This window comes from Fibrobacter sp. (assembly GCF_017551775.1).
Lineage (GTDB): Bacteria > Fibrobacterota > Fibrobacteria > Fibrobacterales > Fibrobacteraceae > Fibrobacter.
Genome location: NZ_JAFZKX010000012.1, coordinates 1 through 57671, shown reverse-complemented (window position 1 = coordinate 57671; position 57671 = coordinate 1). Strand labels below are relative to the sequence as shown.

Here is a 57671-nt window from a genome sequence, read left to right as displayed (position 1 = left end):
ACCCGCATACGCTCAAGATGCATGCCTACCCGCTGCGCTCGGGCGACATATGGCAGGCGAAATTCTACCCGTGGGTAAAGTCCGCCACGTTCACGTCGGCGACGCTCGCCGTGCAGGGCGACCTCACGTACTACGTGGAACGCATGGGCATGGCCGGCAACGAGGGCAAGCGTCCGTTCCTCAAGGTGTTCAACGAATCTTCCAGCAGCGATTCCCGCCGCTCGGTCGCCATTACGCGCTACCTGCCGAAGCCTTCGACTCCCGAATTCGGCGATGCGATGATCGATACGCTCGTGAAGGTGCTTCCCGATGTCGAGGAGAATACGATGGTGCTCTTCACGAGCATCTCGACGATGGTGAAGGCGCAGGCGGCGCTCGCTCCCGCGTTTGCCGCGAAGGGAAAACTCCTGCTGTGCCAGCACGTGGACGGCGCGCTCGACGGGCTCGTCGCGATGTTCCGCAAGTCCCGCGGCACGTGCCTTCTCGGGTGCCAGAGCCTGTGGGAAGGTGTCGACTTCCCGGGCGATGCGCTCAAGCTGCTCGTGGTGACCAAGCTTCCGTTCCCGAACCCCTCCGACCCGCTGGTGGCAGGCATTTCTGCCGACATGAAGTCGCGGAGCGAGAACGTGTTCAAGGGATACTACATTCCCGAAGCGTATATGGAAATGCGCCAGGGACTCGGTAGGCTTCTGCGTTCCGAGACGGATAGCGGCAAGGTGCTCATCCTCGACAACCGCGTCGTGAACGAGGCCTACGGCAAGAGCTTCGCCCGTATCTGGAACATGAAGCACATCGTCGCCAATTCCGTCGATGACGTGAAAAAGTTCGTCGTGTAGCAGCGACTTTCGCAGTAGTGTGCAAACGTGTATCGCATCGGCAGGTTTACCTGCCGATATGACCATGTGCAGCCTCTGATACCGGTGTGCAATAGAAAAAATTTTTTCTATATTTGCCCATCCTATTGTAGGTGGATGATGTTAGATTTGTACAGTTTTTTTGACGGCATGTCGAAGCCCTTGCTTCGTGATGTCCATGCGAAGGCCTATGGCAAGAAGGGCCTGCTCAATAACGCTCTAATTCAGTCCGAAGTGATGTCCTTTTTTTCGGACAAGGCCCGCGCTGTATCCCTTTTTGAAAAGATGGAACCGTGGCAGCGCCGCTGCATGAACCTCGTGTACCATAGCGGTTCGCGTGGTCTCACGTACAACGAACTGCGCCTTACCGTACCCGTAAGCAAGAACAAGGAACTCCGCACGTTCTTGCTTGATATGTGCCGCGAATACCTGCTGTGGCGTTCGCAGGTGTCGGGGACTTCGGTCTACCGCGGTTTTGCGGATTTCGCCCGCTGTTTCGAAATCGAACCGCAGGAATCCGTGGATGCGTCCAAGTCGTTCGTGGAATACGGCTGCCTTCTGGACTGGCACGTGTGTCTCGTGCTTTCGCTTGCCAAGCGCGGTGAAATGCGCATCAACACGAACGGGACGCTGCACCGTCGCAGCTACCAGATTTGCACATCGGCCTTCGTGACGGCGTCGAAGATTTCCGCCAAGGCCGCCGAGAACGAACTCTCGCTGATTTTCAACTTCCTCACGCAGAAGGGCTGGCTCGAACAGGAAAACTCGCTCCTCTACCCGTCGGAAAAGGCCTACGAGTTCCTGAAGACTAGCGCTTTCCGCCTGCATCAGTACATTCTGACATGGTGGATCGAGGAACGCTTCCGCAACGACAGCGCGCACTGCAGGCAGATGCTCAAGTGCATCTCCGATGCCCGCGGCGTGTCCGATGCGGCCTTCATGTTCTGGGTGATGGACCCGTCGTACCGCGTCCTGGAATCGAACAGGCATCTCGCGTGGGAATACCTCCCGCGTCCGCTCCGCGAACTCTGGCTCCTGGGTCTCGTGAAGTTCCAGTTCCAGGCGGGCAAGGTTTCTGCCGTGGTGCTGAGCGACGCCGGCCGCGAATGGACGTCGACCTCCGTGTTCCCGCAGTACGAGGGCCAGGTGTCGATGCTGCCGAACTTCGACCTCGTGATATCGGCCACCACCTCCCCGCAGTTGCTGTTCACCGTCGCATGCCTCGCACGCGTCAAGAACGACGAGACCTTCCTCTGCTTCACCTTCGAGAAGGAATCGTACCTCGCGGGCCTCAAGAGCGGCATCCCCGAATCCGAGATGGAGCAGGTATTCAACTGGATCAAGCCTCCCGAGAACGTGCTCTCGACCTTCCGTGAATGGAACTCCTCGTTCTACGGTGCGAAGGTGCGTACCGTTCGTTTGTTGAAAATCGACGATTTGAAGATCCTTACAGAACTTTCCCGCTTTGCGCAGTTTACGGACTGCACCGAGGAATACATCCCCGGCTACGGCTTTGTTCTCGTGCCCGAGAAGGAACATACGGCCTTCGAAATCCTCGAAAGCTTCGGTTACAGCCCGTTTGTGGACCGCTCCGCGAAGATTCGCGACAAGGCCCCGACCGAGGAATGGCGCAAGGATTTCTGCATTGCCTGGCCCGAAAGCGGTTCGCCGGATTACGAGCTCAAAAACGAGGTGGACGAGGCTACGCTCCAGTCGGCGCTCAAGTCCACGAAGTACAGCGATGTCTACCAGAAGCTGGATACTTCCGACCTCGTGTACGTGCTGCGTTATGCGAAGACTACGGGCGTGTACCTCGCCGCGAAGGTCAAGGACCCGGCGAAGCGCGCCGAGAAGGAACGCGAAATCGTGTTCTCCGTGCACGCTCTGCACCTTGCGAGGGCTCCGCTCAATGTCGATGTGCAGGAACGCGGCTTCGAGGGCGTTTCGCCTTTGCAGCTTTCGTTTATCCAGGAAATCAAGGTGCTTCGAAAAGAAGCGTGATGTAACCGCTCGCGCCTTATTACTTCGGCGGGCACCTGTTTGAAGTATAATTTGTACGAGATGCGCCTTTCGGGGCGCATTTTTTTATTAAGGAAGCGTCTGCGCGTAGCCCGCGATGTCCTTCATCTCGTCGAGCGATATTTCGTCGTAGTAGGATTCCATCCGGCGGTCTTCGTCACCGAAGTTCATCTGGTACCAGAACGTGGGCATGTCATCGCGCGCCCGCTGCCCGATAAAGGCGGGGTCGCCCATCGGGTTGAAGTTTATGCGGTGGCCGTCTTCGCCGTGGCACGGTCTGCAGTTCTGGTAAAAGAGTTTTGCGCCGCGCTTGAGGTTCGCGCCCTTGATTTTGCCCTTCTTGTCGAGCAGTTTGTACACAAGGTAGGCCATGCGGGCATCTTCGCGCGTGAGGGTATCCCCCGGCGAGCCCGGCTCGGGCGCCTCTTTAGCTTGCGCGTCTTTAGCCGTTTCTTTAACCGCGTCCTTGGCCGGCGCGTCTTTAGCCGCGTCTTTAGAGAGGGTTTCCTTCACTTGCGTGTTGGCGACCTTGCCTGCGGGCGGGGAATCTGCGGCAATCCCTATGGCCGCCCCGTAGAGGGCGCCTGCTATGGCTATGGCGAGGGTGGTTGTCCGCATTTGCATGCCGAGAATATAAAAAAGTGCTGGTCTCTTTGGGCTTAACTTTCTACTTTGTCCTCGTATGAACTCGAAACAAATTCTGACAGCGGCATTCGTGCTTGCCGCATGTGTGTATGGAGGTGCCGCGATGCCCGATTCCTTCGACAATTCCCTGCTTCTCAACGGCCGCTGGGCCAAGGCGGATTCTTGCCTGTGTGCAAGCGCCCCCGCGGTTTCCGTGAGCTTCTGGGCGAACGCGAAGGAGGTCTCGTTCGATATCGAGGGCGAGGCTCGCTTCAGGCTCGATACCGACGGCAAGCCGGGGGAATATTTCACCATCTTGGGCCGCACGGTGCAGAAGGTCGCCCTCGCGAAGGACGGCCGGGAGCATCTCTACCGTCTGGTCAAGGTCAGCGAGTCGAATCCGGGCAAAATATGCCTCCACGGGATTGCGCTCGGGAAGGGCGGTTCTTTTGGCAAGCGTCCGGAACCTTCCAGGCGCCGCATCGAGTTTATCGGCGATTCCTTCACCGTCGGGTACGGAGTCGAGGCGAATGGCCCCGAAGACGGCACTCCGTTCGAGAAGACGAATACGGCGAAGGCCTACTCTTTCTTGCTGGCCGACGGCTTCAAGGCCGACTACCAGATCAATGCCGTGAGCGGTCGCGGGCTCGTGCGCAATTACGCGAACATTGTTCCGGAATGGACGCTTGCTAGTTTGTACGAATACACGGTGCCGGGGAGCATCGAACAGGAAGCGGGCGGTGCCGATCAGGGGCCGAAGACGGCGGGCATCCGCTGGGACTTCGAGCAGTTCCACCCCCAGGTGGTGGTCGTTTTCGTGGGGATAAACGACTTCCAGGGTGAACCCCCGTATGCGGATGCGGCCCAGTTCAAGCGCGCCTATGCCGCCCTCCTGGACAAGCTGCGCTCGCTCCATCCCGGGGTCAAGTTCCTGCTCGTGTCCACCAAGACGTGGCCGAACGACGCCCTTACCCCCGTGGTAGAGGAAATCTACAAGGATCAGGTGGCTGCTGGCCATGCGGACCTCTTGTATAGGCTTGTTTACACGGAGAACACCGCGCTGCACGGACACCCGAGCGAAATGTCCCAAAAGATGCTTGCGAACGATTTGAGGCCCCTTGTAGCCCGTCTTGGCGGGTGGCTCTCTCGCTAAAAGCGCCGTAAAAAGTTATTTTTTATTCGGGTGCTTAGGAAGGAAAAGATTTTATGTCGAGGATTATGGAAAAAATATACGCTCTCTTCAGGATGAATATCCTGATTTTCGTGCTATTGGCTGCTACGGTCATAGCCCTTTTCGCGTACCAGAATGGGCTTGATGAAATTGTCTTCCTGAACCTCTCCGACTACCCCTATGTCATTGCCGAAACGGACAGTGCTGATGGCGGCTCCTCTGCCGTGGCCATCACCCGTACCGATTCCTCCATTATTGTCGATTATGAACTGAAGGAAGGCTACGCCTATCCGTATGCCGGCGTCAAGATTCTCTTGGGCGACGGAAAGACCAAGGGTCGTGACTTCTCCAAGTACGACAGCATTTTCGTGTGGGTCAAGCCCCGCGGCGAGGGAACGGTGCGTATCTACTTCCGCGCCTACGACCCCGCATTCTACCGTGACGGCGACGAAGGCTCCCTCAAGTTCAACGAAGTCGAATTCTTCCCGCTCGAAGAGACCTATCCGGCGGTGTTTGTCCCCCAGGAATTCCGCGTGGCTTCGTGGTGGGTGGCCCAGAACGAAATCAGCGTGCATAAGGCCCGCGTAGACCTTTCGAACATCCCGCTCATTGAAATCCAGACGGGTACGAATGCTCCGCTTGGTTACGGCACCCTCGAAATCCGCGGGTTCTGCTTCAAGGGCAAGAAGATTGCTAAACTCGACCTCGTGACCATCCTGGTCGCCCTCTGGTTCGTGACGTTCCTCATTATTCTCGTCATTCGCTTCTTCGACTACAACCGCGAACGCGCGGCCAACCGCAAGAAGCAGGAAGAACTCGAGAAGTACCTCGAGGCTCTCGAAATCGAGAAGAGCGAATACGAGAAGTCCAGCCGTACCGACCCGCTTACGGGTTGCCTCAACCGCGCTGGCTTCGGTAGCGTGCTTTTGCGTGAACAGGAGAACCTGACCAAGAATGGCAGTCCGGTCTCGTTCGTGCTGCTCGACATCGACCATTTCAAGGATGTGAACGACACTTACGGCCACAGCGTGGGCGACGAGGTGCTCATCAACCTCACGAAGCTCATCCAGGGCAAGATCCGCAATAGCGACAGCCTGGTGCGCTGGGGCGGCGAGGAATTCGTCATCCTCTGCGGCGAGACGCCTATCCAGAACGCGCAGTTCCTGGCCGAAAAGCTCCGTGTCGCCATCGAGAAGACTCAGCTCATTCCGCAGCAGAAGATCACGTGCTCGTTCGGTATTTCCGAGATGGTGCAAGGCGAAGATCCCAAGCGTTTGTTCGAACGCGCCGACAAGGCCCTGTACGCCTCCAAGGAAGGCGGCCGCAACCGCGTAACGAGCGCTACCTACAGGCGCCAGCGTTAAGCCATGAAGCGCCTTGCCTTATCCTTTATCGCCGCGTTCCTGCTTGCGTCCTGTGCGCAGCACGAGGAGCCGGAGGTGGATTTCAAGCCGATCCAGCTGAACTGGTCTGCCCAGTCCGGACAGGCGGAATCGCATCCGGACAAGGACCGCTGCGTGATTTCAATCACTTCGGCTCTCATGCAGGACAAGCGCATCCTCGCCTCCAAGATGGAGCTGCTCGATTACCTTGTCTTGTATGATGTGAAAGGCGAAAACCTTGAATTTAAAGGGATTTGCGGCAATGTGGCGTTCAAGGACGCTGCAGAATGCCACTGGACGGCGGTTTGTGCCGCAGGCGAAAATGTCGTTGTAAAATTTCACAACGGAGACTAGCCGAAATAGGTTCCTTTTGGGGTTGCGGAGTTGTATTTTTAATCTGTTAGCCCACAAGACTTTGCGGGCGTTCCTACGGGTTGAAAACGCGAGGATTTATCTGTGAAGCCGATCTTTGAATATACAGACTACCGCGAATGGATTAGAGACGCTTTTGACGACTTCAAACAGCGCAAGACTGTTATATCCTGGCGTTACATGGCTATGAAGCTCGGCGCAGACCCGGGAAACCTTTTGCGCGTGTCGCAGGGCAAGATCCACCTCACGCTCTCGCTCGTGAAGCCCATGGCGGAATTCTTCGAACTCGACGAGAAGGAAACGGCTTACTGGACGGAACTGGTTTGCTTCGGGCGCGCGAAGACCGACGCCGAGGCGTTGAACCATTACGAGAAGATGCAGGTGCTCAAAGGTATACCACTCAAGCGCCTTGCGAAGAAGGAACTGGAGTTTTACCGCCACTGGTACTGCAACTCCATCCGCTCGATTATCGGCATTTGCAAGTTCAAGGACGACTACGAGGGGCTTGCGGAGAGCTGTACGCCCCCAATTTCGGTGGACGAGGCAAAAAGTGCCGTCAAACTTTTGTATGATTTAAACATGATCTCGAGGGATAGGGATGGATACTGGAAGGTGAACGACACCTTCGTGAGCACTGGTGGCAACTGGCGCTCCGAGGCCGTGCGTACATTCCAGAAGGAGACCATCCGCCTCGCTGGGGAATCGCTGGAACGCCACAATCCTCCGCAGAGAGATATCAGTACTGTGACGATGACGTTCAACATGGACGATATCGCGCTCATTCGTGAAAAGATCAAGGAATTCAGGAGCGAGCTTTTGCGCATGTCGCAGGAAGGCGACGGCGACGACACCGTGTTCCAGTTGAACATTCAGTTGTTCCCAATTGGGTTTGCGAAGAAACTACAGGAGAAGGAAAAATGAAAAAGTTGCTTCTTCTAGGATCGGTCGCCCTATTGGGGTTGTCGTGCTCGTCGTCGCTCGGCGAGTACCCCCCTGATTTTGTTAAAGGCCCCGGAAGCGAGACCACGAACGGCATCGCGCTTGTTGACGGCAGGGCTGCTTCTTTTGCATCCGTCGCGGTCCGCAAGGTGGACTACAGGGCGGAGAAGGCTGTCGAAGAGAACGCCATCATCGTGGCCGACGCCTATGCCGATGCGGACGGCCTCTTTGATGTGAAGATTCCGGGCGATGGCAAGTACCGCCTCACGGTGGTTCACGACGGCGTTGCGTATACGAAGGTCGTTACGCGTGCTGACTTTGCCGAACCGGGCAAGGCGGATGCTCCTGATACGGTGAGGCTTGTGTCGACAGGCCTTGTGGCTGGTATCGTGGATGTGCCCGAGGGCTCGTCTTCTGTCTGGGTGGGCGTGCTCGGTACCGACGTGCTCGTGAAGACGGATTCGAATGGCTGGTTTGCCCTTCCGGCAGTACCTGCGAACGATTCTCTGCAGCTCTACTTTATCGACGAAAAGTACAAGAAGAATCTGGGCGAAGAGACTTTGTACGTGAAACCCCTGGAATCCGTACTGAAGGATTATCGCACTCCGGAAGACGGGAAAATCGTTGTCCTCCAGAAAGATGGTACGCCTGCTGCCTATGCGACGGTCGCGCTCCGTTCTTCGACCTCGATGGTTGAAAATTATGTTGTTCAGAACAAGATGGTTGATTCCGATATTCGCACCGACGAACATGGTGAATTTACTATGGATTGGCCCACGAGGGGCAATTACCGCTTGACGGTCATTTCGGATGGAGCGGCGTTCTCGAAGGTGTTCAGCGCCAAGGAACTGTCCGAACTGGATACCATCAACCTTTCTGCCACGGCGACTATTTCGAGTAAAGTAACGCTCCGCTCTTCGTCTGAATATGCGTGGGTGGGAATCTACGGGCTCGACGTGCTTGTAAAGACGAACGAGTGGGGTTCCTACGTGCTTCCGAACGTGCCTGCGGGCGATACGCTCCCCATATACTTCTTGACGGACGACAGCAACGAACTCTATGCGGAATGGAAGACCGCCGTTGAACCCAAGAGTACGCAGTTCTTGAGCCCCGTGATGGTTCTCGAGGATTTCGAATACGATGCTGCGGACTGGTACCTGAATACGGACAGCCTCAAGAAGGGAACTGAATTCAAGACGGCCAGCATTAGGGCCGGCCTCGAAAACGATTCTGCGCGCAAGTCGAAGGTGTTCCACGGCAAGTACAAGCTCGCCAAGGACGATTACGCCTGGGCGCTTGTCGGAACTTCGTTCGAGCATTACATGAATTTCTCCGCCATCGATTCCGTGGTGTTCTATGCGAAGGGCGATGGGGCCATTAGGCTCTCGCTCGAAAACTGGGTGTCGCCGACTGTGAACCTGAAGGCCGCTACCGATTGGATTTATCTCTCGTCCAAGTGGAAGCGCATCAGTGTGAACCCCGCCGAACTCTGTGTGGGCAGCGCGAATGAAGAAACGTGCTTTACCACATGGAATACGGTGAAGGGCGGCGTCAAGCAGTTCCACATATTCGTGGAAGGCGGCTCCGAGTTCTACATCGATGACGTGACCCTTTACGGCGCGCTGTTCTAATCCCCGCAGTCATTGCCAACGCATTTGTCATCCCCGGTTTATCCGGGGATCTTTTTTTATAACCATTCTAAGCCCTTCACTATTGTGCCGGATTTTTAATTTGTATATATTTTAGTACGCTATGTTTAGGAAGATTTTTCTCGTCCTTGTCCTTTTTCAGATGTCCTTTGCGATGGACCCTTCTATCGTGAAGGTCCTTAGGTGTCTGGAGAAAAAGCGGATGAGTGTCATTTCCGTCGAAAAAATAGACGGAAAAATCTATGTCAAGAAAGAGACCGGTAAGGAATCGGATGTGATAGGCCCTGCTGCTTTTGACCCTGGAGTGTCTATCCTTGAATACAAACAAGACTGCTTGTTTCAGGAAAGGGATTATCTGAAAGGCGTAAAACTCCTTCAAAGAAAGGGATTGCTGGGGGCGAAAAAAAATAGCACTCGTGATTCCATAATCGTCCTTAAAAAGAATAAGGCCATTTGGTCGTGTCCCCTGGGAGGGAAGAAAGTTGAAGACATTAGTGTTTTAGACCAAAGTAAGCTAGTGGTTGGCTGTTCTGACGATTTTGGCGAGCGAGATTTTATTGATACCCTCTGGCTATTGGATGATAAGTGCCAGTGGACTCTTTTTGAGCCTAACGCAAAAATGAATCCTGAAGGCTTTGTTGACGATTGTACCGTGTTTCCCGATAAATTCGGGGCCAGTTCACGCTTTCTGTCGTATTATATAGGCCAAGAGACTCCATATACGGTTGTTTTCGATTCGTCATGGAATAGACATTGGGGTACGTCCCTTTCATTTTGGGTAAACGCATCGGTGCGGGACGTTGGCTGCGGTTACCACTACGACTATGACTACTTCAATAATACGGATGATACGGATTCGTACAGGTGGGTCGTCAAATGCGCTAGATGGACCGGAAATAATTTTGTGGAGTTTACGTTGCCGTATGAGGTGCATGACAAGCATGAACGCCATCCGGTTCTGGGGCTCCTGTTCCCGTGCGGCGACGGGATATGCGTGCAGGATCGTGAGACCAAGAAAATAGAGGTCTTGGTGGATGAGTAAGGCGCTCTTGACTTAGCCTTGCTTAAACCGCCCATGGTGTGCAAAAATTGGTGATTTTATTGATATTTGGCCGCCGCCACTATTGTTTGTAAACGCGAATTTAAGTATCTTTGGTCTATATGGAAAGTCTTGAAAAAGAATCGGCGATTGCCCAGGATTATCTTGCGCGCATCGCGAAAGAAGCTGAAGCGAAATTTGATGAACATCTTCCTCCGGTAAGCGACCGTCCGTGCCGCTTGCACGAGGCCATGCGTTATTCCATGTTTGCTGGCGGTAAGCGCCTGCGCCCCGGCCTTGCGAAGGCCACGTTCGATATGTTCGGCGGCAAGGGCGATAAAATCTGGCTTGCGACCAGCGCCCTCGAGATGCTCCACACGTTCAGCCTTATTCACGACGACCTTCCTTGCGTCGACAACGACGATTACCGCAGGGGCAAGCTCACGAGCCACAAGAAGTTCGGCGAAGCGACTGCCGTGATGGCGGGCGATGCGCTCTGCGTGCAGGCCTTTGAACTGATGGGCCGTGCGGGCGATGCCCGTGCCATCGAGGTTCTTGCCCACCTGCTGGGTACGTACGGCATGATTGGCGGCGAGATGACCGACATTGAGTGCGAAGGCAAGACTGTCGACCTCGAGATTGTCGACTACATCCATTACCACAAGACGGCGGCCCTCATAGAGGCTTCGCTCCAGGTGGGTGCGATGCTTGCTGGCGCCGACGAGAAGTCCATCGCGGCCATCCGCAATTACGGGCGCTCCATCGGGCTTGCGTTCCAGATTGTCGACGATATCCTGGATATCGTCTCCACGACCGAAGAACTCGGCAAGGATGCCGGTTCCGATCTCGAGAAGGGCAAGGCGACCTACCCGTCCATCGTCGGACTTGAAAATTCACGCGTGAAGGCGAAGGAACTCTATGACGAATCCCTGAAGGCTCTCGACGGCCTTGCTTGCGATACGTCCATCCTGCGCGCTATCGCCGCATTTATCATTACCCGGGTTAAGTAATGGATTTAAAAGACGTAAAGTCTCCAAAGGACATCAAGCATTGTTCCGTCCCGGAACTGAACCGGCTTGCCTCGCAGGTACGCGAGACAATCATTGGCCAGGTTTCCAAGCACGGCGGGCACTTGGCGTCTAGCCTCGGTGTCGTAGAACTCACGCTCGCGCTCCACTATGTGTTCAACGCGCCCGACGACAAGATCGTTTGGGACGTGGGGCACCAGGCTTATGTCCACAAGCTTTTGACCGGACGTTACGACCGGTTCGGCACGCTGCGCCAGCAGGGCGGTATTTCGGGATTCCTCAAGAGGAACGAGAGCGAATACGACTGCTTTGGCGCTGGCCATGCGACGACCTCCATTTCTGCGGCGCTCGGCTTTGCCGTGGCTCGCAACCATTTCGAACGCAAGAACAACGTGGTGGCCGTCATCGGTGACGGTTCCATGACTGGCGGTATGGCCTTCGAGGCTCTCAACAACGCCGGCCTCTCGAAGCAGAACATGACCATCATCCTGAACGATAACAGGATGAGCATCGCGCCCAACGTGGGCGGGTTCAGCAAGTACCTGAACCGCGTGATTTCGGACCCGGTTTACAACAAGATGCGTTCTGACCTGGACCGCCTGATGAAGCGCGTTCCCGGTATCTTGGGCAGCCGATTCCGCGACCTGTTCCTGCAGGTGGAATCTGCCGCGAAGAACGCCCTGAAACCCGGCGCCTTCTTCGAAGACCTGGGCGTGCGTTACTTTGGCCCCATTGACGGCCACGACATAAATGAACTTATCATGATTCTCGAGCGCGTGAAGTCGCAGCCCGGTCCGTGCATCGTGCACGTGCTGACCGAGAAGGGCCGCGGTCTCTATGCCGCCGAGAAGAACCCGACCAAGTTCCACGGATGCGGTCCCTTCGACCCCGAAAGCGGGCTCCCGCTTGCCCCGGGCAAGCCGAACCCCTCCCTCACGAGCGTCTTCGGCAATACTTTGCTCGAACTTGCGAAGAAGGACAAGCGCATCATGGGCATTACGGCCGCCATGCCCACGGGCTGCGGTCTCGATATAGTCGCGAAAGAACTGCCCGACCGCGTGATAGACGTGGGCATCGCGGAAGAACATGCGGTGACGTTTGCCGCGGGCCTTGCCTGCGACGGCGTGGTTCCGGTGGTCGCCATCTATTCTAGCTTCATGCAGCGCGCCTACGACCAGATTATGCACGATGTCGCGCTGCAGAGCCTGCACGTGGTCTTCGTGCTCGACCGAGCGGGACTTGTCGGTGCCGACGGTCCCACGCACCACGGCGCGTTCGACCTTTCGTTCTTGCAGACGATTCCCGGCATGACCATCATGGCGCCGAGCAACGAGAACGAACTCAGGGACATGATTACGGCCTCCATCGATATGGAAGGGCCTGTCGCTATCCGTTACCCGCGCGGTACGGCACTCGCCGAATCGCTCGCTCCCGCAGGCGACGCTCCGTTCGATGCGAAGCTCCCGAAGGTAATCGAGCAGGGCAAGGGCATTTTGCTGCTCGGTGTGGGCTTCATGACAAACGAACTGAAGAAGACCGCCGCCATATTGAAGGCGAACGGATACAGCCCCACGCTGGTGGATGCTCGTTTTGTCAAGCCTCTCGACGATGAATGCTACCGCGGGCTTCTCTCGAGCCACGACGTTATCGTGACGCTCGAAGACAATACCCGCATAGGCGGCTACGGCTCTGCGGTCATGGAGCTCATGGCTGATTTGGGGATTACGGGAAAGAAGTTCTTCCGGTTTGGCCTGCCCGACCATTTCGTGGAACAGGGTGAAATCCAGAATCTGTACAAACTCTTGAAAATAGACGGCGAGTCTGTCGCCAAACAATTGATGGAAATACTATGAGCGAAGAAAACAAGCGCACAGTGAAAACCACTCTTACCCGCAAGTTCGGTGTGAGTGAAAAGAAAGACGAACGCCGCCCGCGCAAGGACGACGGCGAATCCAGAAAGTTCGGCGACCGTCCCGCCTTTGGCGGACGCCGCGATGGCGAACACAGCGGTTTCCGTTCGGGCCGTCCGCGTGGACTGCGCGAAGATGGTTCTCGCAACGAGGATTCCGAAGGCCGTTTCGACCGCGAACGACGCCCGCGTCGCTTTGGCGACCGTCCGTTTGGCCGTCGCGAAAGTGGCCGCTTCGGGGATCGTTTTGGCAAGCGCGGTGACCGTCCGTTCCGTTCTTTTGACGGCGCTTCCGAAAACACTCCGGTTTACCGCCAGCGCCCCGAGCAGAAGGCTGAACGCGTCGACGAGAATATCGACGAGGCAACGCTCGAGGCACGCGCCGCTCAGATTGAAAAGTCCGAAGACACCGTCGCCAATCCGCCTTGGTTCAAGAAGCTTCTCGCCATCACGACGGAAAAGGGCCGCGAACGCGAAGGCCGCTTCCTCGGTGAAGGCGTGCATGTGGTGGACGAACTCGTGTCCCGCCACCGCGAAATCGTTATCGCCGTCTACATGGTGGAAGGTTTCGAGAACGAACCGCTTATCGAAAAAATCAACGAGGCGGACGTCACCATCCATATGCTCACTGCCGACCAGATGAAGCAGCTTTCTTCTACGGTCACTACGCAGGGAATCATCGCGCACTGCCGCATCGCGAACAAGAAGCCGGTGTACGAATCGAGCCGCAGCGTGATTACGCTTGTCGACGCCGTGCAGGATCCGGGTAACCTCGGTACGCTCTTCCGCACGAGCCTCGGTTTCGGTTCCGACGGTATGGTGCTCGGCCGCGGTACGGTGAGCCCGTTCAACCCGAAGGTCGTGCGCGGTTCTTCGGGAACGTTCCTCCGCGTGCCTTTCGAATTCGACATCGACATGGTCGACCACATCAACTTCCTGCGCAGCAAGGGCTACACCATCATCGCTACGGATTTGCATGCGAAGCAGAGCCTCCGCGACATCCCGAAGCACAAGCTCCGCAAGATGGCCTTCCTCGTGGGTAACGAGGGCGCGGGCACGAACCCGTACTTCATCGAACTTGCTGACGAGACCGTGAAGATCCCGATGAGCAGCGAGCTCGAATCCCTCAATGTTTCCGTGGCTCATGGCATCCTCAGTTACGAGGCCGCCCAGATCCAGGAGGAACTCAAGTAATGGCGAACTTCCACGAACGTCTTGAACAGCGCATCGCCGCTTGCGGGAACCCGGTTTGCCTGGGCATGGACCCGGTGCTCAAGCTGATTCCTCTCGAAGGCAGTGCCGAAGAGAAGATCAAGCGCTTCTACCTCGACATTCTGGAATGCGCCCTGCGCCGTAACGTGCAGCCCGCCGTGGTGAAGCCGAACAGCGCTTACTACGAATGCGTGAGCGTGCAGGCGATGCTCGTGCTGCAGGAACTCATCGCCGCTTACAGGAGCGCCGGCATTCCGGTGGTTCTCGACGCGAAGCGTGGCGATATCGGCAAGTCTAGCGCCGCCTACGCGACTGCCGCCTATGACGTTTACAAGGCCGATGCGGTCACGGTTTCGCCCTGGATGGGTTCCGATTCCGTGGGTCCGTTCATCCGCGAGAATTCCGAGAACGGTGCATATGTGCTGCTCCGCACGAGCAACAAGGGCGCCCATGATTTCCAGGACATGAACGTTGTCCGTAGCGACGACCCGCGTGACAATGCGCAGGCCTTCTATTCCGTCGCCGACAAGATTATGGAATGGGACGGCTCCCTCGGTTACCTGGGCGCTGTCGTCGGTGCGACGCACCCCGAAGAACTCGAGCAGATTACCGCTTACACGGTGGCCAAGAAGCACGAAATTCCGTTCCTCATTCCGGGCGTGTCCATTCCGGGCGTTCCCGGCGGTCAGGGCGGTGATGCGAAGACTGTGCTTACTGCAATCGCGAATGGCGGTGGCAAGCGCAAGTTCCACGTGCTCAACAGTTCTAGCGGGCTCAATTTTGCCTGGCAGCGCAACAATACTCCGGCGAACTTCGCGAACGATTGCATCGACGCGCTGGAACGTCTCGCCGAGGCTTGCGCGTTCTGAGTTCATAGTTCCGAGTTCTGAGTTACTAGTGATGCTGTTATGAAAAACTTCTTGACATTAGAAATTCTAGAAACTTGGAACTATTAACTAGTAACTAATAATTACTTATGCGCTTCTTGATTCCCATAGTTCTTGCCGTTGCGGTCATCGCGCTCGCCTTTAATATGGCGAAGCCTCTTCCCGGCACGAACTTTGACGAATCCTTCTTGCCTAAGGCGTCGTCGGTGAAATATGTCGCCGCCGGTCACGATGCTTCGGTTGCGGGCCTCTTCTGGATAAAGGGCCTCACCGAACTGGGCGAAAGCTACCTTACCGGCAAGGAATACGCATACCTGAGCCATGTGGCGAACCTGTGCACCGAACTGGACAGTCTGTTTTTCACGCCTTACTATTTTGTTGGCAGCATTACTCCGACGGATACCCGCGATACGTCGGACTTCGCCGTGATGCGCCGCGCGGTCCGTATCTTCCCCGAAGAATGGAGGCTTGCCGTCGGTTTCGCGCTCAGGCTTTCGAACGGGCCTTACCCGGACAAGAAGGCGGCAGCCGACGTGATGCGCCCGTATTTCGATTATCCCGATTCGACTATCCCCGAACATATCCGCTTGATATACCGAACCTTCGAATTGGATCGGGAACAGACGGAGACTGCGGTCGAGATGATTTTGAACGACGTGATGCAGCCGCGTTTCAAGAAGTTCCGCAATAGTTTCTACAACAAGACCTTCCGCGTGCTCGGCTACAGGGGCGTGGGGGCGACCGAGGGCCGCGACTCCACGACCTACAAGGAAATCAAGAAGACCATTGACGCGTTTGCCGATGGCAAGATTCCCCCGCGTTATGCTTACGCGCATCTGCTTTCGCTGAAGAAGGTTGAACCCGCGAAGACCGAGGAACCTGCCGCCGCAGAAGAGCCTGCCGCTGAAACCGGCACGGACAATGCGGCCGCCGATTCGGCGAGTGCCGTTCCTGCTTCCGCAGTGAATTAAAAAACGCCGGTTTTGACCGGCTTCTTTTTTAAAAAGAATTTGAATTATTCCCCGCAGCGCTTCGCGTTGTTCGGGAGTCCCATCAGTTCGAACGCGTTCTTGCAGCGCAGTTTCAGGTCGGCGGCGGCATCTGCCGGAGTGCCTTTCAGGAGCGAGCGCTGGTAGAGGATTGTCGCCGTCATGTACGGGACGTTGTTCTTGATGGACATGGCTTCGGCCGCCTGGTAGAGCGAATCCGCTTCGCGCTTGCCCTGCAGGTCTGCCATGCGGGCTGCAGTCCAGGCGTAGAACCCGCCCTTCTTGCTTGTGCGCTTGCCGACCATCTTGAGCGATTCTTCGGCATCGTCGTTCCTGCCCTTGGCGGCCTGCGCGATGGCGCATTCGGAATAGAACGAAGCCTGGAGTGGCTTGTCGGACTTGTTTACGGAATCAGCGTCCGCGGAATTGCACACCTTGAGCGCCTCGTCGAAGTTGCCCTGCGCGTTGGCCAGCGCGGCCTTGCCCTGGAGGAGTATCAGGTTGGTGTTCTTGTCGAGAATTTCAGGACGTACCTGCGCAAGCAGGGTGTCGGCCAGTTCGAAATCGAGGCTCATCGTGCGGACTTGCGCCATCGCCATGAGCACGCGGCCTTCGGAGCGCAGGTCCGCTTCCTTGCGGCTGGCGAGGAGCGCGCGTTCCAGCTGCCCGTAGCCCTTCGCGAACTTGCCCGCGTCGAGCGAACGCTGGGCGCGGGACGAAAGGATGCCCGACTCGGAGGCGCTTGCGATTGAGGCAAGCGAAAGCAGTGCTGCGATGCCGAACTTGCGCATTACCATAGGGTCTCCACCATGAAGGGCACGGAATCCTTGTTCGGCATGTTCCTGCGGATAATCCACACGTTGGAGATGCCTGTCATGAGATCGTCGGCGTTCTGCAATGTCTGTTCCGTGGTTTCCATGAAGTCGGAAAGTCCGGAGGTGACCTGGCCGACGTCTTTCAGGAGGACGTCAACCTTTCCGATAGTCGTGTCGATGTTGCCCATCATGCCGTCTACGTTGTCGATGAGGCGGTCAACTTTGCCCGGGAGGGGCTTGAGGTCGGTCATCATGCCGGAAACGTCGTCTGCGATGCCGTCCACGCGGTGCAGTAGCGGAGGCATGCTGCTCTGCAGCGTATCGACGAGGAGTGCCGCCTTGTGGATGGCGGTCTTGCCAGCGAGCGTGATGTCGTCGAGGCGGATGAGCTGGCGGTTTAGGTTGTCGTAAAGTCCGCGGGATCCGAACAGGGCGCCCACCGTGGTTCCCGTGTCCATGGCCATCGATACGAGCGTATCGGCCGCATCGATGAGGAGGTTCACGCGCCCGAGGAGCTCGTTGGCCGTCTCGAGGACTGTTTCGATGTCTTGTGCCCTGCCGGGCGGGAGGAAGTCTCCGTCTTCTAGGATGCGGCCCTTGCCGCGGTTCACGTCGATGTTGATGACGCGTGCCGAAATCAGGTTCTGGTCGCGGATGGCGAATACCTGGGCGCTGTCGGTAATCCAGTTCTGGAACTGCTTGCGGATGGTGAACTCCATGTGCACGCCGTTCGCCTCGATTTCCATGTCCGTAATCTGGCCCACGTCGACACCGCTAATTTGTACGCGAGTTCCGGGACGCAGGCCGAGCGCCTTTTCGAATGTACTGTGAAGTTTGTATTCCTCGACACCGATTATGCCGCTGGTAAAAAGCTTGGTGTAGAGGACGAGCCCGAAAATCATGACGGCAACTGTGAAGAAGACGCCGACCAGGAGGCCGGAAATTTCCATCCAGTTGATTTGCTTGACGGGCTTGATGATCATGTTAAGAAATATATAAATATTTATTTTCAATGTGCATGACCTATTTTTTCTTTTTATTTTTTGGCTATAAATGGAGGTTTCTATGAATTTTCTGGACTTTTTGAACGAATCGGTGACTCCGTACCATACGGTTGGCTGCTTAAAACGATTTTTTGAAGAGTCCGGGAACGGCCGGATGAGGATTTGGGAACGCGGCGGGTCGATTATCGTAACCGCGGCTCCCCAGAAGGCCCATCCGGGATCAAGATTCAGGATTCTTCTGGCCCATACCGATTTTCCGGCGCTCAAGATTACGCCGAACCCGGATTTGCGGACGGCTGGCATCCAGACCCTTCACCCCGAGATTTACGGTAGCCCCATTTATGCGAGCTGGTTTGACCGCGATCTGGGATATGCGGGAATAGTCCTGTACGAGTTGGACGGGAAAATAGAGAAGACGCTCATCCGGAGCAAGGAACTCCTCCGCATTCCGCAACTGGCAATTCACCTGAACCGCAATGTGAATCAGGATGGCCTGAAGGTCAACCCGCAGACCGACCTGAATGCGTTGTGGTCTTCGCGCGAAGGCGCCAAGTTCGTCGAAGCGTTGCAGGCCTATTTGCCCAAGGGAGCGCGGTTGCTCGATTTTGACATACAGCTGTTTGATGCGCAGCCCGCGCAGCGCGGCGGTCTTGAGGGGGAATGGATTTTCTCGGGCCGCCTGGACAACCTTTCTAGCTGTCATGCGGTTGCGACGGGCATGGCGAAGGCGTCAGCCGAGAGGTACGATTTCCAGGTGGCGTGCTTCCTCAATAACGAGGAAGTCGGATCCCTGACGCGCGAAGGCGCTGCCGGAAGTTTCCTCAGGAGCGTCCTGGAACAGCTTCTTGTTGAACACGGCCTGTTCCAACCTGGTGATCCCAAGATGTCCTTGGACAGGTTCTTCTCGGAATCGCTGGCCATATCCTTGGACATGGCCCATGCCGAACACCCGAATTTCCCGGCGAAGTCGGAACCGAACCACGCCCCGATACTCGGCAAAGGTGTTACACTTAAGATAAATTCGCAAAAGCGCTACGCGAGTGATGTATTCTCGAGCGCACAGTTCAAGATGATTTGCAAGAAGGCGGGCGTACCGTTCCAGACATTCGTGATGCGTAACGATATGCCCTGCGGTTCTACGGTTGGTCCGATGGTTTCTGCCGCACTCGGGATTCCGACCGTCGATGTCGGCGAGCCCATGCTCAGCATGCACAGCATCCGCGAAATGACCGCTGTCCAGGATCATGAAAACCTGGTGAAATTGGTCTCCGCGTTCCTAACGTAGGCGAGTGTCCCGTGGGTCGTTCCTTTGGGAATGACCCGATTTTCTATATGCTACGCAATGTAGTATATGTATTAAATTTTTTAAGATTTCTGTAAAATATTTGATAATTTGATTAAAAACGCATGTTTTGTAGTGTAGATGGATGTATATTTGGCTTGATGAAATCGGTTTTCGAATATTATGACTATCGCAAGTACATGCGGGACTTCTATGAAGAACGCAAGCGCGTTTTCGTCTTTTCGTGGAGGGAGTTTTCGAGGCTTGCGGGGTTCTCTTCGCCGAACTACATGAAGGTTGTGTGCGATGGCAAGAGCCGCTTGAGCAAGGCGGGTGTGGAAAGCGTGGCGACGGCTATGGGCCTCGTCGATTACGAGAAGGAGTATTTCGTATTGCTGGTCGATTACGCAGAGGCTCAGGACGAAGAAAAGAAGAAAAAGGTCCTCGCGCGCATTCGCGAGCTGTCGAAGGAATACAGCGTCAAGATGCTCGATGGCGATATGTATGCGTATTTCGAGTCATGGCTTAATCCCGTGCTGCGAGAACTCGCCCCGATGAATCCCGGAGCGAAACCTTTGACGCTTGCGCGGATGTGCTATCCGAAGGCGAACGCTACGGAAGTCCGCGAATCCCTGGATTTCATGGTCCATGCGGGAATTCTCCATAAGAAAGATGAACACGTGTACGAACAGGCGGAAAAAATTGTTTCCACATATTCGGAAATCATGCCGCTTGCGATTCGTTCCATGCACCGGCAGATGGCGAAATTCGCTGGCGAGGCCGTCGATGCGATTCCGAAATCGAAACGCAACTTTACGGGCGTGACATTGGCGGTTACGCAGACGGAATACGACCGTATCGTCGTGGAACTCGAGAATTTTAGACAAAAGATATTGAATATTGCGAGTGGAGTAAAGGCGGGCGAACAGGTTTACCGACTTAACTTGCAGTTCTTCCCGTTGACTCGGCCGAAGGGGGAATTAAATGAATAAGTTTGCGCTGATTTTGGTGCCCGTTCTTTTTGCCGCAGCGATGCTTGCGTCGTGCTCGGATATGAGTTCCGAGAAGATGACCGGGGCGACGACGGAACCGAACGATATTGCCCGGGAAGAGTCTAGCTCCACCAGCGAAACAGTAAATGGGTTGGATACGACCGGAGTCAAGTATTCTTCGTCGACAAAGAAACTCTCCAGTGCCGCGATGATGATATACTCCAGTTCCTCGGATCAAGGGGATACGCTGCTCCCGCCTATTTCGGATGTGATAAAGACGGCGTGTGACAGCGTCTTGGCGAAGTTCGATTTAGTTACAATGGGAACTGCGCAGGATACCGGTTCTTCTCAACCGAGCACGTCGTCTTCGCATACGGCCTACAACTTCCAAACGGAGAGGGAAGCTTTCTACGAAGAAAACGGCTGCTATGTGAGTATATATGAAGGAGAGGCTGGCGTACGCTATCTTCCTTCTCGAACGGGCGCCTATATTGAAATGACTAGCCTTGTCTATGCCGAAGAAGGTGTTGTGTTGAGGCTGCTCAACAGTTACTATACGGATGGATCCTGCGAATCGGACTACAATGCTTTCCGTACGAAATGCGAAGGAGATCTCGGTGTGTTCAAGGATTACAAGAACGGAAAGGGCTGTTCGCAGAACCAGAAATTGGAACTCGCATGCGCATATGGCGCAGATTTTAGCTCGACGCGCTCCATGCTCCAGAGGGAGGCTAATCTTTACAAGAGGGATTGTGAAGGTGTGACTCCCGAGAACCAGGTATGCGGTGTCCACTGCCGGGTCATAGACAACGTGAGTTCTTGCGATACGATCTGTAGCGATTAGTAACTAAAGAACACAAATAATATTCTAGCAGCCCCTGATAGTTTTCAGCGGGCGTTATTGAGTGGTGATTTTTAAGATGGTTAGGATGAAAATTTTTAGAAAACCGGAAATATATTGCGTTTTGGTATTGATTCTTTCTTTGTGGGGAATGCTGGAATTTTTCCCAAAGATTGAAAATGTCCGGTTGGTTCGGGACACCGCTACGCAGGAATCGTCTTTCCCGTTGCTGATGAAAATGGAGAAGGGGGAAAGGTTCAGCGTGGAATTCGATGTCAAAAGCAGACTTTCGAATTACGACCTGAACATAATTCCGGATGACTGTGCGGAGATTGTCATCGTTAACGGCAGCATGGTCGACCTGAACCATATCCAGGGTAATTGCAATTTTGCGAAGGGGTTCGTTCTGCGCGATAGCGTAACGGCTCCTTACAAGGTCGGGGACAAGACGCATTACTCGTTCTATCTGATAAACAACGGCGGCGATGCGGGGCTGAACGTGCTCGTGAAGCAGGCGTCGGTTTTGCCGATCGTTCTGTATGTCCTGATTGTCTTGTCGCTTGCCTCGCTTTGCCTTTTGCTTGCCCGGCGGTTCGGACTTGGTTGGGGACTGGCCTTTATCATTTTCGCCGCGGTCGTCCTGAGGATGGTGTTCTTTATAAATGCTTCGTATAAGACTTTCTCGTACGACGTGGAAGGCCATATTGGGTATGTGCAGTACATTATCGAAAATCGTTCTATACCCGGAGTCGATGATTGCTGGACCTGTTACCATCCGCCCGTATATTATGTCGCTGCGGTGCCTTCGTATCTTATCGGCGAGTGGATCGGGCTTCCGGGCACGGCGGGCTTGCAGGCGTTCAGCCTTTTGCTTTCGATACTGACGCTCTTTTTCGGGATGCTTTTCTTGCGGAATTTCTTCTCCGGGAAGGCGCTGGGTATTGCGTCTGCCTTGTGGGCGTTCTGGCCCGTGATGATTCTCGTGTCGCCCCGTATAGGTAACGACCAGATGTTCTATATGCTGCACATGCTCTGCATGTGGTGCGGAATGAAGTACATCAGGGATGGACGGGGGCGGTTCCTGATTGTCGCCGTGATTGCGACCGCGCTTGCGATGTGGACCAAGGCGACCGGCTTTGTAACTCTCGGGACGCTCGTCTTGTTCATGGCTTGGGGTTACTGGGTGAACGTGCGGGGACGCAAATTTAGATGCTCCGAGTTGGTGGCCGCGGGAATGTTCTTGGCGCTGGTCGTTGCCGTCGTGTTGCAGCACCTGCTTGGCGATAACGGCCTGGTGGGCAATTCAGGCGGGTTGAATGGCCAGCTGAGAGTCGGGAGCGAGGCTTTCAACTACATATTCTTTGATTTGAAAAATTTCGTGACAAGTCCGTTTACTAGCGCATGGAACGACGATTTCGGACGCGTGTATTTCTGGAATTATGCTTTCAAGACATCGCTCTTTGGGGAATTTGAAATGCTGCGGAGCGTGGTGGGCCGGAATTTCGCGACATTGCTGAGCTGTTCGTTCCTTGGCCTCGTGGTTTATGCGCTGCGCGGTTTCTGGAGGACCAAATTGCAGATGGTCCACTGGTTCCTGCTGTTGCAGGGGACGGCTTTCGTTGCCGCGCTGATGTTCCTGCGCATCCGGCATTCGTTCGCGTGCAGCAACGATTTTCGCTACATATTGCCCGTAATCATCTGTTTTGTCCCTTTCGTGGCGCAAGGAATAACATGCGAAGGGGCTTCCCTCAAGTGGAAAGTACTCGGATACGCCCTGGTTTCGGCTTTTGTCGTGTGTACGGCGATATTGCTTATTCTTGCCATGTGATGCTGAGGCGTTTTTTCGGGAAGATTTATTAAATTTACCTTGAATGCTTTCTGCTGTCGTGACATCGTTGCGCAATAAGTTCCCGAGGAAATCCCTCGCGGGGCAGTTCCTCCGTTACCTCGTGACGGGCGGGCTTGCCTTCGTCGTGGATTTCGGACTTTTCGCACTGTGCCTGTATACGTTCGGGTGGCATTACCTGCTTGCGAATTTGGTAGGCCTTGTCGCGGGCCTCGTGCTCAATTATGCCATGAGCATCGTGTGGGTGTTCACCGCCTGCAGGCGGACGCTCGAAAAGCAGAAAACCGTGGAATTTTTCTTGTTTACTCTGGTGGGGATAGCCGGGGTCGGCATTAACGAGTCGCTCATGTACCTGATGGTCCATGGCCTTTCGCTGAACGAGATGCTGTCGAAGGTCGTTGCCGCTGTGCTTGTGCTCATGTGGAATTTCGGCGCCCGGAAACTTTTGCTTTTTAAGAAAAAAAAGGAAGATTAAGATGGCCTTGGAAAACGATTCGAAAAAGAAGATTGCCGTAATTGCGGGCGCTGGTCCTGCGGGTCTGACGGCGGCATTGGAATTGTTGCGTACGACGGACGTGAAACCGGTCATCTTCGAAGCCGAAGACGTCATCGGGGGAATTTCCCGTACGGCGCGCTACAACGGGAACCGCATGGATATTGGCGGTCACCGCTTCTTTAGCAAGAGCGATACCGTGATGGACTGGTGGCAGGGAATCTTGCCGCTGCAAGGTGTCGCGAGCAAGGACGACATCGCCATCGGGCGCTCCGTCCCGCTGGTGGCCGGCGGCCCCGACCCCGAGAATACGGACTACGTGATGCTCTGCCGCAGCCGCCTGAGCCGTATCCTCTTCCTCCGCAAGCTTTTCGATTATCCGGTGAGCCTGAACGGCGACACCATCCGTAACCTCGGGTTGTGGCGCATGTTCAAGATCGGCATGAGCTACATCAAGGTGCAGCTGCTCCCCGCCCGCAAGGAAAAGAGCCTCGAAGATTTCATGATTAACCGCTTCGGCGTGGAACTCTACCGCACGTTCTTCCGCGACTACACCGAGAAGGTGTGGGGCGTGCCGTGCAGCAAGATCAGCCCGGACTGGGGCGGACAGCGCATCAAGGGACTTTCCATCACCAAGACGGTGGTGCACGCCGTAAAGCAGATTTTTGCCGGCAAGAAGAAGTCCGAAGCGGGAGCCGCTAACGGTGCGGATATCCGCCAGAAGGATACCGAGACGAGCCTTATCGGCCAGTTCCTCTACCCGAAATTCGGCCCGGGCCAGCTCTGGGAAACGGTCGCCGAGAAGGTGAAGGAAGCGGGTGGCGAAATCCGCATGAACGAGAAGGTCGTGGGCGTGAACCGTTCCGCCGACGGCAAGCGCGTCGAGAGCGTTTCCGTCGAAAGCATGAGTTCCGACGGCGTCGTCATGCGCGAAACTGTCCCGTGCGATTACTTCCTCAGCACCATGCCGGTGAAGGAACTCATTGCGGGGATGGACAGCGAGAAGACTCCCGTTCCCGACGAGGTCAAGCGCGTCGCCGAAGGCCTTGTCTACCGTGACTTCATTACCGTGGGCCTTCTTCTGGACAAGCTGCTCATCAAGAATCCGGCGAAGCCCGGCACTCCCGAAAGCAAGCTCAAGTTCGTGGCCGACAACTGGATTTACGTGCAGGAATCCGACGTGAAGCTCGGTCGCATTCAGATTTTCAACAACTGGAGCCCCTACCTGGTCGCTGACCCCGAGAAGGTGTGGATCGGTCTCGAATACTTCGCTACCGAGGGCGACGAGATGTGGCGCATGCCCGACAAGGACTTCATCAAGTTCGCGATCGAGGAACTCGACAAGATTGACGTGGCGAGGCCCGAAGACGTGCGCGACTCCGTGGTGTTCCATATCCGTAAGGCGTACCCGGCCTACTTCGGTACTTACGCCGAGTTCGACAAGATTCGCGAATACGTGGACCCGATCGAGAACCTGTTCCTCATGGGCCGCAACGGCATGCACAAGTACAACAACATGGACCACAGCATGCTTGCCGCCATGGAAGTCGTGAAGTGCATCCGTGAAAATTCTACCGACAAGACGGCGCTCTGGAACGTGAATTCCGAAGAGGAATACCACGAAGGAAAGAAGTGATGCTTGCGAGGCTGAAAAAGTACCGTGAACTGATACTCGTGCTGGGCGCGGTTTTGGCCGCGGTACTGTACTGGGTTGCAAGCCCGTCGATGAGCGACGCTATCCTGTATCGCGCAGGGGGCGCCAAGACGCTCCCGATGCCGGTCAGCCTCCCGATGGGGCAGGAAGAAGGCTTTGCCATTGAACTGGATGTCTCGTCGGGGCTTGGTGGTGACTTTACGCTTGATATCCATCCGGACGACTGCGTGACGAACCTTATGGTGAACGGCGTTGATCTCCCGTTCCGGACGTATCCGGGCTATTGCAGTTGGAATACCGGATTCAGGCTGTCCAAGTCGGAAATGCAAAAGCATGTTGGCAAGGATGTGTCGAAATTCCATATCGAGATTGCCCTGCGCAACACCAGCGGCCTCGGGGGAATGTCTGTCGGGTTTCTGGCGGACAGCTTCTTGATGAGTTTCTTTTCGGTGCTGTTCTTCCTGTGTCTTGGCGGCCTGATTTTTTCTGTGGGTGGTCGCTTCAAGATCGATTCGCACCTGCTGTTGATTTTCTTTGTGGGGCTGCTCCTGCGCGTCGCCTATACGCAGTCGACGTTCTTCGACGAACGCGGTCACGATACGGGCGGACACCTTCACTATATCCAGCTGATTGCCAATGACCATCACATTCCGGAGGCAAACGAGTGCTGGACCTGCTATCATCCGCCGGTTTATTTCGTTGCGGGCGCGGGCGTCTGGAAGGCTTCCGGATGGCTCGGCTTTGCTCCCCAGAATGCGGTGAAGTGGTTCGACTTCCTGATATCGCTTGTCGCGCTCGGTTTTGGGCTCGCGTGCATCCGCGAACTTTTGTGGGGCAATCCCCGCTATATTGCGGCCCTGCTTTGGAGCCTGTGGCCTAGCTTTATCCTCGCTTCGCCGCGGATTGGCAACGACATCCTCTTCTACGCGATGCATGCAATTGCGCTTTGGGGCTGTATCCGCTACATCCGGACGAGCTTGGGCAAGTACCTGCTTGTCGCCGTGCTGTCCGCGACAATCGCGTACTGGACGAAGTCCACCGCGGTCGTGACATTTGGGCTTGTGGGCGTTACGGTGCTGGTGCATACGGTGCCTCGAGTCCTGCGTAAACTTTCCCGCATGGAATGGGCCTCTCTCGCAGTCTTGCTGGTTGCCGGCATAATCGTCGTTGTCCGCGTGCTCGGCGGTGACGTCGTCGGCAATGCCGGCGGAAACGATAGTTCCGTCCTCGTGCAGAACAACCCCGGCAACTTCCTGTTCTTCGACATCCGCACCTTCTTGACGGAACCCTTTACGGATCCGTGGCACGACGAACTCGGCCGGCAGTTTTTCTGGAACTACCTCGCCAAGACGTCGCTGTTCGGTGAATTTAAACTATGGATGGAACCGGCGGGGCGGTGGCTTGCGTGTATCGCCAGCTTCTGCTTTGTTTTACTCGCGGGTTTCACCTTCGCTGGCCTCTGGCGTAAAAAGTGGAATAAGATTGACTTTGTTCTGGTCACGCAGGCGGTTGCCTTCTTTGCGGCGATGATCGCGCTGCGCCTCAAGTACCCGTTCTCGTGCAGCAACGATTTCCGCTATATCGTTCCCGTGCTCCTGTGCCTGCTTCCGTTTACCGCGGAGGGAATCTGCGGGAGCGGCACGAGTGTCAAGCGCCGTGCGCTCGGGTGGACTGCAGTGGCCGTCTTTGTCATCTCCGCATCCACAGTCGTGTTGAATGCGTGATGGTTGCTTGGTAAATGCCTGAGCGGGAGAACGGGTTGATAGAAAGAGTGGTTGGACTTGTGCAATGCATGGAAATTTGATAAGGAGATTCGCATGGAAAAACGCAATGTAAATACATTTGTCTTTTGGGGCATAATCTGCCTGCTTGCGAATATCCTTTGCACATATGCTGAAGGCTACGATGGCGACCAGAGTTTCTGGGTGGGCTGGACGCAGCAGCTCGTGGACGGGGGCTTCGGAAACTTCAAGGGCAATTACCCGCCGGTCTATGTCTTTTGGCTCTGGGTGGTGGCGCATATCCACAGCCTGTTCGGCATAGGCATCGGCAAGACTTTCTTCATGAAGTTCATGTGCCTCTGGCCCGTCTATTTTTCGCATGTGTTCTTGCTGGACTGGCTTTGCCGATTCATGGACCGGTTCAACTATCCCGAATGGAAACGGCATGCCCTTGCGGGCTTTGTCGCCTTGAACCCGGCGCTTCTGCTCGCGGGCCCGGTATGGGGCCAGGTGGACTTGTTCCCGGTGGTACTCGCGATTGTTTCCATCTACTGCATGGCGCGCCGCCGTACGGCGATATTTGCGCCGATGCTCTATGTGATTTCGCTGTTGGCGAAGTTCCAGATGATTCTCTTCCTTCCGATATTTGGAGGGCTCTTCCTCAAGCATTGGCGTTACTCCTGGCGTGGTCTCGCGCTCATAATCCCCGCGGTGGCGCTCGTGCTTTTGCCGTATGCCCTGGGCGGTAACCTGGTCGACATGCTCATGCGCTCCTATGTCAAGACGGTGGGGCAGTACCCCTATGCGACATTCAATGCGGCGAACCTGTGGTACCTCTGGGCGGGCAATACCGCATCCGACGCCGTTCCCGTTTGGGGCATCAGCGAATACGGGCTCGGATTCCTGTTCAAGCCGAGCATCATGGGCAAGGTCCTGTTCGTGCTGGTTTCCATATTTACGCTTGTCAAGACGCTGTTCAGCAAGAATATCCGTACCATATGGGGGCTCGCCTTCTTGAACGCGCTTGCCTTCTTTACGGTGCTCCCGGGTATGCATGAACGTTACCTGCTTTACGCCATCCCGGCAGGGCTCTGCTGGCTGGTTTGGGACACGCGTCGGGCCGGCCTGTGGAGTATCCTCGCGACGTTTGTTTCCGCGGTGAATGTCATGCTGATCATTTCGTTCAAGGGGCATCACGTGTGGAACTTTACCTCGGCGCTGGCGTGTGTGGTTCTTGTGCTTGCCGTGGTCTCGTTTGCGTTCCCGAATCTCTGGCGCTGGGGTTACGCGAAAATCGCCCGCATGAAATTTCCGCGCTTTGTCCCTTATGTGACGTTGTCTGCGGTACTTTTTGTCATGCTCGTCGTGCTTCTGGTACAGATGCAGCCCGTTTCCGTTTCTAGAACGGAAGAAAAGTTGTTGTTGACGGAAATGTCCATGAGGGTCGTGCATCAGGATTATAAGAAGCCTAGGACGGACTTTTCTGTCGACGGCGTCCCCTTGCAGGTGCGCAACAGGGTTTATCGCGACGGCATCGGTACGCATGCCGCGTCGACTTTGCGCTTCCGCTTGCCGGAGAAAGCCCAAAGTTTCCATTTTGGTGCGGCCATTGACGATGAAACATACGGGAATGGCGATTGTGAATTTATGGTGAAGCTCGATGGCCGTGTGGTCTGGAGCAGCGGGCGCATGACGGGCAAGGACCGCCCCAAATTCGATTCCGTTACGGTGGAAGGCCATGAAACCCTGGAACTCGTGACGGACCCGATGGGCTCGAATTCGAGTGACCATGCCGACTGGCTATTGCCTTACATAAAATTGCGATAATGTGTCTCGCGCTCGCCAATTTTGTATATTCTAGCCAAGTAAAGGATTTGATTCCGTTCCCGCGGTCGTTTTGAAGCGACTGCGGGGCTTCTGGAGTTGTCCGGTGACGGGGTGGAATCCTTATGGTTTTCTTTGCCAGATGTCGCGAAACGGCATCGAAGCAATCTGCTTGAGGAATTATGCGATTATTTGTGCTACTTGTATGTTTGCTGTCGGTCGGCCTGTGGGCGCGGCCAATAAATGACGGCAACAAGCTGTTTGCCAAGGGCGACTATGCCGGCGCACTCGAAAAGTACATGAAGGCCCGCGAGGCCGAACCCGCGAACCCGCTTCTGTTCTACAATATCGGAACGTGCCAGTACAGGCTCGGCAATTACGAAGAGGCCAAAAAGGAACTCGAGAGTGCCGTGCGCATGCCGGATAAAAAGATGGCGGCGAAGGCCGCCTACAACCTGGCGAATACGCATTTCCGCATGGGCGAGAAGGCCGCCGAGGGCAGCGAACGCATTGCCGCCTGGCGCGAGTCGGTAGCCTATTTGAAAAAGGCCATCGACCTAGACAACAACTTCGAAAATGCGAAGAAGAACGTCGAAATCGTTCAGCGCAAGCTGAAGGAAGAACTTGACAAGCAAAAAGAGAACAAGGACCAAAATCAGGACCAGAACAACGACCAGAAACAGCCGCCGCTTTCCGAGAAGGCGAAGGAAGTCCTGGCTCGTGCACTCCAGCTTTGCAAGGATGGCAAGTACGCCGAAGCGAAGGAGATGCTCGAAAACCTGATTGCCGAAGACGAGACTGCGGGCCAGTTGAGCGGCCACGTGCAGCGCATCGATGACGTCATCGAAATCAAGGCCGGCCGCAAGCCCAAGGCGAAGATTGACGCCAGCAACACTGACAACGACCTGGAGGTGATCTGATGAAAAAGATTATGCTTACAGTCGCAGTCATGTTCCTCGCCGTCGCGGCTTTTGCCGCTCCGAAGAGCGCGAGCGCCTATTACAGTGATGCCGCCTTCCAGTACATCGAAAACCGTCTGCCCTCTGCCGAAATCACTTGCAACGAAGGCCTGCAATACTACCCGAACGACCAGAAGTTGCAAATGCTCCTTGACCGCATCAAGGAGGCCAAGGACGAGCAGAAGAACGAGAACAAGAAGAACGACAAGAACCAGGATAACAACCAGGACCAGAATCAGGATCAGAACCAAGATCAGAATAAGGACCAGGATAAAGACCAGAATAAGGATCAGCAGAACCAGGACCAGAACGGCGATGGCAATTCCAGCGGGTCTGAAAGTTCTTCGAGCGAGGGCGATGACCAGAACCAGAATGGTGGCGGCCAGTCCAGCAGCAGCCAGGGCGGGGAAAGCTCTGACAGCAATGGCGGGCAGCAGCCTGAGCCGCAGCAGCCCGAAGAAAATTCTAGCGACAGCGAAGGTGGCGAGGAACCCCAGGAACAGCCTGTTCAGATGGGCGAGATGAGCCCCGAAGAGGCAGCGCAACTCCTGAAGGATTTCGACGAACAGAACGGCGAACGCAAACCCTGGAAACCTATCCGCGGGCAAGCCCGACCCGTTAAGGACTGGTAATTTTCCCCAAATAATATATATTCAAGGACATGAGACTTCATGCCCTTGTTTTTTTATGTGTGCTCTCGGCTGCGGCTCTTGTCGCATGCGGCGGTGATTCCGGTGCGGACGCCCCGGCAACGGAAAGTTCTTCCGAACAGGCGCTGTCGAGTTCCGTGCCGTCGCCTGAAAGCTCGTCTTCGAATTCCGCGCCGGTGTCGAGTTCTGCCGAAGAAAAATCGAGTTCTGCCGAGGTCAAGTCTTCGAGTTCGGAGGCTCCCGAATCGAGCGACACGCCCGCCTCCAGCAGCGAATCTGCGCCTGCGTCATCTGATGGCGACGACGGCAAGTGCACCGATTGCGACAGCTTTACCGCGGCCGACCCCGAACTCACCGAAAAGGGCGGCAAGGGTTCCGTGACGGTTTACGGGAGTACTGTCGTGAAAGAGACGAGCCTCGGTGGCGCCTGCAATTACGGGCAGACGAACATCCAGTATTATGCGGCCATCCATGTGAATGTTTCTCCCGGCGATGATAAGGGTCCTTGGGACGATGGCTTGGCGTGCGGCGGTTGCGTCCACGTGAAGGCGAGAACGCCCGACGGCTGGAAAGAAGTCACCGTGCGAATTACCGACAAGTGCCCCGACGCAAACTGCGGCGTGGACCTGGGCGGCGCTCCGGCCTATGATATCATGGGCAACCGAGAAGGCCGTTATTCCGGTGAATGGGAATTCGTGAGTTGCGAAGGCGTCGATGGCGTGTGGGGCGATTCTACTTCTATTTGGGTCAAGGACGGCGCAAGTGCGTACTGGAGCATCATTCAGGTGCGTAACCCGAAGGACATGGTCAAGACCATCTCAATTTACGGCGTGGATACGCGCGACTTCTATGAACTTGAAATGGTCGTGGGTACCGAGAACTTCTGGACGGTACCCCAGGCCGTCTTGCAGACCGATAACCGCTACCGCGTCGTCGTGAAGTACCGCACCGGAACCGATGACGAATGGCATATCAAGGGCTCCGAGCTAGCCGTGGGTGAGGCGAACCTGTACCTGCACGAGCATCGGGAATAGTTTGGAAAATCGTCAATGACGATTCAACTCATGGGCTGGCTATCGGATGGATTTTAATTGAACTTGCGTCCTTTCCATCTGATCGTTTTCTTTTTCGTTTTGTTTTCGTACCACATTGTGGCTATAATGTCTTTGCCGGTACGTGGTAGAGAGTAGGAAATCTGAGCGCCGTCACTCGTGCCGATTGCCACATCGAAGCCGACATCATGAGTTAGGCTCATTGTCTTCGAAGCGTTGTTATAGCGATAGAAGGAGAGCCCGTCATATTGACCGGCACTATACTTTCCGTTTACGAAACTTGTGATGCTGACGGCGAACAGTTTGTGTTTTTTGTCTGATTCGTTCCAGTAGCACATTTCAATTTTTGTTAAGTATTCTTCTTGCTTCCTCTCTAAAAGTATGTAGCCGTTTTTTTTATCGATGGTGAGTACTTCTCCCTCTTCCAAAGGCTTTCCCTTATGGTACTGCTCCCAGGTTTGCCTTAAGGAGTTTGCCAATTCGTCAATTTCGTAGTCTTCGTCGTCTTCATTGCCGGTCGGGGAAAGGTAGGCCGATACAAAATCGGTTATGGAGGGAGTTGCTCCTTTATATGTTACGCTGATGCCGTTTTGCGAAGCCAGGGCCAGAGAACAGCAGATGAAGATTATGGCTAATGATATTTTTTTTCATGTTGTTTCTTTTGGAAAAAGGTTTATACCATGCAATGTATAAAAAAAGAGTATTTGGTAAGATTGCTTTGCAATTAGTCTTTATTTTATACGTTTTATCAGAAAAACAGGCTTGCTGTTCGATAATGCTATTCATTTATTTTATATTACAACATAATCTTTGAGGGTGAGCGCTTGGGGAGATTACTTCCATTTTGTTAAAAGGAGAAAACACATGAAAAAAATACTCTTGATACTTTGCATCCTTGCCGGGGCTAGTTTTGCCCAGGTTGGTGTTTCGCTCGGACTCGGACCGTCTCAGGGCATGGTCGGTGTCGGGTACACCATGTTGGATGGTCATCTATCCGCAAACGTCCATTTGGCGTCCTACAACTCTGACTACGATTTTATGGGGGGAATCGGGATCGCCTATCGTTTTACGGGCTTGACTGGCCCTTACGTATTCCACTCTTCGGAATGGATAACCGGTGAAATGGAGGGCTTTACGATAACGAATGTGGACACGGAGGACGCTGAACTCATTGAACATAAGAGGGATATCAATTATTGGCGTTTGGTGTTTGGTTTGGGATATCAGCACATGTTTTTTAAGCATTTCGGTGCGTATTTCGAGATGGGCTTCGAGTTCTATGCTGGCAATGGCGGCTATTACACCCATTTCGATGTTGACAATGGAACGCTTGATAACGAGGAATTCGTTCTCCCTGCCGGTATCGGCATAGTCTTCGAATTCTAAAAAAGCGTAAAAATCAACAAAAAAAGCCGGTTTCGCGAGGAAACCGGCTTTTCGTGGATGATGCAGGGGTCGAACCTGCGACCCGCTGATTAAGAGTCAGCTGCTCTACCAACTGAGCTAATCATCCATTGTCGCTTGGACGTGCCCAATTATAGCAAAATCATGCCGTATGGCAAGGGTTTTGGCGGCATGTTCTAAAAATAAAACGTTTTGACCCGTCTTTCATCTAAAAGGAACCCTTTCCTGCATATTCACTAGTAACTAGTAACTAGTAACTGACAACTAAATTACTATATTCTCCCGCGTTGATTTTTATCAAACAGTTCACTTAATTAAATGGACACATTCCTATATGAATGAAACAGTACAGAATGCAGCTGATTCCGCAGTAGCTCCGGCCCCGGCCGAAGCCGCCGTCGCCGAAGCGGCTGTGCAGCAACCGGCTATCGTTGCAAGCGAACCGGCTGCCAAGGTGAAGGGCAAGTTCGACGAACAGCTCGGGCTCATGCTCCCCTCCGACGCAGCTCAGGTCCAGGCGCAGCTTTCCATGCCGGGTATGAGCGATGACATGGTTTACAAGATCGTGGAAACCCACGGCGGTAACCATGCGGTTCTCTACAAGACTTACGACCAGGCTGTGCTTGCCCGTGACGTGCGCGATTCCATCGAGAACGCCGCCGGCCACAAGGTGCTCCCCATCGCGAAGGCGAAGCTCGGGACCACCTACTGCAAGGGCGAATACTCCACCGAACAGGGTTGCAAGGGCGAAGCCGACACCTTCGGTATCGGTTCCCTGGTTGAATTCCAGGCCACCGGTCTTATCGTGGTGATGGTGGTGATCGTGGGCCTCACGGTGCTCTGCTACCTCATGAACTTCATCATGGCGAAGCTCGGCCTCAACAAGATCAAGGCTCCGGCCCCCGCGGTCAAGGCTGCTCCGGCTGCCGCCGCTGCTCCCAAGACGATCGCTCCGGCCCACTGCGACTGGGATCCGAACGCCAAGAGCGTCCACCCGGGCTTCACCAACAAGCAGCTCCAGGCCTTCCTCGGCATTGCCGCTGTGGCCGCCCTGGAAGAACACCCCGGCATGAGCAACGATACGTTCCTTGCCCTGGTGACCGCTGCTGCGACCCAGGCCATCGGTCAGCCCTGCCGCGTGACCGCCTACAAGAACATTAACTCCCCTGCTTGGACGATTGTCAAGTAAGGTCAACTTTTAAAACTTAACAGGCTTATAAGCCAGGAAAAATCAAAATGAAGAAAACAGTCCGTATCAGTTTCGAAGGCAAGACCTACGACGTCGAAGTTGAAGTTCTTGATTCCGCCGTCGCCGCCGCTCCGGCAGCCCCGGTTGCCGCTGCTCCCGCAGCCGCTCCTGCTGCCGCTCCCGTCGCTGCCGGTGGCACCGAAGTGAAGTGCCCGCTCGCCGGTTCCGTGTTCAAGCTGAAGGTCAAGGTTGGCGACAAGGTCGAAGCCAACCAGGAAGTGGCTATCATTGAAGCCCTTAAGATGGAAAACCCGGTCGTCGCTCCTTGCGCCGGCACCGTGAACTCCATCTCCGTCAAGGAAACCGATACCGTCGTCGACGGCCAGACCCTGATGACCATCGCCTAAGAGGTACAGATAAATGAGTTCACTCTTAAATTCGGTTGTCGAGTTCGCTTGCGATACCGGATTCGCATATGTCACCGGACCCATGGTGATCATGTGGATCGTGAGTTTCGTACTGATGTACTTGGCGATTGTCAAAAAGTATGAGCCGCTGCTGCTCTTGCCGATTTCCCTCGGCGCGCTGGCGGTGAACATCCCGAGTGCGGGATTCTACGATGGCGGCTGGAGCATCGAAGGTATGTTTACCCCGACTGCCGGCCTCTATTACTACATCAGCCAGGGTATCCACCTGGAACTCTTCCCGCCCATCATCTTCTTGGGCGTGGGCGCCATGACGGACTTCGGACCGCTTATCGCCAACCCGCGTACGCTCCTCCTCGGTGGCGGCGCTCAGTTCGGCGTGTTCGCGACCATGTTCTGTGCCGTGGCCCTCGGTGGCTTTACTCTCGGTGAAGCTGCTTCCATCGGTATCATCGGCGGCGCCGACGGTCCGACCTCCATCTTCACTGCGAACAAACTTGCAAAGCACCTCATCGGACCTATCGCCGTGGCGGCTTACACCTACATGGCTCTTGTTCCGCTCATCCAGCCGCCTATCATGCGCTTGATGACCAACGACAAGGAACGCAAGATCCGCATGAAGGCTCTCCGTCAGGTGAGCAAGGCCGAACGCATCGTGTTCGCCGTGATGGTGATGATCGTCTGCATCCTCGTGGTGCCCGATGCTTCTGCTCTTATCATCATGCTCATGCTCGGCAACATCTTCAAGGAAGCCGGCGTCGTGGAACGTCTCGTGAAGACCTCTTCCAACGAACTCATGAACATCGTGACCATATTCCTCGGTACTTCCGTGGGCCTCACGATGTCTGCCGACATCTTCCTGAAGCCGCAGACCCTCATGATTATCGCCATGGGCGTTGTCGCCTTCGGTTTCTCGACCGCGGCCGGCCTCTTCCTCGCGAAGATCATGAACTGGTGCTCTCCGAAGAACCCCGTGAACCCGCTTATCGGTTCTGCTGGCGTGTCCGCCGTGCCGATGGCCGCACGTGTTTCCCAGGTGGAAGGTGCCAAGTATGACCCGCAGAACTTCTTGCTGATGCACGCCATGGGCCCGAACGTGGCCGGCGTTATCGGTACCGCAGTCTGCGCTGGTTACATGATTAGCCGTTTGTCGTAGTATTCGGCATATGCGAATCAAGGAATGCCCTCGGCAATGTGCCGGGGGCTCCTTTTTTATATTTGCACCGAGTAGTGTTAGGAGGAGTCATGTTTGCCAAAAAAGTAATCTCGCTTGTTGCAATCGCCATGTTCGCGGTGTCAGCAAATGCCGCGAGGACGATTACCTCGGAAGAGCCTGAATTTGTAGATGGCTGTTACCAGATTTCGACAGCCGAGCAACTGTACGGTTTTGCCGATATTGTAAACGGTACGTTTGGAAATCTGACTAGTTATGCGGGGCTTCGTGACAGCACTGCCTGTGGCAAGCTCACTGCCGATATCGTGGTGAACGAGAAGGTTCTTGGCGCAGACGGAAACCTGAACGTTGCGGATACGGCAGAATTTGCGACATGGGTGCAGATGCATAATTTCCTGGGATCGTTTGACGGGCAGGGCCATACGATTTCAGGCTTGTATCTTAATTCTACTAACTATGACCAGGTGGGGTTGTTTTCTTCGGCGGGCTCGTTCTCGGATAAGGCGTCTTCCATGGAAGTTTCTATCAAGAATGTCCGTCTAGTAGACACTTATTTTTATGCAGGCACTAACGTGGCCGGAATTCTCGGCGTTGTCACATATTACGGAAAGGTGTTCATCGACCGGTGCAGCGTTGACGGAGTTATTGAGGGCGATGCGCAGGTAGGTGGCCTGGTGGGTTGGGGCCATAACAATCTCTCTGTCACCAATAGCTATAACGCGGCCCGCGTAAGTGGGGAAGATTATGTTGGCGGAATTGCGAGTACACTTCACGGTAAGAATGTTTCGTTGGTGAATGTTTATAATGTGGGCTCTGTTTCGGGCGGTAATAACGTAGGGGGGATTGCTGGCGTTGCTTATGGCGATGGCTTGCGTTTGGTGAATGGCTTCAGCGCCGGCCCTGTGAATGCGACATCTGATAAGTCCGTAGGTGTGGGCGCTGTGGTGGGAGGTGTCAACAGCTACGTCATAGAGAGGGGAACCATGGACAACATGTTTTTCCTTGCTCCGGGAGTAGATTCGGTCGGAATCTCCGTGACTGCAGAAGAGTTTGCCAATGGTACCGTCGTCACCTTGTTGCGGGATTATAGCTACGGCGGTATTGACGGCCTAGTATGGGGCCAGAATATTGGTTCTGATGCACTGCCAAATTTCAGCGGAGTTGTCGTTGGTGGGGATGTGCTGCCTACGATTACGCTCAGTCTCGATACGGGTAGTGGCGACCCCTGGACAAAGGAAATTCTTGCCGGTTACAAGTTCAGGATACCCGATATTGAACGCGAAAACTACAAACTGTTGGCCTGGTATGCCGAAGCAAACTTTGAAGGCGAGCCCGTGACGCATGTCCCTGCGACGCAGGCTACCGACGTGAAATACTGGGGCCATTACGAACGCGTATACCGCGTGACGCTTGAAACCAATGGCGGTAAGGTGGATTCCCTTGGCGTAGATTCGTATGTCCATACTGTCGGGGCGAAACTCCCGCGGGCCGTATTGCGCGAAGGCTATGTCTTTGCCGGCTGGTATGCGGAAGAAGACTTCAGCGGGAATGCCGTCGATTCCATCACTACGACAGACGAGGGCGACAAGGTTTTCTATGCCAGGTGGTTCCAGACGAAAACTCCGGAAATGGACGAGAACGATTGCTATGTCATTTCGGATGCGGAAGAACTCTACGGCTTTGCCGCTATCGTGAACGGGACGGACGGTTACCGGCGCGATGCTGAGGCTTGCGCCGTCCTCTCGCAGGATATTGTGGTGAACAGGAACGTGCTGGACGACGAAGGTAACCTCAACAAGGCGGGAATGGCGGGGCGTATTCCGTGGAACCCGATTGACAGTTTCAAGGGTACATTCGACGGACAGATGCATACGATTTCGGGCCTGTATTATAACGACCCCAAAGACCATAGTAAAAGGAGTGACGTCGGATTCTTCGGTGTCATTGGAGGCGAAGTGGGTGCGCCCGCTGTCATACAGAACCTGGGTATTGTCGATTCGTATTTTGCAACGGATGCGAGGAGCGCCGGGGGTGTTGTTGCGCGTATCCAGAATAAGACCTTGTCGGTCTGGGCAAACTATTATGCCGAAATTAGGAATGTCTATAGTACATCCACCCTGGAAACTTCCGACAGTACTTTCTCGGTGGCCGGAGTTGTGGGGCATGTTGACAGAAGCGCGAACCTGCGCATTGAAAACTGCTACAATCAGGGGGCAATCCGTGGCTACAGGAATTATATTTCGGGGGTCGTTGGGTATGCAAGCCTTTCCGGCAAGGTCGTTATGGCGAATTGCTATAATGCAAAACCTGTCAGCTATGTGGTGGGTTCTTCCGGGGTGAGCCAGCTGATTGCCTATTCGACGCTGTTGGAGAATGTCGCGGAGATTGTCAACAGCGTTTATATCGATTCGTCGAAATGGGAATTCGGGGGCACCTTGGCTCCGAAGGAACGCTTTGCTGACGGCACGGTTGCAGAAATGCTGCGCGAGGGCGAGAACGGCAGCGTGTGGGGGCAGAATGTCGGCGTAGATCCGTTCCCGCTGTTCTCCGGAGAAATCAAGAATTCTGCCGCTGTCAAGTACAACGTGACGTTCTATACCTATGAAGATGATACAGCGACTTACATTGACCATTACTGGGCGGGCGTGAAGACGAAACTCCCGTGGGCCGAAAGGGAAGGCATGTGGTTCAAGGGCTGGTACGACAACGCCATGCTTGGCGGGAACAGTGTTTCGTACATTTCGGAATTGGATGAGGGCGATTTGCATTTCTATGCCAAGTGGGAACTGAAGACCTTTACCGTGCGCATCTTGAACAGCAATCCTGATCGTGGCCGTATAGCGGGCCTTAAGTCGAGCTTGGTGTATACCTATGGCGAGTTTGTGTCGATAAAGGTGGAACCCTTTGATGGCTTCTATCTGAACTATTGGAGCGACCTCGAAGGTGAAGCCGAACAGCCGCTGGTCCGTGAATTCTATGTCGATAGGGATACGACCATGATTGTATACTTCGGCAAGTATAGCTCAAGTTCTTCCAGCGAACCGGAGTCTTCTTCTGGCGTCACGCCGCAGTCTAGCTCCAGCAGCGCGAAGTCGAGCAGCAGTTCTGCGAAGTCTAGCAGTAGTTCCGCTCCGAAGTCGTCTTCCAGCGTCACACCGCAGTCTAGTTCTAGCAGCGCAAAGTCCAGTAGCAGTTCTAGGCCCGCGGCGTCTTCTTCGAGCGTGAATTCCAAATCGTCCAGCTCTTGCAAGAACTGTTTCAGACTGGGCTTGACACTTGCTCCGCTTGCTCCCCGATTTGGCGTGGAAGTTGCCGGACGCAATATCCTGATAACGGACGCGCTCGATGCTGCGTCTGATTCCCGAGCTGCCGGCGCCTATGCGCTTTTCGACCTGCAGGGTCGCGTACTCCGCAGGGGAACTGTCGATGGGGCGAATTTCTCCATCCCGATCGCGCATGCGGGAACATACCTTGTACGTATTGGTGCTAGCGTGCGGCGCGTGTCCGTGCGGTAGCGCGATGTTCTTTATTTGTTCTATGGATTTGTGCCGTTTGTTGCATGAAATTGAAAAAATCTTTTGTGAAATTTAATAAATGGCGAAATTTGCTTAAATTCGCCATTTTTGTTTCAAGAAAAATGTTGCATTGCGTTGCATGATTATCTAATTTAGAATCATGATGAAATCAATTGTTCAGTATAAAGATTACCACGAGTATGTGTTGGAATACTACCGTGAACGCAAACGCACTTCGGCGTTTACGTGGCGTGAATTCGCGAAGAACGCTGGATTCGCGGCGGGGTCGTACTTGAAGCTTGTTGGCGATGGAAAAACGCGGCTTCGTATGGAAGGTGCGAAGAAAACCGCACTCGCAATGGGGTTGATCGGCTTCGAGTACGACTATTTTATGTTGATGGTGCGCTACGAAAGCGCGAAGACGGACCGTGAGAAGAAAAAGTGCTTCGAGGAAATGGAGGCCCTGAGTTCTTCGCACCATGTGAAAATTCTCGGGAGCGAGTTCTACACCTTCTATGAGACCTGGAAGCATTCCGTCGTCCGTGAGTTGGCTGTGGCGATGCCGGGAGCGAAGCCTCACGAGATTGCAAAGGCGTGCCGCTTGCCGATTTCGGCAGCCGATGTCTGCGACAGTTTGCGCTTCCTTGTGAAGGCTGGGTTCCTGATGAAGGATGTGAAGGGCGTTTACCACCAGACGACGTTGTCGCTTACGACGGGTCGCCTGAAGGTCGTCTCCGTGGCGGTGCATTCGCTGTTGCGCCAGATGGGCGAATTCGCGCTTGATGCGTTGGACAATTTGCCTATTTCGGAGCGGCATTTTAGCGGAATTACCATGGGCGTCAACGCCGAAAGCTACGAAAAGGTCGTGGAAGAACTTTCTCAGTGCCGCAAGCGCATCGTTTCGCTCGTGTCGGCATATAAGGACGTAGAAAAAGTGTATCGCTTGAACATGCAGCTTTTCCCGATTACGGAAAAGTTGAACTGCGGTTCAGAATCATCGGAGAAGGAGAACAAAAAATGATTAGGCAGAATAATATGAAGTTGAATACTTTTTTCGAGATTCTTGATGGAAAAGGTCCTGATGTGTCTGTTATAGTGTTGCCGATACTTATAGATGAAAAGATTTGAGGGTATTAGTATGTCTAGAAAAAAGAATTGCATTTTCTCTCTGCTTGCAGTGGGCGCCATCCTGACTGCATGCAGCCAAATGGGTTCCGAAGCGTCGGAATCTACAAGAAGCGTCTCCGGAACTTCGGAATCTACAAGAACCGTCTCCGGAACTTCGCAAAAAGGGCCTTTCGTAAAGGGTACCGAAGTCACCCTTTATGGCATGGATGAGACATTGCACCAAACAGGTTCGCGCTACTCGACAATAATAGACAACGATCAAGGGAAGTTTTCCTTGCAAGAGATTCCCTTGGAGGAACGCTACGCCTGGCTCAATGCGAATGGATATTTTATTGATGAATATACTGCAAAGAAATCGGAACGAACGATTTTGTTGAATAGCCTGGTGGACTTGCAGAATACAGATAAGGTCAACATTAACGTCTTGACTCATTTGTCATTCAATCGAATTCTCTACTTGGTAGATGAAGGGAAATCCGTTGAAGAAGCGAAACGGCAGGCAGAAAGGGAGGTACTGGACGTCTTCGGATTTTCGGGAGAAGGCGAGTCTTTCGAACAGCTTGACATTCTTAGCGGTGGCGAAGGCGACGCCAAACTTTTGGCGATTTCCTTGATAATGCGTTTTAAAGGCAATGTTGGCGATGTCGCAGAATTTATGGCATGGCTCGCATTGGATTTGGAAACAGATGGCGTTTGCGATGATACGGTCCTTGTTCGCGAATTGAAGGATATTGCCTCGATGCTTGCGCATAAAGGTGTTTATGAACAGATCCGCTGGAATATACGGAAGATGGGGGCGACGGAAATATCCGATTTCCGAAAGTACCTCATACAGTTTGCGTCCTCTTGGGATTCGACGTGGGATAGTTGCAGTAATCAGAATGAAGTTAAGAATACTCTCGTTCTTAGCGAGCGTCCTTATGAACCATCGTCTAAAGCTATTTGTCGAGATGGTGTGTGGAAATACTATAACGGAATAAGGGTGGCAGGCATGAGTCCTGTCGATACGGCGGGAAAGTATGGTACCTTAGTGGATGAAAGGGATGGGCGTGTCTATAAGACCTTGGACGTTGAACTGGATGACGGTCGTGTGGTCACTTGGATGGCCGATCTTTTGGAATATGAACCCAAGAGCAGCAAAGGTGATTATAAATATATACCTGGAGTAGGCCGAGAATATTCGCCATGTCAGATTTTAGGACGAAGTGATAATGGTTCTTGTGTGGAATTGGACTCTGAAATGAACGATCGTATATTTGGTAAAGAAAAAATTCAAGGCATCTGTCCTGATGGTTGGCATATTCCTATAGATCGTGAATGGATTGAGCTGTTTGATTTTATTTCGGATGGATACCGTTGGGAGGTTGCGGAATTATTGGTCCTGTCACAATATGTTGATCCGGAAACAGACGTTTCTTTAGGTGTAAATATGTATACGGTGGGTTTTAGGGATAACTATAGTATCAGTGAGCGTGAATTCCCCGGGTATGATTATCCCCGTGAGTTTGTTACCCACGAGTTTGTAATTCATGGTTTTGGTGTGGATTTTACATGTAGATGCACTAGTTCTTATATCCGGATTGAAGAAACTTCCGATTTGTATTTTGAAAGATATCAAGATCAACATTTCGGCTTGCGCTGCGTGAAGGACTAGGCTGTACCTGGATTATGAAAGAATTGAATTACAGTTCAGACTCATTTGGAAAGGAGAATGAAATATGATTAGGCACAATAATATGAAGTTGAAAAGGTTTTTATTGGCGGCGGCTATGGGCTCTCTGCTCTGTGCTTGCTTGGATACGACCGCCGGCACGAGCGAAGAGGCCGAGGGCATTGTCGCGCTTAAGGACAAGGATGTCGCGGGCGTGGCGCAGAAGGGGCCTTTTGTCAGGGGTTCCAGCGTTGTTCTCAAGGAGACTTCCAAGGCGGGAAACTTGAAACCTACCGGCAGGGAGTTCTTTGCGATGACCCGCAGCAACGATGGCGATTTCCAGATTGATGGCCTCAATTTGGAAAGTCAGTACGTCAGGTTGACCGCGACGGGTTACTACAAAAGAGAAACAACGGGTGAAAATTCGGAATGCCAGATAAGCCTGAATGCTTTGGCGGACCTAAGCAAGACGGATCGCGTAAACATCAATATCCTTACTCATCTAGAATACGATCGTACGCTTGAACTCGTCAAGAAAGGGAACTCGTTTGACGAAGCTAAAAAGCAGGCCCATAGGGAATTGATGCGATTCTTTAATTTCGAATATCTTGTAGATGAAGGTAAATCGGAAAGCCTGGATGTCACCGGTGACGGAGAAGCTGATAGGGCTTTGGAGAAAATCAGCAGCTTTATGGATCTCAATTCTTTCTTTTATGCATCAAACTGCCTTGATGACGATCATTGCGCTTCTTTGGAGTATTGCTTGCGAGTACAAGAGTTCTTGGATGATTTCTTCGATATTCTCGATGGGAAGGGCTCTGATCTGATTAACGCAATGATGCCGATGCTTGTACAATCCGAATTTGGGGGAAATTAATATGTCTAAAAAATTGAATTGCATTTTCACTCTGCTTGCGGTGGGCTCCATCCTGACTGCATGCAGCCAAACAGGTTCCGAACCGACGGAATCTACAAGAACTATCTCCGGAACTTCGCAAAAGGGGCCTTTCGTAAATGGGACCGAAGTCACCCTTTATGGCATGGATGAAAAATTGTACCAAACAGGCTCGCATTTTTCAACAACAATAGATAACAACCAAGGAAAGTATACTTTGAAAAAGATTCCTTTGGATGAACGCTATGCTTGGCTTAATGCGAACGGTTATTACATAAACGAAATAACTGGAGATACGTCTAAATGGAAACTTTCTCTGAATGGTCTTGTTGACTTGCAGAAAACCGATCAAGTCAACATCAACGTCTTGACTCATTTGTCGTTCGATCGAATTCGTTACCTGGTCAAAGCGGGGAAATCCATTGACGAGGCGAAACGGCAGGCCGAGAAGGAGGTGATGGATGCGTTCGGATTTGCTAATGAGCAGGAATCGTTCGAACAACTCGACATATTGAACGACAATGAAGGTGATGCCAAACTTTTGGCAATCTCTTTGTTGATGCTTACTTCAGCCGCTGATATAGGAGATATTACGGATCGACTGGCGTCTGTAGCAATGGATTTGGAAACAGATGGTGTCTGGGATGACAGCGCCATGATTGACCAAATGAAGAGGTATGCTGCCTTGCATAAAGAAAAAGGACTTTATGAGAGAATACGTCACAATTTATATGGCATGGGTGCTATCCGGATTCCTGATTTCCAGAAGTATCTAGATCAGTTTGCCGGGAGTTCGGATTCGACGTGGGAAGATTGCGATGCTCAGACTCAGGACGTTGTCAGGAGGATTACGCCATTAAAAAAAGCCGACGATCGAGTCATTTGTCGCGATGGTGTGTGGAAATATTATTCGGGGCAAAGAGATGAAGGCGATGCTCCTGTAGATACGGCCGGAAGGTATGGAACCTTGATTGACGAAAGGGACGGGCATGTTTACAAAACTCTGGATGTTAGGTTGAAAGAAGGCGCTACCGCCACTTGGATGGCCGATCTTTTGGAATATGAAATTCCAGGAGATACTGGAGATGTCTACCGTATTCCCGGCGTGGGGAGACACTATACTTATTGTCAGGTTGTAAATCTGCCGGTAGGGTGCTTTGATTCTAAAGGTCCGGAAATCAGTGAACGTTTGCTGGATGTTAATGACCATGTACTCTTTCAACGAAATTTTCAGGGTATCTGCCCAGATGGTTGGCATATTCCGCAAAGTTATGAGTGGGAAAAATTGGCTGAATCTATAAAGGATGACTACCAAGCTAGAGAACTGCTTGTTTATCCGCAATATAGGGAGACGGATGCTGATTCTTCGTTTGCGGGCAGCTATTTTATCGGCATAGAATATAGTTATGGTCTTGATGAGTACAATGTTTGGAATGTTAATGGGGATAATTATTCTTATGACTACTTGCCAACAGCAGATTTGGGTTTGCGCTGCGTGAAGGACTAAGTTGTATCGTATTGCCCTGATCTGTCCGCGGGGTTGCGGACGGGATTAGGGACGGAGGGATGACCCCGCCTTTATGGCGGGGTCTTTTTTTTGTACAAGCGAAAAAACTACTTTGTTTTATATGAATGTCATTTTGTTTTTTATCAAACACAAAAAATTAATTTTACATTTAAAAACGTTGAAATTTGCTTAAAAATGGCGTTTTTGTTTTTTGAAAACTGTTGCATCCGAGAAGATAATAATTTATTTTGTTATCAAGATGAAATCGGTTATCGAATACAAAGACTATCGCGAATACGTGCTGGACTACTACAACGAACGCAAACGCTGTTCTGCCTTCACGTGGCGTGAATTTGCGAAACTTGCGGGTTTCGCTTCGGGTTCGTACTTGAAGCTCGTTTGCGACGGCAAGACGCGGCTCCTCGAGGAGGGGGCGAAGAAGACCGCGGTTGCCATGGGGCTGCTCGGCTTCGAGTACGAATATTTTATTCTCATGGTCTGTTACGAGAATGCCAAGACCGCATTGCAGAAGAAGAAGTTCTTCGAAGAGATGCAGTCGCTGTGCATCGCTCATAACGTGAAGGTCCTGGGCAGCGACATGTATGCCTATTACGAGAGCTGGAAATACTCGGTGATTCGCGAACTGGCTCCGATGATGCCGGGCGCGACTTCGCACGAGATTGCGAGGGCGTGCCGCCCGCCCATCTCGGCGAACGATGTCACCGCGAGCCTCCGGTTCCTCCTGAAGGCCGGGCTCCTGACTAGGGATATCAAGGGGTTCTACCACCAGACAAACGGCTTGCTTTCGACGGGTCGCCTGAACGTGGTTGCCGCGGCGGTGCATTCGCTGCTGCGCGAGATGAGCGAGTTCGCTGTCGACGCCCTTGACAAGCTCCCGATTTCGGATCGCCACTTCAGCGGCCTTACCATGGGGGTGTCCGAAAAGACCTACGCAAAAATTGTAGAAGAACTTGCTGAATGCCGCAAGCGTATCGTGTCGATCGCGGATGCGGAAGAATCACCGGAAAAAGTCTGCCGCTTGAACATGCAGCTTTTCCCGCTGACGGAAAACATTAAACGGGGCGGAATGGGCCTGGATAACAAAAGGAGATAGAAGATGAATCGCGTAACAAAATTATTGTGCGCTATTTCGGTATGCACGTCATTTATGGCTTGTTCAGATGGCAAGCTCGGTGGCGTTAGCGAGGAAAGCGAGGGAATAGTCCCGGTCCAGAATTGGAAGGTCGCGGGTGTTTCGCAGAAGGGCCCGTTCGTGACGGGTTCGGTGGTGACGGTGCAGGAACTTGACGGCATTACGCTGAACCAGACGGGCAAGAGTTTCAGGGGCAGCATCAAGAGTGACAAGGGCGATTTCTCCATCAACGGGATTAATCTCGTCTCGCAGTATGCGATGCTCGAAGCTACCGGCTACTTCTGGAGCGAAATCAGCGGGAGCAAGTCTTCGGGACCGGTGTCTCTCCGCGCCATTACCGACCTTTCCGACCGCAATACGGTGAATATCAACCTGTTCACGCATCTGGAATATGAACGCGTGATGAACCTTGTGCTGGAAAAGGGCAAGACCGTTGCTGAAGCGAAGGCGCAGGCGGAATCCGAAATCCTCGCTGCCTTTGGTATCGATGTCCAATTCGCGAATCCCGAAGACCTGAACATATTTACTGCGGGTGACGGGAATGCGGCCCTCCTTGCGGTGAGCGTGTTGATGCAGGGCGGTGTCGATGTGGCCGGACTTTCCGAACGCATGGGCGCCTTCAGCATGTCCCTTGCCGCGGAAGGCGTGTGGGACGATGCGAAGACCAAGGCCGCGATGGCTGACTGGGCGGCCGAAGCCGATAATTCGGGATTGCTCGTAGATATCATGCAGGAACTGAGCGAATGGAACGAAGGCGAGGTTCCCGACTTCATCACGCATGTGCGCAATTTCTGGTACGATGCTTACGGGCTTACCGCCTGCACCGAATCCCGCGAGGGCGAAATAGCGGTGGACAGCAACGAATTTAGCGAGCGTTATTACGGGAAATCGGGCGCGCGTTATGTATGCGAAAGCGGCGCTTGGATCAAGGCTAGCAACCTGCAGTCCGATACCAAGAACTTCAGCGCTGGTGACGAAGGCGAATTTCGTGCCGGCCAGGTCGATTCCTTGAACAAGTATGTCTATGATGGCGGAAAGTGGCGCGAGGCGACTGAAATGGAACGTGAACTCGGAGCCGGATGTACCGCGGCTATGCCTTTGACGATTGTTGGCGGCTACGTGTGCAAGGAAGGGGATTGGGACGTTGCCAGGACCTTTGATTACGATGTCGTGGGCAAGACGTGTGTCGAAGGGGATACCATAATCGGCGCCAAGTCCCGCCTGGAATATGTTTGCACGAATTCCAAGTTTATCGGCTTGAAATCGATGCAGACCTGGTTTGGTGCCGACGGCTCTGATTCGATTTACCACGCTTTCTCCGAGAATCCTTCTGCGTGGTACGTGGTGAAAGACGGGGATTACGACAGGGGAACTTCGTTCATCAGCTGGCATGCCACCGTTGATACTTCCGATGCGAACTGGCTGAATGACGTTATCGATACGTGCAAGGGCTTCTGTGGCGACGTGACGTTCGGTGATGGTGTCGAGTATCCTTATGTGGAGATCGGTTTCTCCTTGGTCTGGGACCCGTCGGGAATAACGCTGGCGGATGGTTTCGACGTGTCGAATTTCGGAGGCGTGTGCGTCGCGTACAGCTCCACGGTAAAAATGAGCGTCCTGATTGTAGCGCCGATAACGGTGGTTCCTGATTACGCCTATGCTCAATATGAGCTTCCCCTTTCGGATACGGTACGCGTCGAAAGGATTCCCTGGGCTTCGTTTACGGTGCCTTCGTGGTCAAAATCTTATGCTTCGTACGAAGCGTCGGTGCAGAAAACGTCTGAGCTTAGGCTCGAACTCAGCGGCGACGCCGGTACGACGGGTTCGTTCAACATAAAGGCCTTCGGCCCTTACAACGGCAGTTGCGACAAGTATGCCGAACTCGAGTAGGGTATAAAAAGTATTTCTCCTATAATCTAAAAGCGTTCTCCGCTACAACGGGGGGCGCTTTTTCCGTGTTGCCGTTTTTTGGCCATGTTCTTGGAACATGACGTTCATGTTCTAAAATGTGAAATTTTTTGAAAAAACGCAAAAAGTGGTAAAATTTGCTCAAAAACGCAAATTTCATGTTCTATTTTGTGAAAATAGACCTATATTTGATACCATGAAGGAAATCGTTGAATATACAGATTATCGCAAGTTCATCCAGGACTACTACGATGAACGCAAGCGCTGCTCGGCGTTTTCTTGGCACGCATTTGCCCAGAAGGCGGGCTTCTCTTCGGATGTCTACCTGAAGTACGTTTGCGAAGGGAAAAAGAATTTGAGCGTCGCGTCGGCGGGCTCGGTGGCGACCGCCATGGGGCTGGTCGGTTTCGAGTACGATTACTTTATCTTGATGGTGTCTTATGCGCACGCCAAGAGCGATTCCGCCAAGCGGGCCGCATTCGAGGAGCGTTGCGCGCTCGCGCAGGCGCACAAGATTCGAGTGCTCGGGAAGGAAGAGTTCGATTACTACAAATCGTGGAAGAATTCGGTGATCCGCGAATTGGCTCCGCACATGCCGGGGGCGAAACCGCTCGAAATGGCCCGCGCCTGCAAACAGAAAATCTCGGCGACGGAAGTTTCCGAAACGCTTGACTTCTTGGTGAAGGCGAAACTCCTGAAGAAGGACAGGAGTGGAAACTACGTGCAGACGGACAAGGCCATCGTGATGGGGAACGTGGATGCGGTGCCGGTGGCGGCTCGCGACTTGCAACGGCAAATGGGGGAGTTTGCCGTGCAGTCGTTGAACCTGCCGCTTTCGGAGCGAGTCATGTCGGGCTACACGCTTGGCCTCACGGATCGTGCTTACGAACGGATAAAAAAGGAAATGAAGGATTTCTATCGGCGCGTCGTGGCGATTGCCACCGAAGAAGACGAGGCCGATCGCGTGTACCGTCTGAACATGCAACTCTTCCCGATGAGCGAACGCCTGGGAAATAAAAAAGGATTTTAAAGGGAGAAATTCTCATGAAAAAGTGCAAAAAGAGGTCGATTATGAAGTGGAATCGAGTTTTGGGGTGCCTTGCGGCGGGGGCCATGTTCTGGGCGTGTTCCGATGGCGAATCGGATGGCAAGGACATCGTTGGCGGCGCTTCGGGCGATTCGGGCATTATCGCGGTCGAGGACAGGGAAGTGGCCGGTGTTTCGCAGAAGGGCCCGTTCGTTACGGGTTCCGCGGTGACCGTGCAGGAACTGGACGGCATTACGCTCAAACAGACCGGCAAGAGCTTCAAGGGTTCCATCAAGAGCGACAAGGGTGACTTTGCTATCAAGGACATCGATTTGAAATCGCAGTATGCGATTCTCGAAGCGAACGGTTATTATCGCGACGAGATTTCTGGCAAGAAGTCTTCGGGTACGGTGACGCTGCGGGCGCTGACGGATTTGAGCGACAGGAAAAAGGTGAACATCAACTTGCTCACGCACCTGGAATACGAACGCGTGATGTACCTGGTTTCCAAGAAGAAGATGTCCATCGCCGATGCGAAGGCGCAGGCGGAAAGAGAAATTCTGGCTTCGTTCGGGATCGAGGGGGACTTCGGCGAATCCGAAGACCTGAACATCTTCGAGTCGGGCGACGGGAATGCGGCGCTGCTCGCGGTGAGCGTATTGATGCAGAGCAACGTGGATGTGGCGGGGCTTACCGAGCGCATTGGCGAGTTTAGCATCTCGCTTGCGGAAGGCGGCAGCTGGGACGATGCCGACACCAAGGCCGCGATTGCGGACTGGGCTTGCGATGTTGACTTGAAGGGCTCGCTTTCGAAGGTGCGCAAGAACGTGGAAGACTGGAAGTACGCCGATACCGTGCCCGCATTCGAAAAGTACGTGTCCAACTTCTGGTGGGAAAATTATGGACTCGGCGTTTGCAATGACAAACGTGAAAACGAGACCAAGCGCAACATAAACAAGCTCAGCGCATTGTACAACGAATACTTCGTGTGCGAAAAGGGCCGCTGGCATATTCCGGGTGACGAACCGGAGTCGAGTTCTTCGATGAGTTCTCAGGGTGATGCCAGTTCGTCAAGTGAATCGGGAGAACCCGTTTTTGGCACGCTTACGGATGCCCGTGATGGGAAAGTTTATAAGACTGTTAAATTGGGCTCGCAAGAGTGGATGGCCGAAAACCTGAACTATGCGGTTGAAGGTAGCATGTGCTATGGCGACAACAGTGAAAACTGCAAAAAGTTTGGGCGCCTGTATAATTTGGTGCAGGTCCTGGACACTACGGAGCAGGCGTTTGAAAGGGGATTGAGCAATTTGAGGCTTCGCAGCGATTTCCACCCCCGTCAGGGAGTGTGTCCCGATGGCTGGCATGTTCCTGAAGAGGCTGAATGGGATACGCTCTTTGCGTTTGCCGAGAAATACGGCGACGGAGAAAGTTTGAGTTCCAGTTTGCTGCCGTATGACTGGGATGATTATCACGAAAAACTGAACGCCTCGAACAAGTTCGGACTGGATATTATCGGTGCGGGGGTGTGCCGTACGGGAGAGGGATGCATAGGCTTGGATTCGCTTACGTATTTGTGGACGGCGACGATTACTGAACCGAATTATATAATGATGTATTCGTTTGACGGCCCCTTGGCGTTGCTCTTTAAACAAAAACCGTTGCCCTACGCTTATACTGGTATGTATGTGACGGAACTGCATTATGCGTCTGTACGTTGTGTTAAGGGTGAAGGCAAGAAGAGGAAAACCTCTGGTGAATCTGATGTTGAATCGAGCTCTTCTGGCGTTGCTTCGTCGAGTTCCATCTACAACCCGTTCGCGGAAGGTGCTGTCAAGGCTGTGCCGCAGCCGCTGTCGTTCTTGGATTCGGCTTACGTAAGAAATGGTTATGTCAGCTATGGAGACGGTAAGCAGGAAGTATGGCTCTTCAGCCCTGCGAAGGGATTTGATTCTGGAAGTATTAGGGATTCCGCGATATCGGCTCTTGTGGAAACGTTGGGAAAGAAGGGCTTTGCTTTCGAAAATAGCGTAAAGAACGATTCTTTGGATAAAATATATGACGACACGTCGTATGTATACCAGAAAAAAGACGGGAATGTCGTGTACAAGGTTGCAATCACCAAATGGTATTCTGCCGCATCGTATCGCATTAGTTTCGATATTAAAGTAGTCATATTGAGGGATGGTTTTGAAGAGGTGCCTACGACGGATTTTAGCTCTATGCGCTACGAAACGGAATTGCCGGAAGAAATGAGTTTTCTCAAGGACTTCGCGACATCCGTGAACAAGGTATCTTGGAACGACAGCTTGCAAAGTACTTTATGGTATGTTTACCGTAGTGTATATAAGAAACGGTTGACGACGGAGACTATGGATGATCCGGCAGATGAAGAGAAACTGAAAATGCTTGCAGATAGTGTTGAATATCTGAGAGGCGTTCTGGAAGAAAAGGGATTTGTCTTGGACAAAGTAGACTCTGCTGAAAAAAAGTATTACTACATCTATGAGACGGATATTGCCAAATATGATGTCTCGGTGGATGTGGAAGCCTCTAAGTATGGTGATGCTGTGATATTGGGCGACTGGTATTATGACTATTACTATCATATCGCGATTGTGACCTATTACAAGAAAAAACTGGACCACGGTAAGGTTTCTGAATAAAGATTGCCTGATAAGGAGAGAGAAAAGACCCCGCTAGGATGCTAGCGGGGTTTTTCTGTGTTCCTGGAACATGAATTTGTTATTGTCATCGCGGCCTTGTGCCGCGATCGCCGTTTCTTTGTGTTCCTGGAACACACGGTGTGTTCTTGTTTTTGCTTAATTTTTCGAAATTTTTGTGAAATTGGTAAAATTAGAATAAAATCGCCAAATTTGTGTTCTAAAATGTGTTATTTGGCTATATTTGTAATCATGAAAGCAATCATAGAATACTCCGATTACCGCAAGTTTATTCAGGACTATTACGACGAACGTAAGCGCAGTTCGTCGTTTACCTGGCGGGATTTTGCTCAAAAGGCGGGCTTTTCGTCGGCAGTTTATCTGAAGTATGTTTGTGAAGGGAAAAAGAGCTTGAGTGTGGGTGCCGCTGGTTCTGTTGCAAATGCCATGGGGCTCGCTGGGTTTGAACATACGTACTTTGTGCTGATGGTTTCGTATGCGCATGCAAAAGGGGACGCAGAAAAAACTGCGGCGTTCGAGAAAAGGTGTGCGCTTGCGAGGGCGCATAAGGTGCGCGTGCTGGGCGCAGAAGAGTACAAGTATTTTAAATCGTGGAAAAATCAGTTGCTTCGTGAAATCGCTCCGCACATGCCGGGGGCAAAGCCGCTTGAAATGGCGAAAGCCTGTAGGCCGGCGATTACTGCGGCCGAGGTCTCCGAGACGCTGGATTTTTTACTGCGTGCGAAGCTCTTGAAAAAAGACGCTAAGGGAAATTTTTTGCAGACCGAAAAAGCGGTTTCTATTGGCGATGTAGATGCGGTACCAATCGCGGCGCGCGATTTGCAACGCCAAATGGGTGAACTTGCGATTAAATCGCTCAGTTTCCCGCAATCGGAGCGCGACATGTCGGGCCTTACCATGGGAATCACGCGTCGCTCTTACGAACGCATCAAGCAGGAACTTGCTGATTGTCGCCGCCGCATTATGGCAATTGTTTCCGAAGACGACGATACGGATCAAGTGTACCGATTGAACATGCAGTTGTTTCCGATAAGTGAGTGCTTAAAACAAAAAGAAAGGGTTACGTCAAAAAAAAGGAAGAGATCATGAAGAGTATAATCAAGAATAGTTCGGCTATTGCGTTTGTTGGCGCGTTGGCTATGCTGGCCGCATGTTCCGATTCCGAAAACAAGAGTATTTCGGGCGGTATTACAGAAGACAAGGGTATTGTCGCCAACCTGGATGTGGCTGGCTTGGCGCAAAAGGGCCCGTTCGTGAAGGGTTCTGAGGTGACTGCGCAGGGAGTTGACTGCAAGACGATGAAATACACGAACGAGCAATTCACGGGAAAGGTCAATAGCGACAAGGGCGACTTTGGCATTGACGATGTGAACTTCTCGGCATCTTGTGTTTTGTTCACTGTTTCCGGTTATTACCTCAATGAATTTACTGGTGAAAAATCTTCGGAAAAGTTGACGCTCCATGCGCTCACGGATTTGAGTGACAGGGAGACTGTTAATATCAACGTGCTTACGGAATTGGAATACGAGCGAGTGATGAATCTTGTCTCTAAAGAAAAAATGTCCTTTGCCGATGCGAAAAAACAGGCTGAAAAGGAAGTCCTTGCCTCGTTAGGTATAACGGATCTCTTTGAGTCGTTCGAAGGCTTGAGCATTTATGAAAAGGGCGATGGAAACTCGGCACTCCTTGCGACGAGTGTGCTGTTGCAATCGGATTTGGATGCCAAGGATTTGACAGACCGAATGGATGCCGTCGCTTCGTCTATCGCGAAGACTGGCGAATGGAACGATGAAAAGACGAAAACGGAAATGTCGGATTGGGCGAGTGCGGCCAAGGGCGATGGCAAATTTGAATCTGTCCGCAAAAACCTGTCGAGGTGGAGTGGATCCGATGAAATTCCTGAATTTGAAAAGGTTGTTGAAAATTTTGGGGCCGATTCATCGGCTCAAAATCAGGATGTAATTCCTGAATCTGAAAAGCCTAAGGCCGGTTTGCCGGCTGAAAACCTTACCATGACGGACACCCGCGATGGCAAGACATACAAGATTGTAAAGATTGGCGAACAGGTATGGATGGCGGAGAACCTGAACTATGAAATAGACGGTAGTTTCTGCTATAAAGATTCCGCTGAATATTGTGCAACGTACGGTCGCCTTTACACATGGGCTGCTGCGAATGAAGCATGCCCTGAAGGCTGGCACCTGCCGACAACAGATGAATTTGATACGTTGTTCACTGCGGTCGGCGGCCAATCTACGGCGGCCAAAAAACTTAAATCGACGAGCGGCTGGAATAATAACGGCAATGGCACGGATGATTTCTTGTTCTCGGCGTTGCCTGCTGGCATCTGGTACGGTCAAGACGAATACTACAACTACTTGGGCGATCATGCGAACTTCTGGAGTTCTATAGAGAAGAATAGCGGTAACGCGAACTACATGAACTTGTACTCCGGCTACGATAATGCCCGCATGCTCGACCACAATAAGGACGATGGAATGTCGGTCCGTTGCGTAAGGGACAAGCGTGAATACGGTACTTTGACGGACACCCGCGACGGCCAGACATACAAGACCATAACGATTGGTGACCAGGAGTGGATGGCGGAAAACCTGAACTATGAAATGGACAGTAGTTACTGCTATAAAGATTCCGCTGAATATTGTGCAACGTACGGTCGCCTTTACACATGGGCTGAGGCGAATAGAGCATGCCCTGAAAGCTGGCACCTACCGACAACAGATGAATTTGAAGCGTTGTTCGATGCGGTCGGAGGTCAGTCTACAGCGGGCAAAAAGCTCAAATCGATGACCGGCTGGAATAATGGCGGCAACGGTACAGATGATTACTCGTTTACTGCGTTGCCTGCCGGCATCTGGTATGGTAAAGACGAATACTACAACTACTTGGGCGATCACGCAAACTTCTGGAGTTCTATAGAGAAGAATAGCGACAACGCGAACTACATGAACTTGTATGCTGGCTACGATAATGCGCGCATGCTCGATCACGATAAGGGCGATGGAATGTCGGTCCGTTGCGTAAAGGACAAAAGTAAATACGGTACTTTGACGGACGCCCGCGACGGTCAGACATACAAGACCGTAAAGGTTGGTGGCCAAGAGTGGATGGCGGAGAACCTGAACTATGAAATGGACAGTAGTTACTGCTATAAAGATTCTACTGAATATTGTGCAACGTATGGTCGGCTGTACACCTGGGCCGCAGCGATGAATGCTTGCCCTGAGAGCTGGCACCTGCCGACAATAGATGAATTTAAAACGTTGTTTGATGCGGTCGGAGGTCAATCTACAGCGGCCCAAAAGCTCAAATCGACGAGCGGCTGGAACGATGACGGCAACGGTACAGATGATTACTCGTTTACTGCATTGCCTGCCGGCATCTGGTACGGTGAAGGCGCCTACTACAACTATTTGGGCGATCACGCGAACTTCTGGAGTTCTATAGAGAAGAATAGCGACAACGCGAGCTACGTGAACTTGTACGCCGGCTACGATAATGCCCGCCTGCTCGATCACGATAAGGATGATGGAATGTCTATTCGATGCCTTAAGGATTAATTTTAGTGGTTGCGCCTTGAAAGCCCCCGCGGACGAAATGCCGCGGGGTTTTCTGTATTCTTAGAATACAAGGATTGCCGTTGTCATTGCGGCCTTGTGCCTCAATCGCCGTTTTCTTGTGTCCTGGGGACACAGGTTTTGTGTTCTAGATATTGAAAATCTTTGAAAAAATGCAAAAAATGGTAAAATTAGCTTAAAAACGCAAATTTTGTGTTCCAAAGGACTATTCAGAACCTATATTTGTACCTATGAAGGATATCGTTGAATATACCGATTATCGTAAGTACATCCAAGATTACTACGATGAACGCAAGCGCAGCTCGGCTTTTACGTGGCGCGATTTTGCGCGCGATGCCGGTTTCTCGTCGGCGGTTTACCTGAAATATGTCTGCGAAGGCAAGAAGAACCTGAGCATCGGTGCGGCCGGCTCGGTTGCGAACGCCATGGGACTTGCGGGTTTCGAGAGCACGTATTTCGTGCTGATGGTTTCGTATGCGCATGCCAAGGGGGATAAGGCGAAGCGTGCGGCCTTCGAGGAACGTTGCGCGTTGGCGCAGGCGCACAAGGTACGCGTGCTCGGGAGTGAGGAATTCGATTACTTCAAGTCATGGAAAAATCCGGTTATCCGCGAACTGGCGGTGCACATGCCGGGGGCGAAACCGCTGGAAATCGCGCATGCCTGCAAGTCGAAGATTTCTGCGGCGGAGGTTTCCGAGACGCTTGATTTTCTGGTGAAGGCCGATCTCCTGAAGAAGGACAGGAACGGCAATTACCACCAGACGGAAAAGTCCGTGTCGATGGGGCCCGTGGATGCGGTGCCGGTGGCGGCTCGCGATATGCAGCGCCAGATGGGGGAGTTTGCGGTGAAAGCTTTGGACTTGCCGCTTTCGGAGCGCGACATGTCGGGGCTTACGCTCGGGCTTACGCGCCATGCGTATGAACGGATCAGGAAAGAGATTGCGGAATTCCGCCGCCGCATTGTGGCGATTGCGACGGAAGACGACGAGACCGAACAGGTTTACCGCATGAACTTGCAGCTGTTTCCGTTGAGCGAACGCCTGGAAAAGAAAGAGGATTCAAAAAATAAGGGAGTAGAACAAGATGAAAAATAATTGGTTTATGTTGCTCGCGTTGGCATCGGTTTTTGTGACAGCGTGCTTCGATGGCAACAAGACTGCGGGCGGCTCTACGGAGGATGCGGGCATCATCGCCGATTTGAACGTGGCGGGCGTGACGCAGAAGGGCCCGTTCGTGAAGGGCGCTGCGGTGACTGTGCAGGGAATCGACTGCAAGACGCTCAAATTTACGGACGAAATTTTTGAGGGCAAAGTCAAGAGCGACAAGGGCGACTTTACTGTCGAGGATGTTACACTCAAGTCCACGTGTGCGCTGTTCGAGGTGACGGGTGTCTACCGCAACGAAATTTCCGGAAAGAAGTCTTCGGAAAAGTTGACGCTGCACGCACTGACCGACCTCAAGGACCGCAAGAACGTGAACATCAACGTGCTTACGGAACTGGAATACGAACGCCTGATGTTCCTCGTGACGGAGAAGGACAAGAAGTTCGCGGAAGCGAAGGCGCAGGCCGAAGAGGAAGTGCTTGCGGCATTCGACATCAAGGGCGACTTCGTGGAGTTCGAAAACCTGAACATCTTCGAGTCGGGCGATGAGAACGCGGCGCTGCTTGCCGTGAGCGTGATGATGCAGGCCGAAACGGACGACGCGGGACTTGTAAAGCGCATGGAAAAGTTCGTGGACTCGTTCGTGGAAACCGGCAAGTGGAAAGATTCCGGCACGAAAAAAACGATTTCGGAATGGGCTATCGAGGTCACGGCGAACGGCGGGCTTGATTCCATCCGCAAGAATGTCGAAGCTTGGGACCTCGGAGATACCGTACCCGCCTTCGAGAAGTTCATCGAAGCCTACGCGGACGGCGACAGCGTTGTCTTAATCGTCACACCGAAGTCGAGCAGTAGTAAAAACGGTGATGCCGGAACGGAGTCCGGCATGACATCCAGCAGTTCTTCCCAAGACACGACGTACAATGCCGAAAAGAATACCCTGACGGATACCCGCGACGGCCAGGTTTACAGGACCGTAACAATCGGTGACCAGGTCTGGATGGCCGAAAACCTGAACTACAAAACAGACAATAGTTTCTGCTATGACGATTCGTCAAAGTACTGCGACAAGTATGGCCGCCTTTATATATGGGATGCGGCGATGAATGCTTGCCCCGAGGGCTGGCGTCTGCCCGACGAAACTGATTTCGTGAATTTAATCAAGGCCGTGGGCGGTGAAAAAGATGCCGGCACTAAACTGAAGTCTACCAGCGGCTGGAACGACGATGATGGCAAAAGCGGCAACGGCACGGACTCTTTCGGCTTTTCGGCGCTGCCTGCCGGCATCGGCAACGCGGGCATCTACGGCGGCGAGGGTTACACTACGTTTTTCTGGGGCTCTACGGAGTGCAGCGAAAATTCTCTGCAGCTTGGTGTTGAATGCGCGTATGCGATAAACTTGGATTATGACAAAGTCGATGTAGATTTGCCGAGCTACGCCGCTAGGAACTTGGTGCTCTCCGTCCGCTGCGTGAAGGGTAAATCTGCTGCGTCATCCAGCAGCAGTTCCGCAAAATCGAGCAGCAGCTCTGCAAAATCGAGTAGCAGTTCTGCAGATGCCGATGGGTGGAGCTGGAATGTGCCCAAGGACGCCCGCCTGAATCCGAATATCAAGTACGACTCGATGGTCGACCCGCGTGACAATCAAGTGTATAAGATCGTGAAAATTGAAGTGCCAGACTCAAATTATTCGCAGGTGTGGATGGCGGAGAACCTGAACTATGCCGATAGCGTCAAGACGCCGAGCTTGAAGGGCGGCAACTGGTGCTATCAGGATAATGAAAAAAATTGCAAGGTGAGCGGCCGTTATTACAGCTGGGCGGCGGCAATTGACTCTGTTGCCTTGGCGAACGATTCGAAGGAACCGTTGGTTTGCGGTTATGGCAAGACGTGCGGACTTGATCGCGCTGTGCAGGGAATTTGCCCTGACGGCTGGCATTTGCCGTCAATCTATGAATGGGGACTGTTGAGCGTGGCGTTAGGAACTGCCCCTGTATCTGGTGAACCACTCAAGGCGTTGACTGGATGGAACTACGCCGGAACGCCTGACAACAACGGTACGGATCTTTACGGCTTTGCCGCACTCCCGACCGGAAGAAGAATTT

At 53.2% G+C, this 57671-nt stretch carries 45 protein-coding genes and 1 tRNA gene (1 of these 46 running past the window's edge); 41 read left to right on the top strand and 5 right to left on the bottom strand.

Annotated elements, in window-relative coordinates:
* Positions 1–836: the final stretch of a helicase C-terminal domain-containing protein gene (locus IK012_RS01205; RefSeq protein WP_290949492.1), read on the top strand. 1885 nt of this gene lie to the left of the window's left edge; 836 of the gene's 2721 nt are visible here — the last part of the coding sequence; its start codon lies beyond the left edge, outside the window; the stop codon is at positions 834–836.
* Positions 837–971: 135 nt separating this feature from the next.
* Positions 972–2855 (top strand): hypothetical protein, encoded by a 1884-nt coding sequence (locus IK012_RS01200; RefSeq protein WP_290949491.1) that lies wholly within the window; start codon positions 972–974, stop codon positions 2853–2855.
* Positions 2856–2942: 87 nt separating this feature from the next.
* Here IK012_RS01200 and IK012_RS01195 read toward each other — a convergent pair whose 3' ends face one another.
* Positions 2943–3497, bottom strand: a complete 555-nt coding sequence (locus IK012_RS01195) for a cytochrome c (RefSeq protein ID WP_290949490.1) — start codon at positions 3495–3497, stop codon at positions 2943–2945.
* 58 nt (positions 3498–3555) lie between these two features.
* Between IK012_RS01195 and IK012_RS01190 the strand changes: the two genes are divergently transcribed.
* The 11 genes from IK012_RS01190 to IK012_RS01140 all read left to right on the top strand — a co-directional run bounded on the left by IK012_RS01190 (position 3556) and on the right by IK012_RS01140 (position 16056).
* Positions 3556–4650: a GDSL-type esterase/lipase family protein gene (locus tag IK012_RS01190; protein ID WP_290949489.1), complete on the top strand. Its 1095-nt coding sequence runs from the start codon at positions 3556–3558 to the stop codon at positions 4648–4650.
* Positions 4651–4703: 53 nt separating this feature from the next.
* Positions 4704–6032 (top strand): GGDEF domain-containing protein, encoded by a 1329-nt coding sequence (locus IK012_RS01185; RefSeq protein ID WP_173378068.1) that lies wholly within the window; start codon positions 4704–4706, stop codon positions 6030–6032.
* A gap of 3 nt (positions 6033–6035) precedes the next feature.
* Positions 6036–6404 carry a hypothetical protein gene (locus IK012_RS01180; RefSeq protein WP_290949488.1) on the top strand — a complete coding sequence of 123 codons (369 nt, stop codon included), beginning with the start codon at positions 6036–6038 and terminating at the stop codon, positions 6402–6404.
* A 102-nt stretch (positions 6405–6506) separates the two neighbouring features.
* The gene (locus IK012_RS01175; protein WP_290949487.1) at positions 6507–7343 is read left to right on the top strand and encodes a TIGR02147 family protein; all 837 of its coding nucleotides are present in this window, start codon (positions 6507–6509) and stop codon (positions 7341–7343) included.
* Entirely contained in the window at positions 7340–8992 is a 1653-nt protein-coding gene (locus tag IK012_RS01170; RefSeq protein ID WP_290949486.1) for a hypothetical protein, read from the top strand. The genes IK012_RS01175 and IK012_RS01170 overlap by 4 nt, the downstream gene beginning before the upstream one ends.
* Positions 8993–9113: 121 nt before the next feature.
* On the top strand, positions 9114–10052 hold the full coding sequence (locus IK012_RS01165; RefSeq protein ID WP_290949485.1) for a hypothetical protein: 939 nt from the start codon (positions 9114–9116) through the stop codon (positions 10050–10052).
* 119 nt (positions 10053–10171) lie between these two features.
* Entirely contained in the window at positions 10172–11059 is an 888-nt protein-coding gene (locus IK012_RS01160) for a polyprenyl synthetase family protein (protein WP_290949484.1), read from the top strand.
* Positions 11059–12930, top strand: coding sequence for a 1-deoxy-D-xylulose-5-phosphate synthase (gene dxs, locus IK012_RS01155; RefSeq protein ID WP_290949483.1), 1872 nt, complete (start codon positions 11059–11061; stop codon positions 12928–12930). The genes IK012_RS01160 and dxs overlap by 1 nt, the downstream gene beginning before the upstream one ends.
* A complete protein-coding gene (locus IK012_RS01150) occupies positions 12927–14180 on the top strand; it encodes an RNA methyltransferase (RefSeq protein WP_173378075.1) in 1254 nt (417 codons plus the stop codon). The genes dxs and IK012_RS01150 overlap by 4 nt, the downstream gene beginning before the upstream one ends.
* A complete protein-coding gene (pyrF, locus tag IK012_RS01145; protein WP_173378076.1) occupies positions 14180–15067 on the top strand; it encodes an orotidine-5'-phosphate decarboxylase in 888 nt (295 codons plus the stop codon). Before IK012_RS01150 ends, pyrF begins: the two co-directional genes overlap by 1 nt.
* Before the next feature lie 107 nt (positions 15068–15174).
* The gene (locus tag IK012_RS01140; RefSeq protein WP_290949482.1) at positions 15175–16056 is read left to right on the top strand and encodes a hypothetical protein; all 882 of its coding nucleotides are present in this window, start codon (positions 15175–15177) and stop codon (positions 16054–16056) included.
* A gap of 44 nt (positions 16057–16100) precedes the next feature.
* Here IK012_RS01140 and IK012_RS01135 read toward each other — a convergent pair whose 3' ends face one another.
* Positions 16101–16871, bottom strand: a complete 771-nt coding sequence (locus tag IK012_RS01135) for a hypothetical protein (protein ID WP_290949480.1) — start codon at positions 16869–16871, stop codon at positions 16101–16103.
* Positions 16865–17872, bottom strand: coding sequence for an MlaD family protein (locus IK012_RS01130; protein WP_290949479.1), 1008 nt, complete (start codon positions 17870–17872; stop codon positions 16865–16867). Before IK012_RS01130 ends, IK012_RS01135 begins: the two co-directional genes overlap by 7 nt.
* Before the next feature lie 82 nt (positions 17873–17954).
* Between IK012_RS01130 and IK012_RS01125 the strand changes: the two genes are divergently transcribed.
* From IK012_RS01125 to IK012_RS01075, 11 genes are all read left to right on the top strand, one after another.
* A complete protein-coding gene (locus tag IK012_RS01125) occupies positions 17955–19178 on the top strand; it encodes a M18 family aminopeptidase (protein ID WP_290949478.1) in 1224 nt (407 codons plus the stop codon).
* 158 nt (positions 19179–19336) lie between these two features.
* The gene (locus IK012_RS01120) at positions 19337–20167 is read left to right on the top strand and encodes a TIGR02147 family protein (RefSeq protein WP_290949476.1); all 831 of its coding nucleotides are present in this window, start codon (positions 19337–19339) and stop codon (positions 20165–20167) included.
* Positions 20160–21011 carry a hypothetical protein gene (locus IK012_RS01115; RefSeq protein ID WP_290949473.1) on the top strand — a complete coding sequence of 284 codons (852 nt, stop codon included), beginning with the start codon at positions 20160–20162 and terminating at the stop codon, positions 21009–21011. Before IK012_RS01120 ends, IK012_RS01115 begins: the two co-directional genes overlap by 8 nt.
* 127 nt (positions 21012–21138) lie before the next feature.
* A complete protein-coding gene (locus IK012_RS01110) occupies positions 21139–22836 on the top strand; it encodes a glycosyltransferase family 39 protein (RefSeq protein ID WP_290949472.1) in 1698 nt (565 codons plus the stop codon).
* Between the two features lie 43 nt (positions 22837–22879).
* Complete coding sequence (locus IK012_RS01105; RefSeq protein ID WP_290949470.1) at positions 22880–23329, top strand: GtrA family protein; 450 nt, start codon at positions 22880–22882, stop codon at positions 23327–23329.
* 1 nt (position 23330) lies between these two features.
* On the top strand, positions 23331–24983 hold the full coding sequence (locus tag IK012_RS01100) for an NAD(P)/FAD-dependent oxidoreductase (protein WP_290949468.1): 1653 nt from the start codon (positions 23331–23333) through the stop codon (positions 24981–24983).
* Positions 24983–26725 (top strand): glycosyltransferase family 39 protein, encoded by a 1743-nt coding sequence (locus IK012_RS01095; protein WP_290949466.1) that lies wholly within the window; start codon positions 24983–24985, stop codon positions 26723–26725. The genes IK012_RS01100 and IK012_RS01095 overlap by 1 nt, the downstream gene beginning before the upstream one ends.
* A gap of 93 nt (positions 26726–26818) precedes the next feature.
* The gene (locus IK012_RS01090; protein ID WP_290949464.1) at positions 26819–28549 is read left to right on the top strand and encodes an NPCBM/NEW2 domain-containing protein; all 1731 of its coding nucleotides are present in this window, start codon (positions 26819–26821) and stop codon (positions 28547–28549) included.
* A 191-nt stretch (positions 28550–28740) separates the two neighbouring features.
* On the top strand, positions 28741–29466 hold the full coding sequence (locus tag IK012_RS01085) for a tetratricopeptide repeat protein (protein WP_290949462.1): 726 nt from the start codon (positions 28741–28743) through the stop codon (positions 29464–29466).
* Entirely contained in the window at positions 29466–30137 is a 672-nt protein-coding gene (locus IK012_RS01080) for a hypothetical protein (protein WP_290949460.1), read from the top strand. Before IK012_RS01085 ends, IK012_RS01080 begins: the two co-directional genes overlap by 1 nt.
* Positions 30138–30166: 29 nt before the next feature.
* Positions 30167–31189: a hypothetical protein gene (locus tag IK012_RS01075; protein ID WP_290949458.1), complete on the top strand. Its 1023-nt coding sequence runs from the start codon at positions 30167–30169 to the stop codon at positions 31187–31189.
* A gap of 53 nt (positions 31190–31242) precedes the next feature.
* On the opposite strand, the gene IK012_RS01070 is transcribed toward IK012_RS01075, so the two are convergent.
* Positions 31243–31686: a hypothetical protein gene (locus tag IK012_RS01070; protein WP_290949456.1), complete on the bottom strand. Its 444-nt coding sequence runs from the start codon at positions 31684–31686 to the stop codon at positions 31243–31245.
* A gap of 385 nt (positions 31687–32071) precedes the next feature.
* On the opposite strand from IK012_RS01070, the gene IK012_RS01065 reads away from it, so the two are divergent.
* On the top strand, positions 32072–32593 hold the full coding sequence (locus IK012_RS01065) for a hypothetical protein (protein ID WP_290949453.1): 522 nt from the start codon (positions 32072–32074) through the stop codon (positions 32591–32593).
* Positions 32594–32647: 54 nt separating this feature from the next.
* Here IK012_RS01065 and IK012_RS01060 read toward each other — a convergent pair.
* Positions 32648–32720: transfer RNA gene (locus tag IK012_RS01060), tRNA-Lys, on the bottom strand.
* Positions 32721–32945: 225 nt separating this feature from the next.
* Between IK012_RS01060 and IK012_RS01055 the strand changes: the two genes are divergently transcribed.
* From IK012_RS01055 to IK012_RS00980, 16 genes are all read left to right on the top strand, one after another.
* On the top strand, positions 32946–33800 hold the full coding sequence (locus IK012_RS01055) for a hypothetical protein (RefSeq protein WP_290949451.1): 855 nt from the start codon (positions 32946–32948) through the stop codon (positions 33798–33800).
* A gap of 47 nt (positions 33801–33847) precedes the next feature.
* Positions 33848–34207, top strand: a complete 360-nt coding sequence (locus IK012_RS01050; protein WP_072809292.1) for an acetyl-CoA carboxylase biotin carboxyl carrier protein subunit — start codon at positions 33848–33850, stop codon at positions 34205–34207.
* 13 nt (positions 34208–34220) lie between these two features.
* Entirely contained in the window at positions 34221–35381 is a 1161-nt protein-coding gene (locus IK012_RS01045; protein ID WP_072809289.1) for a sodium ion-translocating decarboxylase subunit beta, read from the top strand.
* An 89-nt stretch (positions 35382–35470) separates the two neighbouring features.
* Positions 35471–38914, top strand: coding sequence for an InlB B-repeat-containing protein (locus IK012_RS01040; protein WP_290949448.1), 3444 nt, complete (start codon positions 35471–35473; stop codon positions 38912–38914).
* A gap of 160 nt (positions 38915–39074) precedes the next feature.
* Positions 39075–39935: a TIGR02147 family protein gene (locus tag IK012_RS01035; RefSeq protein WP_290949447.1), complete on the top strand. Its 861-nt coding sequence runs from the start codon at positions 39075–39077 to the stop codon at positions 39933–39935.
* Between the two features lie 117 nt (positions 39936–40052).
* On the top strand, positions 40053–41696 hold the full coding sequence (locus IK012_RS01030) for an FISUMP domain-containing protein (RefSeq protein WP_290949445.1): 1644 nt from the start codon (positions 40053–40055) through the stop codon (positions 41694–41696).
* 64 nt (positions 41697–41760) lie between these two features.
* Positions 41761–42570 carry a hypothetical protein gene (locus IK012_RS01025; protein WP_290949443.1) on the top strand — a complete coding sequence of 270 codons (810 nt, stop codon included), beginning with the start codon at positions 41761–41763 and terminating at the stop codon, positions 42568–42570.
* A gap of 1 nt (position 42571) precedes the next feature.
* A complete protein-coding gene (locus IK012_RS01020) occupies positions 42572–44095 on the top strand; it encodes an FISUMP domain-containing protein (protein ID WP_290949441.1) in 1524 nt (507 codons plus the stop codon).
* A 259-nt stretch (positions 44096–44354) separates the two neighbouring features.
* The gene (locus IK012_RS01015) at positions 44355–45209 is read left to right on the top strand and encodes a TIGR02147 family protein (RefSeq protein WP_290949439.1); all 855 of its coding nucleotides are present in this window, start codon (positions 44355–44357) and stop codon (positions 45207–45209) included.
* A 54-nt stretch (positions 45210–45263) separates the two neighbouring features.
* On the top strand, positions 45264–47138 hold the full coding sequence (locus IK012_RS01010) for a hypothetical protein (protein WP_290949437.1): 1875 nt from the start codon (positions 45264–45266) through the stop codon (positions 47136–47138).
* Between the two features lie 214 nt (positions 47139–47352).
* On the top strand, positions 47353–48186 hold the full coding sequence (locus IK012_RS01005) for a TIGR02147 family protein (protein ID WP_290949436.1): 834 nt from the start codon (positions 47353–47355) through the stop codon (positions 48184–48186).
* 41 nt (positions 48187–48227) lie between these two features.
* Positions 48228–50846, top strand: a complete 2619-nt coding sequence (locus tag IK012_RS01000) for an FISUMP domain-containing protein (protein WP_290949434.1) — start codon at positions 48228–48230, stop codon at positions 50844–50846.
* Between the two features lie 249 nt (positions 50847–51095).
* Complete coding sequence (locus tag IK012_RS00995; RefSeq protein ID WP_290949433.1) at positions 51096–51953, top strand: TIGR02147 family protein; 858 nt, start codon at positions 51096–51098, stop codon at positions 51951–51953.
* The gene (locus IK012_RS00990) at positions 51950–54445 is read left to right on the top strand and encodes a fibrobacter succinogenes major paralogous domain-containing protein (protein WP_290949432.1); all 2496 of its coding nucleotides are present in this window, start codon (positions 51950–51952) and stop codon (positions 54443–54445) included. Before IK012_RS00995 ends, IK012_RS00990 begins: the two co-directional genes overlap by 4 nt.
* Positions 54446–54693: 248 nt before the next feature.
* Complete coding sequence (locus IK012_RS00985) at positions 54694–55557, top strand: TIGR02147 family protein (RefSeq protein WP_173384888.1); 864 nt, start codon at positions 54694–54696, stop codon at positions 55555–55557.
* Between the two features lie 7 nt (positions 55558–55564).
* On the top strand, positions 55565–57671 hold a 2107-nt coding region (locus IK012_RS00980; RefSeq protein WP_290949431.1), incomplete at its 3' end, for an FISUMP domain-containing protein.

What these genes read in the sequence shown, in the direction of transcription:
- IK012_RS01200 (WP_290949491.1), top strand. Translation starts at nt 972, where the DNA reads ATGATGTTAGATTTGTACAGTTTTTTTGACGGCATGTCGAAGCCCTTG.
- IK012_RS01195 (WP_290949490.1), bottom strand. Translation starts at nt 3,497, where the DNA reads ATGCAAATGCGGACAACCACCCTCGCCATAGCCATAGCAGGCGCCCTC.
- IK012_RS01190 (WP_290949489.1), top strand. Translation starts at nt 3,556, where the DNA reads ATGAACTCGAAACAAATTCTGACAGCGGCATTCGTGCTTGCCGCATGT.
- IK012_RS01185 (WP_173378068.1), top strand. Translation starts at nt 4,704, where the DNA reads ATGTCGAGGATTATGGAAAAAATATACGCTCTCTTCAGGATGAATATC.
- IK012_RS01180 (WP_290949488.1), top strand. Translation starts at nt 6,036, where the DNA reads ATGAAGCGCCTTGCCTTATCCTTTATCGCCGCGTTCCTGCTTGCGTCC.
- IK012_RS01170 (WP_290949486.1), top strand. Translation starts at nt 7,340, where the DNA reads ATGAAAAAGTTGCTTCTTCTAGGATCGGTCGCCCTATTGGGGTTGTCG.
- IK012_RS01165 (WP_290949485.1), top strand. Translation starts at nt 9,114, where the DNA reads ATGTTTAGGAAGATTTTTCTCGTCCTTGTCCTTTTTCAGATGTCCTTT.
- IK012_RS01160 (WP_290949484.1), top strand. Translation starts at nt 10,172, where the DNA reads ATGGAAAGTCTTGAAAAAGAATCGGCGATTGCCCAGGATTATCTTGCG.
- dxs (WP_290949483.1), top strand. Translation starts at nt 11,059, where the DNA reads ATGGATTTAAAAGACGTAAAGTCTCCAAAGGACATCAAGCATTGTTCC.
- IK012_RS01150 (WP_173378075.1), top strand. Translation starts at nt 12,927, where the DNA reads ATGAGCGAAGAAAACAAGCGCACAGTGAAAACCACTCTTACCCGCAAG.
- pyrF (WP_173378076.1), top strand. Translation starts at nt 14,180, where the DNA reads ATGGCGAACTTCCACGAACGTCTTGAACAGCGCATCGCCGCTTGCGGG.
- IK012_RS01140 (WP_290949482.1), top strand. Translation starts at nt 15,175, where the DNA reads ATGCGCTTCTTGATTCCCATAGTTCTTGCCGTTGCGGTCATCGCGCTC.
- IK012_RS01135 (WP_290949480.1), bottom strand. Translation starts at nt 16,871, where the DNA reads ATGGTAATGCGCAAGTTCGGCATCGCAGCACTGCTTTCGCTTGCCTCA.
- IK012_RS01130 (WP_290949479.1), bottom strand. Translation starts at nt 17,872, where the DNA reads ATGATCATCAAGCCCGTCAAGCAAATCAACTGGATGGAAATTTCCGGC.
- IK012_RS01125 (WP_290949478.1), top strand. Translation starts at nt 17,955, where the DNA reads ATGAATTTTCTGGACTTTTTGAACGAATCGGTGACTCCGTACCATACG.
- IK012_RS01120 (WP_290949476.1), top strand. Translation starts at nt 19,337, where the DNA reads ATGAAATCGGTTTTCGAATATTATGACTATCGCAAGTACATGCGGGAC.
- IK012_RS01115 (WP_290949473.1), top strand. Translation starts at nt 20,160, where the DNA reads ATGAATAAGTTTGCGCTGATTTTGGTGCCCGTTCTTTTTGCCGCAGCG.
- IK012_RS01105 (WP_290949470.1), top strand. Translation starts at nt 22,880, where the DNA reads ATGCTTTCTGCTGTCGTGACATCGTTGCGCAATAAGTTCCCGAGGAAA.
- IK012_RS01100 (WP_290949468.1), top strand. Translation starts at nt 23,331, where the DNA reads ATGGCCTTGGAAAACGATTCGAAAAAGAAGATTGCCGTAATTGCGGGC.
- IK012_RS01095 (WP_290949466.1), top strand. Translation starts at nt 24,983, where the DNA reads ATGCTTGCGAGGCTGAAAAAGTACCGTGAACTGATACTCGTGCTGGGC.
- IK012_RS01090 (WP_290949464.1), top strand. Translation starts at nt 26,819, where the DNA reads ATGGAAAAACGCAATGTAAATACATTTGTCTTTTGGGGCATAATCTGC.
- IK012_RS01080 (WP_290949460.1), top strand. Translation starts at nt 29,466, where the DNA reads ATGAAAAAGATTATGCTTACAGTCGCAGTCATGTTCCTCGCCGTCGCG.
- IK012_RS01075 (WP_290949458.1), top strand. Translation starts at nt 30,167, where the DNA reads ATGAGACTTCATGCCCTTGTTTTTTTATGTGTGCTCTCGGCTGCGGCT.
- IK012_RS01065 (WP_290949453.1), top strand. Translation starts at nt 32,072, where the DNA reads ATGAAAAAAATACTCTTGATACTTTGCATCCTTGCCGGGGCTAGTTTT.
- IK012_RS01055 (WP_290949451.1), top strand. Translation starts at nt 32,946, where the DNA reads ATGAATGAAACAGTACAGAATGCAGCTGATTCCGCAGTAGCTCCGGCC.
- IK012_RS01050 (WP_072809292.1), top strand. Translation starts at nt 33,848, where the DNA reads ATGAAGAAAACAGTCCGTATCAGTTTCGAAGGCAAGACCTACGACGTC.
- IK012_RS01045 (WP_072809289.1), top strand. Translation starts at nt 34,221, where the DNA reads ATGAGTTCACTCTTAAATTCGGTTGTCGAGTTCGCTTGCGATACCGGA.
- IK012_RS01040 (WP_290949448.1), top strand. Translation starts at nt 35,471, where the DNA reads ATGTTTGCCAAAAAAGTAATCTCGCTTGTTGCAATCGCCATGTTCGCG.
- IK012_RS01035 (WP_290949447.1), top strand. Translation starts at nt 39,075, where the DNA reads ATGATGAAATCAATTGTTCAGTATAAAGATTACCACGAGTATGTGTTG.
- IK012_RS01030 (WP_290949445.1), top strand. Translation starts at nt 40,053, where the DNA reads ATGTCTAGAAAAAAGAATTGCATTTTCTCTCTGCTTGCAGTGGGCGCC.
- IK012_RS01025 (WP_290949443.1), top strand. Translation starts at nt 41,761, where the DNA reads ATGATTAGGCACAATAATATGAAGTTGAAAAGGTTTTTATTGGCGGCG.
- IK012_RS01020 (WP_290949441.1), top strand. Translation starts at nt 42,572, where the DNA reads ATGTCTAAAAAATTGAATTGCATTTTCACTCTGCTTGCGGTGGGCTCC.
- IK012_RS01015 (WP_290949439.1), top strand. Translation starts at nt 44,355, where the DNA reads ATGAAATCGGTTATCGAATACAAAGACTATCGCGAATACGTGCTGGAC.
- IK012_RS01010 (WP_290949437.1), top strand. Translation starts at nt 45,264, where the DNA reads ATGGCTTGTTCAGATGGCAAGCTCGGTGGCGTTAGCGAGGAAAGCGAG.
- IK012_RS01005 (WP_290949436.1), top strand. Translation starts at nt 47,353, where the DNA reads ATGAAGGAAATCGTTGAATATACAGATTATCGCAAGTTCATCCAGGAC.
- IK012_RS01000 (WP_290949434.1), top strand. Translation starts at nt 48,228, where the DNA reads ATGAAGTGGAATCGAGTTTTGGGGTGCCTTGCGGCGGGGGCCATGTTC.
- IK012_RS00995 (WP_290949433.1), top strand. Translation starts at nt 51,096, where the DNA reads ATGAAAGCAATCATAGAATACTCCGATTACCGCAAGTTTATTCAGGAC.
- IK012_RS00990 (WP_290949432.1), top strand. Translation starts at nt 51,950, where the DNA reads ATGAAGAGTATAATCAAGAATAGTTCGGCTATTGCGTTTGTTGGCGCG.
- IK012_RS00985 (WP_173384888.1), top strand. Translation starts at nt 54,694, where the DNA reads ATGAAGGATATCGTTGAATATACCGATTATCGTAAGTACATCCAAGAT.